The sequence below is a fragment of the Mycoplasmoides gallisepticum genome (assembly GCF_900476085.1).
GTDB lineage: Bacteria > Bacillota_I > Bacilli_A > Mycoplasmatales > Mycoplasmoidaceae > Mycoplasmoides > Mycoplasmoides gallisepticum.
The window spans coordinates 865,071-922,741 of the sequence record NZ_LS991952.1; the positions used below are offsets into that span (position 1 = coordinate 865,071).

General features: G+C 30.5%; 38 protein-coding genes, 2 pseudogenes and 1 CRISPR repeat array (2 of these 41 cut by a window edge). Of the genes and pseudogenes, 29 read left to right on the forward strand and 11 right to left on the reverse strand.

Annotation, left to right across the window (positions count from 1 at the left end):
* From D2833_RS03605 to D2833_RS03690, 18 genes are all read left to right on the forward strand, one after another.
* A protein-coding gene (locus D2833_RS03605; protein WP_027333336.1) for an MSC_0622 family F1-like ATPase gamma subunit crosses the window boundary here: on the forward strand, window positions 1–203 show its 3' portion. The gene continues 742 nt to the left of window position 1, outside the view; the window shows 203 of its 945 coding nt (coding positions 743–945); its start codon lies beyond the left edge, outside the window; its stop codon occupies window positions 201–203.
* Window positions 204–206: 3 nt separating this feature from the next.
* Window positions 207–698, forward strand: coding sequence for an MSC_0621 family F1-like ATPase epsilon subunit (locus tag D2833_RS03610; protein ID WP_011883437.1), 492 nt, complete (start codon window positions 207–209; stop codon window positions 696–698).
* Window positions 688–2,910, forward strand: a complete 2,223-nt coding sequence (locus D2833_RS03615) for an MSC_0620 family F1-like ATPase-associated subunit (protein ID WP_027333335.1) — start codon at window positions 688–690, stop codon at window positions 2,908–2,910. The genes D2833_RS03610 and D2833_RS03615 overlap by 11 nt, the downstream gene beginning before the upstream one ends.
* An 8-nt stretch (window positions 2,911–2,918) precedes the next feature.
* Window positions 2,919–4,451, forward strand: a complete 1,533-nt coding sequence (locus D2833_RS03620) for an MSC_0619 family F1-like ATPase alpha subunit (protein WP_027333334.1) — start codon at window positions 2,919–2,921, stop codon at window positions 4,449–4,451.
* Window positions 4,451–5,851, forward strand: coding sequence for an MSC_0618 family F1-like ATPase beta subunit (locus tag D2833_RS03625; RefSeq protein WP_014574778.1), 1,401 nt, complete (start codon window positions 4,451–4,453; stop codon window positions 5,849–5,851). Before D2833_RS03620 ends, D2833_RS03625 begins: the two co-directional genes overlap by 1 nt.
* Before the next feature lie 37 nt (window positions 5,852–5,888).
* Window positions 5,889–7,724 carry an Ig-specific serine endopeptidase MIP gene (mip, locus tag D2833_RS03630; protein ID WP_027333333.1) on the forward strand — a complete coding sequence of 612 codons (1,836 nt, stop codon included), beginning with the start codon at window positions 5,889–5,891 and terminating at the stop codon, window positions 7,722–7,724.
* Between the two features lie 90 nt (window positions 7,725–7,814).
* Entirely contained in the window at window positions 7,815–9,854 is a 2,040-nt protein-coding gene (gene mip / locus D2833_RS03635; RefSeq protein ID WP_027333332.1) for an Ig-specific serine endopeptidase MIP, read from the forward strand.
* Window positions 9,855–9,984: 130 nt separating this feature from the next.
* Entirely contained in the window at window positions 9,985–10,389 is a 405-nt protein-coding gene (gene rpoE / locus D2833_RS03640; protein WP_027333331.1) for a DNA-directed RNA polymerase subunit delta, read from the forward strand.
* 6 nt (window positions 10,390–10,395) lie between these two features.
* A complete protein-coding gene (fba, locus tag D2833_RS03645; RefSeq protein WP_027333330.1) occupies window positions 10,396–11,268 on the forward strand; it encodes a class II fructose-1,6-bisphosphate aldolase in 873 nt (290 codons plus the stop codon).
* Window positions 11,269–11,278: 10 nt separating this feature from the next.
* Window positions 11,279–12,382, forward strand: a complete 1,104-nt coding sequence (gene ychF, locus D2833_RS03650) for a redox-regulated ATPase YchF (protein WP_027333329.1) — start codon at window positions 11,279–11,281, stop codon at window positions 12,380–12,382.
* A 61-nt stretch (window positions 12,383–12,443) separates the two neighbouring features.
* A complete protein-coding gene (locus D2833_RS03655) occupies window positions 12,444–13,118 on the forward strand; it encodes a thymidine kinase (RefSeq protein WP_011113924.1) in 675 nt (224 codons plus the stop codon).
* A gap of 92 nt (window positions 13,119–13,210) precedes the next feature.
* Window positions 13,211–13,660: a 50S ribosomal protein L11 gene (gene rplK, locus D2833_RS03660; protein ID WP_036447504.1), complete on the forward strand. Its 450-nt coding sequence runs from the start codon at window positions 13,211–13,213 to the stop codon at window positions 13,658–13,660.
* Window positions 13,661–13,666: 6 nt separating this feature from the next.
* On the forward strand, window positions 13,667–14,347 hold the full coding sequence (gene rplA, locus D2833_RS03665; RefSeq protein WP_027333328.1) for a 50S ribosomal protein L1: 681 nt from the start codon (window positions 13,667–13,669) through the stop codon (window positions 14,345–14,347).
* A 26-nt stretch (window positions 14,348–14,373) separates the two neighbouring features.
* Window positions 14,374–14,925 carry an aminoacyl-tRNA hydrolase gene (pth, locus tag D2833_RS03670; RefSeq protein WP_011113927.1) on the forward strand — a complete coding sequence of 184 codons (552 nt, stop codon included), beginning with the start codon at window positions 14,374–14,376 and terminating at the stop codon, window positions 14,923–14,925.
* A complete protein-coding gene (gene tilS / locus D2833_RS03675; RefSeq protein ID WP_011883464.1) occupies window positions 14,909–15,772 on the forward strand; it encodes a tRNA lysidine(34) synthetase TilS in 864 nt (287 codons plus the stop codon). Before pth ends, tilS begins: the two co-directional genes overlap by 17 nt.
* Before the next feature lie 239 nt (window positions 15,773–16,011).
* Entirely contained in the window at window positions 16,012–18,045 is a 2,034-nt protein-coding gene (locus tag D2833_RS03680; protein ID WP_011113929.1) for a PTS fructose transporter subunit IIABC, read from the forward strand.
* Between the two features lie 2 nt (window positions 18,046–18,047).
* Window positions 18,048–18,494: a hypothetical protein gene (locus tag D2833_RS03685; protein ID WP_011113930.1), complete on the forward strand. Its 447-nt coding sequence runs from the start codon at window positions 18,048–18,050 to the stop codon at window positions 18,492–18,494.
* Window positions 18,442–19,392, forward strand: coding sequence for a type I phosphomannose isomerase catalytic subunit (locus tag D2833_RS03690; RefSeq protein WP_027333326.1), 951 nt, complete (start codon window positions 18,442–18,444; stop codon window positions 19,390–19,392). The genes D2833_RS03685 and D2833_RS03690 overlap by 53 nt, the downstream gene beginning before the upstream one ends.
* A gap of 1,084 nt (window positions 19,393–20,476) precedes the next feature.
* On the opposite strand, the gene D2833_RS03695 is transcribed toward D2833_RS03690, so the two are convergent.
* Window positions 20,477–21,853: a hypothetical protein gene (locus D2833_RS03695; protein ID WP_231992420.1), complete on the reverse strand. Its 1,377-nt coding sequence runs from the start codon at window positions 21,851–21,853 to the stop codon at window positions 20,477–20,479.
* Window positions 21,828–24,017, reverse strand: a complete 2,190-nt coding sequence (locus D2833_RS03700) for a S8 family serine peptidase (RefSeq protein WP_117274114.1) — start codon at window positions 24,015–24,017, stop codon at window positions 21,828–21,830. The genes D2833_RS03695 and D2833_RS03700 overlap by 26 nt, the downstream gene beginning before the upstream one ends.
* 480 nt (window positions 24,018–24,497) lie before the next feature.
* On the opposite strand from D2833_RS03700, the gene cas9 reads away from it, so the two are divergent.
* The 4 genes from cas9 to D2833_RS03720 all read left to right on the forward strand — a co-directional run bounded on the left by cas9 (window position 24,498) and on the right by D2833_RS03720 (window position 30,374).
* Complete coding sequence (gene cas9 / locus D2833_RS03705) at window positions 24,498–28,298, forward strand: type II CRISPR RNA-guided endonuclease Cas9 (RefSeq protein WP_027333323.1); 3,801 nt, start codon at window positions 24,498–24,500, stop codon at window positions 28,296–28,298.
* Window positions 28,299–28,418: 120 nt separating this feature from the next.
* Window positions 28,419–29,294: a type II CRISPR-associated endonuclease Cas1 gene (cas1, locus tag D2833_RS03710; protein ID WP_027333322.1), complete on the forward strand. Its 876-nt coding sequence runs from the start codon at window positions 28,419–28,421 to the stop codon at window positions 29,292–29,294.
* Window positions 29,281–29,610 (forward strand): CRISPR-associated endonuclease Cas2, encoded by a 330-nt coding sequence (gene cas2 / locus D2833_RS03715; protein ID WP_014574791.1) that lies wholly within the window; start codon window positions 29,281–29,283, stop codon window positions 29,608–29,610. The genes cas1 and cas2 overlap by 14 nt, the downstream gene beginning before the upstream one ends.
* On the forward strand, window positions 29,610–30,374 hold the full coding sequence (locus D2833_RS03720; RefSeq protein ID WP_027333321.1) for a hypothetical protein: 765 nt from the start codon (window positions 29,610–29,612) through the stop codon (window positions 30,372–30,374). The genes cas2 and D2833_RS03720 overlap by 1 nt, the downstream gene beginning before the upstream one ends.
* A gap of 21 nt (window positions 30,375–30,395) precedes the next feature.
* Window positions 30,396–32,409: direct repeats of the CRISPR family, unit length 36 nt; unit sequence GTTTTAGCACTGTACAATACTTGTGTAAGCAATAAC.
* 83 nt (window positions 32,410–32,492) lie between these two features.
* Here D2833_RS03720 and rlmB read toward each other — a convergent pair.
* The 5 genes from rlmB to D2833_RS03745 all read right to left on the reverse strand — a co-directional run bounded on the left by rlmB (window position 32,493) and on the right by D2833_RS03745 (window position 38,714).
* Entirely contained in the window at window positions 32,493–33,275 is a 783-nt protein-coding gene (rlmB, locus tag D2833_RS03725) for a 23S rRNA (guanosine(2251)-2'-O)-methyltransferase RlmB (RefSeq protein ID WP_027333320.1), read from the reverse strand.
* A 3-nt stretch (window positions 33,276–33,278) separates the two neighbouring features.
* Window positions 33,279–34,586, reverse strand: coding sequence for a cysteine--tRNA ligase (gene cysS, locus D2833_RS03730; RefSeq protein ID WP_027333319.1), 1,308 nt, complete (start codon window positions 34,584–34,586; stop codon window positions 33,279–33,281).
* Window positions 34,587–34,767: 181 nt separating this feature from the next.
* The gene (locus tag D2833_RS03735) at window positions 34,768–35,106 is read right to left on the reverse strand and encodes a hypothetical protein (RefSeq protein WP_027333318.1); all 339 of its coding nucleotides are present in this window, start codon (window positions 35,104–35,106) and stop codon (window positions 34,768–34,770) included.
* 278 nt (window positions 35,107–35,384) lie between these two features.
* Window positions 35,385–37,673, reverse strand: coding sequence for a S8 family peptidase (locus D2833_RS03740; protein ID WP_027333317.1), 2,289 nt, complete (start codon window positions 37,671–37,673; stop codon window positions 35,385–35,387).
* Window positions 37,674–37,676: 3 nt separating this feature from the next.
* On the reverse strand, window positions 37,677–38,714 hold the full coding sequence (locus tag D2833_RS03745) for an ATP-binding protein (protein WP_014574796.1): 1,038 nt from the start codon (window positions 38,712–38,714) through the stop codon (window positions 37,677–37,679).
* A gap of 306 nt (window positions 38,715–39,020) precedes the next feature.
* Here D2833_RS03745 and D2833_RS03750 point away from each other — a divergent pair, with 306 nt between their 5' ends.
* The 7 genes and pseudogenes from D2833_RS03750 to D2833_RS04120 all read left to right on the forward strand — a co-directional run bounded on the left by D2833_RS03750 (window position 39,021) and on the right by D2833_RS04120 (window position 48,147).
* Window positions 39,021–41,654 carry a type I restriction-modification system subunit M gene (locus tag D2833_RS03750; RefSeq protein WP_027333316.1) on the forward strand — a complete coding sequence of 878 codons (2,634 nt, stop codon included), beginning with the start codon at window positions 39,021–39,023 and terminating at the stop codon, window positions 41,652–41,654.
* A 217-nt stretch (window positions 41,655–41,871) separates the two neighbouring features.
* Window positions 41,872–42,384, forward strand: coding sequence for a restriction endonuclease subunit S (locus D2833_RS03755; protein ID WP_231992422.1), 513 nt, complete (start codon window positions 41,872–41,874; stop codon window positions 42,382–42,384).
* Window positions 42,385–42,425: 41 nt separating this feature from the next.
* Window positions 42,426–42,887, forward strand: coding sequence for a restriction endonuclease subunit S domain-containing protein (locus D2833_RS03760; protein WP_231992424.1), 462 nt, complete (start codon window positions 42,426–42,428; stop codon window positions 42,885–42,887).
* The gene (locus tag D2833_RS04290; RefSeq protein WP_231992530.1) at window positions 42,868–43,065 is read left to right on the forward strand and encodes a restriction endonuclease subunit S domain-containing protein; all 198 of its coding nucleotides are present in this window, start codon (window positions 42,868–42,870) and stop codon (window positions 43,063–43,065) included. Before D2833_RS03760 ends, D2833_RS04290 begins: the two co-directional genes overlap by 20 nt.
* A gap of 10 nt (window positions 43,066–43,075) precedes the next feature.
* Window positions 43,076–46,231 carry a type I restriction endonuclease subunit R gene (locus D2833_RS03765; RefSeq protein ID WP_027333315.1) on the forward strand — a complete coding sequence of 1,052 codons (3,156 nt, stop codon included), beginning with the start codon at window positions 43,076–43,078 and terminating at the stop codon, window positions 46,229–46,231.
* A gap of 162 nt (window positions 46,232–46,393) precedes the next feature.
* Window positions 46,394–47,609, forward strand: a pseudogene (locus D2833_RS03770) (IS256 family transposase).
* A gap of 286 nt (window positions 47,610–47,895) precedes the next feature.
* Window positions 47,896–48,147 carry a hypothetical protein gene (locus D2833_RS04120; RefSeq protein ID WP_036447436.1) on the forward strand — a complete coding sequence of 84 codons (252 nt, stop codon included), beginning with the start codon at window positions 47,896–47,898 and terminating at the stop codon, window positions 48,145–48,147.
* A gap of 611 nt (window positions 48,148–48,758) precedes the next feature.
* On the opposite strand, the gene D2833_RS03785 is transcribed toward D2833_RS04120, so the two are convergent.
* From D2833_RS03785 to D2833_RS03800, 4 genes and pseudogenes are all read right to left on the reverse strand, one after another.
* Complete coding sequence (locus tag D2833_RS03785) at window positions 48,759–49,604, reverse strand: hypothetical protein (RefSeq protein WP_027333285.1); 846 nt, start codon at window positions 49,602–49,604, stop codon at window positions 48,759–48,761.
* Window positions 49,605–49,749: 145 nt separating this feature from the next.
* On the reverse strand, window positions 49,750–53,037 hold the full coding sequence (locus D2833_RS03790; protein WP_027333284.1) for a hypothetical protein: 3,288 nt from the start codon (window positions 53,035–53,037) through the stop codon (window positions 49,750–49,752).
* Window positions 53,038–53,106: 69 nt separating this feature from the next.
* Window positions 53,107–56,703: a hypothetical protein gene (locus tag D2833_RS03795; protein WP_027333283.1), complete on the reverse strand. Its 3,597-nt coding sequence runs from the start codon at window positions 56,701–56,703 to the stop codon at window positions 53,107–53,109.
* 19 nt (window positions 56,704–56,722) lie between these two features.
* A pseudogene (locus D2833_RS03800) lies at window positions 56,723–57,671 on the reverse strand (hypothetical protein) (it continues 1,316 nt past the right edge of the window).

Genomic DNA, 57,671 nt, shown 5'->3' on the forward strand with positions numbered 1-57,671 from the left:
TTGAATCATCACTAATTGTTGCTAAAAACAACCTAGTTAAATACAACAAAACAATTAGTGATTTAGATGAAACCTTACTTAACTTAAGGCGGGAGATCTTAAAACAAAAACGTGAGTTGGAAATTCAAGAGTTGCAAATGTTAACAAGAAGCAACGAATCCATGATTAATATGGAATCAAAAAAGGATGGAGACATGGATTAGATTATGGCAAAACACAACTTTAAAACTGTTCCATCAGAGATCGAATTCATTCGGTTTAACAATAAACTGTTTAGCTACAAACAAGGTTATTTCATGCTTAATGTTAACCAGATTGATGAATGAGACTTAATTCAAGATAATTCATTAATTAGTGTTGAGAACGTTTTCTTTAAGATCTATGATCCAGTTGCTGATGAAGAAGATTATTACATTATCCGTAACTCGTTTATTAAGATTGAAAACAACAAGGTCACGATTTACAGCGACGACCACTTCGAACCACTAAGAATAGATTACAAATTCAAGATCAAAAAATATGATGATATGCTTGCTGAATTTAATAAGAAATTATCATATTACGAATCTAAGATTAACTTAGGTTTAGACTTCCAAGAGTTGATTGATTACAATGCTGTGAGAAAAGAAAAAAGGTATTATTCTTTAATTCGCAACTTCAATCTAGCAGAGAAAAAGGTCGATAAAAATGAAAAATAAAAGTAAACTAAAACGATTGATTTATTGACAATTTGGATTCATGATTCCTGCTGTATTTGCTTCTGCTCTTAGTGGGGTAATTACTCGTCATAAAAATTCAAATAATGAATATCAATTGGTTAATCAAGCTGGTGAAGGATTAGATCCTTCAACACCAACTCAACCAAATGATCCCAACGCACCAGTAGCTAATAATAATAACGGCCGTGCTGATCAAGCTCAAGAAAAACCAAGACAACCAGCAAACTTAGCTACTTTAAAAACTTATATTGATGACAAGATGTCAGATACAATTGGGGAGTTTATTCAAGCGATCTTTTTAGGTAAAGATAATCTAATCGATCAAAGAATTGCAGCGATTCAAAATCAAAGTGATCTAAGTTTTGAAGAGAAGTTTAATAAAACCCTTTATTATTCTCAGATCAAAGCATTCTTTGCTAAGAATCAAAATGAGATTAAAACTAACCCTTCAAAATTTGGTTTAGATATCGTTTATCCTTATGTGCTTTCAGCTAATGCTGAATTTAATAAAGGTAAGATCGTATTTAATAACAAAACTTATGAAAATAAGATTTGGGGTAATACGGATACTACCAACTATAAAAAAGAAGTTACTGGTGAAGGAAACTCAATTACACCAAATGCAGATCCACAAAAAGCTAAAGTACAAAATACTACTTCAGATGAAGAAGGTAAGAACGTTTTAAAAACTTACTTTAATGCTTTAAAACAAAGTGCAACATCAATCTTCTTAAACGACTCTGATCTACCAGGTGTTGGTAAGGATTATGATATTAATGGTCGTGTTACTGACACTAATGATGCTGGGGTGTTCTCAAACCCACCTAAGAACTTTAATAGCTGGGATGACTATATTATCAGCAAGATCAGACCAAGATTTATCGACTTTGACTTAGAACAAAACAAAGATCCGGCTGAACAAGATCAACAGAACCAACAAAATAACCAGGCTGTTGAAAACTTGTTACCACCAACTGTTCCAGTTGAAGGTAAACAAGTACCAACTGATCCAAAAGAACTAATTGAAAATATCCCTAGATTTGTTCCTAAAGTAAGATCTTTATACTCAACATTATCAAGTAGTGCATTATTAAACCGCTTTGGCACTTATAATGAAGCCAATAAATCTGATGTTTTCTTTTACTTTGAAAACCCAATTAACACGAGATTTACTTATAAAGTAACTGCGTTAAATAACAACAACGGTAAAGTTAATGCTACTGTACAGATCCAAGACTCAGTTGATAAAAATGCAACAACCACTTATACAAGAGAACTTGATACCGTTGGACTAAGTGGAACAGAACAACAGATTAACCAAAACCGTGAATTAGCTTATCCAGCAATGCAAAAACTGTTCTTAAACTTCTATGAAGCAGTTGGACTTAACGCTGATTTAAACTATGGTGATGCAACTAAGGTTTATGTCGAACCACAAACGATCTTCCAAATGGTTTATTTAGCAATGCGAGCAATCAATAAACCAGAGTTTAAAGATGATCTAAATATCATCTTAAGCCGAAGTTTTGGTTACAGCACAGAACAAAGTAATAGTTACTTCTTAAACTTTTTAAGAAACCAATTAGTTAATACCCAATTCTTATACTGACAATTAGTTAGTGAGATGTACAAACGGATCTTTATTGCTTTTATTCGTGACTTTAATAAAGAAGATCTAAAACCAAAACTAATAGCGCTTTTAGAACAAAACAACGTTTCGATCAACCAATTTAACGATTCGTTTGCTGAAGCTAGAAGAAAACTATTAAGATTAGATTCTCTAACCAAACAAACGATCGGTTCACCGCAAATCCAATTTGATTCACTTGTGACCCAAATTAAAGAGACGAATAAAACACTTCGACCATTCAACTTGGTTTATGATTCAATCTCAAACCAAGCTAATGGCGATGCTGAAAAAGAAGCTGGACTAGCATCATTCTCAACTGATATTAACAATATCTTAGCCAACTCAAGATCAATAGCTAATCCATTCTTAATTATGTTAGCTGTCTTCTTGGGAATTATCTCAATCTCGTTATACGGTTTTTATTTCATGCAATTAGCATTCAATAAAACCAAACAAATTAGTAAATTAAACAAACCTTTAATCATTACTGTTTTAATTATTGCTTCTATCGCACTAGTTTCAACTGCACTGATTGCTTTAAAAATCATCGGAGTATTTTAATAAATCATATGAATCCTAAAATTGTTGCTGCTTTAGATTATGTTATTCAAGTCGAAGGTCGATTTGAATACCAACAAAATCAAGTCTTCACGATTAGAAACAAACCTAATTTTCGAGCTATGGTAATTAGTGCGACAACTGACACTGGTTTTTTAATCGTTGATGCTGCTAATGCTGACTTTGAGATTGGGGATGAGATCATTCCAACCAATAGTGATAATAATGTTAAAACAACCAAACAATACTTTGGTAATATCATTGATATTGATGGTAATATCCTATATCCCAAGAAGTACAAACCGGAGTTTCAAGCTAACTCATTATCATCTAATGCGTTTGCCACTTCAAGAAACTTATTAGAAGTTAACCGTTTAAACGAACAACTATATACAGGGATCATGGCCATTGATCTCTTGATGCCAATCGGTAAGGGACAAAGAGAGTTAATTATCGGTGATAGAGGTACGGGTAAAACCCATATCGTACTAAATGCGATTATTAACCAAACGATCCGTAAGACTAATGTTAAATGTATCTATGTTTCAATTGGTCAAAAACGTCAGAACGTAGCTGATGTTTATGAAACTCTTAAAAAACATGGGGCACTAGAAAACACAATTATTATTGATGCTCCTGCTACTAATTCTTACCACCAATATTTAGCTCCTTATGTAGCAATGGCACACGCTGAAAACATCTCTCACTTCCAAGATGTTTTAGTAATCTTTGATGACTTAACCAAACACGCTAATATCTACCGTGAAATGTCTTTATTAGTTAACCGTCCCGTTGGTAAAGAAGCATTCCCTGGTGATATCTTCTTTAGTCATGCTTCTGTGCTTGAACGTGCAGGAAAGTTTGCTGACCGTAAATCAATTACTTGTTTACCAATCGTTAAAACCGTAAATAACGATATCACCTCATTAATCTCATCTAACTTGATTTCGATTACTGATGGTCAGATCGTAACTAATACTGATCTATTTGCTAATGGGATTTTACCCGCAATTAATATTGACCTATCAGTTTCGCGTATAGGTAGTTCAGTACAATCAAGTGTGATTGCTAAAGTAGCTTCGCAAATTAATAAGAAGTATCGTGCTTATAAGCGTCAAAGTAAGTTATGAACTTTAAAATATGATCTTAATGAAGAAACAGCTGATCTAATCAGTAAAGGTAAAGCAATCGAACAGCTGTTTATTCAAAAAGGATTTGCTCCCTACACTGAACGGTTCATGTTGTTAATTACCAAACTAATCCTTTGGGGCACCCTTCGTAAGGTTGATAACAAAGCCCAAGAAGCACTATCATTTATTAACGCCTTAATTGATACCGATCCGATTGCTAAGTGGATCTATGATCACTTAGAATCAGGTCAAGACTTTAATGATGACTTAATGCGTAACTTCTTTGAATACTCATTAAGTCAGTACTTCAAGTACAAAAACTATGATTTACAGATAGATGTTGATAAGAAATTTATTGATTTCAAACCAGAAGAGTTACAAGCAATTGTTAATAATATGAAAGGAGCTTTATAATGATCGGACACATTACTAAGATCTGAAATAATGTTGTGGAAGCAACATTTAAAAAAGAAGAACTACCAAAAGTAGATTTCATCTTAACTTTACACAATAACACCTGTGTGTTGTTGGTAAAAAGAATTATTGATGATACCAGTGTTAGAGCGATCGTTATTTACCAAAAGCAAAGCATTAAGATTGGTGATCAAGTTGTTAATACTAATGACACCCTAAAAGTACCAGTTGGTCAAGCAGCTAAAAATAATATCTATGATATCTCTGGAGTACCGATGTTACAACAACGTGCTAAAGGGATTAAGTACATTGAGATGAACTCAACGATTAGAAAAGAAAAGAAGATCTATTCTAAACATGAGATTCTAGAAACTGGGATTAAAGCAATCGATTTCTTTATGCCAATCCTTAAAGGTCATAACCTTGGAATCCTAGGTGGTGCTGGGGTTGGTAAAACCGTTTTAATGAAAGAGATTATCTTTAACTCTTCAAGATCAAATAGTGCTAAGAAAAACTCATCAATCTTCATTGGTTCAGGTGAACGTAGTCGTGAAGGGGTTGAACTGTACCAAGAGTTAGAACAATCTGACTTGATGAAAGACTCAATGATGTTCATCTCAAAGATGGACGAACCACCAGGAGCAAGAATGTCGATCGTTCCTTATGGGATTACTGCAGCTGAATATCTAAGAGATGTTGAAAAAGAAGATGTTCTATTATTCATCGATAATATCTTCAGATTTATCCAAGCTGGTAATGAAGTAGCTCCCGGGTTAAATAAAAAACCGATCACTGGAGGTTACCAAGCAACTCTTGATACTGAAGTATCAAACGTTGAAGACCGCTTGTATGCTACAGAAGATGGTTCAATCACCTCGTTCCAAACATTGTTCTTACCAATGGACGATTTAGCTGACCCTTCAGCAGTATCGATCTTTAGTAACCTTGATGGTTCATTAGTATTATCACGTGAACAAACTTCTAAAAATATCTTCCCCGCTTTTGACCCACTAGCTTCTTCATCTTCATCAGTGTCGCCTGATATTATCGGTCAAAGACACTATAATGCGATCATTGAAGTTAAAAGTATCTTACAAAAATACCGTGATCTAGAAGATGTAATCTTAATCCTGGGGATCGATGAACTTGATAAGGATAATAAGATCATCGTTAAGAAAGCATTACAGTTGCAAAACTTCTTTACCCAAAACTTCTTTGTGGCTGAAGCTTATACCAAAGCTAAGGGAGTATATGTTCCACTTGAAGAAACTCTTGAATCAGTAATTCGGATCGTTGAAGGTAAATATATCAACCAATCACCTGAGATCTTCTCATTTATTGGTTCTAACTTAAATTTACCAACAGACGAAGAGTTAAATTTAAACAAAGTTGATCTTTAATCTTAAAAGATCAATCCTCTTTTTTCCATAAATTAATATGACTAAACGATGAACCAAATATTTGGCAGTATCATTAAGTAGCGCTCTGATTTTTAGCTCTTGTACTAATGCTAAAAATGAACCTGACCCAAATACAATGAGTGGCAGTTCAACCACTCCTGGGAACAATAATGGTAATCAACTTTATTCATTTAACCCTGATATTGATAATATTAATCAACCGATTCCAGCAAAAAATCAGTGAAGAAACCAGGTTGTCGATAATCAACGTGTGGTGGCTGATCAGTACCCTAATTTTGCTGCAACTACCAACTTTGTAAACTACTATCTTTACAACAACAAAAATACTCAAAAGCCATCATTCTGATTAAAAGATCGCGCAGATAAATCTCATGTTAGTCCATTCATCTTAACTAATGCTCAATTAAAAGCAATTAATGATAAAGCTAAAACAATTGATCAACCTAACTATCAAGATGCTTATGCTTATGGATTTGGTTTACCTGGTATTGATAAAGATAAGAAAACCTTAAATGATACCATTGATGTAATCAATGATACGAATTCAACTGTAAGTATTCCTTATTACAATGTTAGAGGTAATAATTTAGCATCTATTGATCCAGGTAGGTCTTGGATGATTGCTAATAAAAAATATCAGCAATTGTCTAAAATTACTTATTCAATTCGAATAACTAATGAATTAAGTGATTCACCAATTAAACAAGATAATTCTAATCATGTTTCAGAGAATGCTGGAGATAATGTTGGTAATTGAAGCGGAACAGCTTGGTTGTTAGATTATGATTTAACTAGTGATAATTCATATCCAACAACTTGATATTTTGCTAGTAATTTTCACGTGTTGCAACACTTACAGTTAGCTGGAGATAGTCAAGCATTAATCCGTAATAATAATGCTCACACAACTAAGATCGAATTGTTCCAATTAGATCAATCAAAAGTTAAACTGGGTGAAAGAATTAGCCCACAACAAGCTCAAGGAGTTAATTTTCAAGATCCTTATTTAAAAGTTAATTCAATTAACCCTAGTAGTGTTAAAACTGTTTTTCTAGGGAATGATGCGCTCAAACAAACTACTAGTTCATTTACTCAAGATGCTAAATACCAAGCAGCTCAAACATTATTAGATTTTGGTGTGATTAGAGTTACTTTTGATAGTGCAGAAACCGCTAAAAGCGTAACCAACGATTACGCGGAATGAAAAGAAGAAGATAAATTTAAACCTGCTAAATATTCATATTTAGATGATGCTAAATATGAATCATTACCTGCTAACAGTTTATATGCTCTAGGTTTTCCTACTTCTAGAGGTGATGGCATCCTTGATACAAGAATTTATGGTAATATTGATAATTTAAGAACACCATGAATTAACAAACCACAAAACACTAACGGTGTTAGCGAAGGTGGTGGAGATTTCTCTTGAAATGTTACTTCTAGGTCATTTGTTAATAAACCAGGAATTACTGATATTTTCTTAACCAATCCAAGAATAGGTCGAGAAGCTAATAGTTTCTATAACGCTAACAAAACCGATTTTGCACATACTGGATTAGGTTATCTAATTGATCATTATGATATAACACCAGGTGGTAGTGGTTCACCAATCGTTAACTCTAATAACGAAATAGTTGGTTTAGTCTTTGCTTCAGATAATGATGTTAACACCGGTATCTCATTAGCTCTTCACTCAGAAGGTTTTAATTATCAGAACTATTATGGTAATTACAACTTACCTAAATATGATCTAATTTATGGGACTAATGATGAGAATCAAACTAAGTCTTACCACCAAGGGTTAAGACTAATTAATCCAGGTAAAAATATTAATACTTGGTTATTTCATTAATAGATAGATCTAATAATCAGAATTTATAAAGCTATGTTATATAATTAAATATAAGATAGCTGGCTTTATTAATCAAAATATAAGATTCAAATGATTAAAGCTAAGTTTAGAACATTCAAATACTTATTCACTTTATTATCAGTTAGCTCGATAATCGTAGCAAGCTGTAATAGTGGTAAGAATTCACCTGAGGATCCACCAAAGGAAGAAGGAAAACCCAATCCAAGCGATCCCTCTAATCCTAATAATGGTGGAAACCCTTTTGGTCCTGGTGGTGGGAGTAGCGCAGCAAACTCAATTTCGTTACCAGACCCTCAAGTAAATAACGCAATCATTAATGGTAAAAGAGTAGTTGCAAATCAATACCCTAATTATGATGCTTACATCAACCTTAATAATGTAAGCAAGGCTAGAGGTGAAGGACCTGTTAGTGAGACTTCAACACCAAATGCAGGGGTAACTAACCCTAATGATATTCCTCCAGAAAAATTAAAAGAATATGATGATAAAGCTAAGAAATTAGGTTTACCAACCTATCGTGATGCTTTTGGTTATGGTTTTTTATTACCTAATATCGGTGAAGATGGAACTATTGGAAGTGGTCTTGTTCAAAGAAAGGACTTAAAAGGTCCTAATTTAATTCCAGCTTATCAACCTGGAGTTTTAGGTACTGGATTAAATTTTATTAACTTAGCTGACTCTACTGGATTTTTAGGTCTACCTAGAACGATCCTTAATGATCACTATCGTGATTTTTCTAAAACAGTTTATTCATTATATTACTCTAACATTTTATCAGATCCAGTGAAGAGTCGAGAATCTGAAAAGCTTACTGATGAGCAAAAGATTGATCAAAAATTACAATCTTACTTAGGTACAACTTGAATTTTAGATTATAAGTTGGCAGAAAATGGTAAATATCCAACAACTTGGTATTTTGCTAGCAACATGCACGTGTTAGAAAATCTATTGTTGCCAGATATCGCTGGAACCAGCAATGATTTTAGAGATTTTGAGAACAGAAAATACGAAACTAGAACAAATTTTGCTAGCTTAACTTTTGCCAACTATTGAAATAAGGATGTTACACCAACTGGTTCAAGATTTGCTACAACTCAGCCTAATGCTGTAACTACATTAAACTATATAAAAGAGCAAAATGTTGATGAAATTACAATAACTACACAAGAACAGTTCGATAAAATATCTACACCTTATGTTAGGGTAAATATTCATCCTAAAAATATTAAACCAATCTTTTTAGGAGCTGATTTCTTAAAAGATAGCTCTGTTCCAAGCGAAAGAGGTCGATATAGTGATGCTAAAACGATGATTGACTTTGGTGTGATTGAAATCACATTTAACAATGAACAGATTGCGAAGTGATTAACTTCAGATTACGCTAATTGACCTGCTGATAAAAAATATAAATTCGCTAGCTCTTCATTGCTAGATGACAAAACATATACAGATTTAAAACAAAACGACTTATACGCAATCGGATTCCCCAATTCTTATGATGACTATAAGATTAGATACCTCGGATCAGATGGGGAAAACATCATAGCGGATAGAAACTACGTTTCATTCTGATCAAACAAATCAGGTAACTATTACGCTAACTCTAATCCAACTAAATTCTTAAGAGATCACAAAGAACAAGGTGGTGATCTAAGTTGGTCTAATACAAGAACGTTTGTTAATAAACCGGGTGTAACTGATTTATTCTTATCTTATCCATCATTTGATGGTTCACCTAAGATTTATTCAAGAATGAAATATGTTAACACTGGTTTAGGTTACTTAATTAATAATTACGTACCTTCAGGTGGTGCTTCAGGTACAAGAATTATTGATAGTAACGGTCAAATTTGAGGAATCTTATATGGGGTTGCAAAAACTGGAACTTCAGGTTATGTAACTGCACTTAGAAGTGAAGGTATGAACTATGATGGTTTATATGGATCATACAACTTACCTCAATATGATTTAGTTTATGGTGGTGGTAAAGACCAAAAAGATTCTTACCTTGATCAAATGATCAAAAGAAGAGCTAATGAAAAAACTTGATTGTTCCCTAATGGGGTCAACAGAAATAATGTCCCTGATCAATTTAAATTTAAAAATTAACCAATTTTAAAGAGATCAGATCAACTTAAAGAAAATAATTTATAATAACTAACTAGTAAAAATATGGGTAAACTTATACTCATATTTTTTATTGGTATATATATAATTAAAAAGATATATTTTATATAAAATGACTTCATTAATTGATAAGGCTTACGAAGTTGCCCAAAAAAACTTTGTCAAGAAGGAATTTACTTTTAACGACTTATGAAAACTAGTTGTTAAAGACGAAAACTTCAATAAAAAAGATGCTCAAGAACTAATTGGAGCATTCTATACTGATTTAATTCAAGACACTAGATTTGTTTATGTTGGTGACCAAAAATGGTTAATTAAATCAATGATGCTTCATGATGAATGAGCAAAATTATCTGAAACATTACATAACCAACAAGAATACCTTGAAGAAGGTTATGAACACGTGAAGGTTCAAGTTGAAGTTGATGAATCTTCTCCTGAAATTAGCAATGAAGGTGAAGAATCTTCATTAATCGACGACAATATTATTGTTGATTCAACAGAGGAGGAAAATTAATAAATTATGTCTAAACTAGTTAATGCTAAAGCAATGATTCAAAAAGCCACTAAAGAAGGTTATGCCATTGCTCATATTAATACGAACAACTTAGAATGAACTAGAGCAATCTTATTAGCAGCTCAAGAAACTAATGCCCCTGTGATCGTGGCTGCTAGTGAAGGTGCTGTTAAATATATGGGCGGATATCAAGTCGTTTATCATATCGTAAATGATGCAATCAACAATTTAAATATTACCGTACCAGTAGCTTTACACCTTGACCATGGTACTTATGAAGGTGTTTTTAAGGCATTAGAAGCTGGTTTTAGTTCGGTAATGTTTGATGGTTCTCACTTACCTTTTGCTGAAAACTATGAGAAATCAATTAAAGTAATCGAAGCAGCAAAAAAATACAACGCTTCAGTAGAACTTGAAGTTGGTACGATCGGTGGTGAAGAAGACGGTGTTGTTGGTAATGGTGAGTTAGCAAACCCGCAAGAATGCAAGAAGATGAAAGACTTAGGCTGTGACATGTTAGCAGCTGGTATTGGCAATATCCACGGAATTTATCCCCCTACTTGAAAGTCTTTAAACTTTGAAGTTTTAAGTGAACTTAAAAAAGCTAGTGATGCTTCTTTAGTACTACACGGTGGTAGTGGTATTCCTAATGAACAAGTGAAAAAAGCAATTAGTTTAGGTGTAACTAAAGTTAATGTTAATACCGAATGTCAATTAGCTTTTGCTAGCGCAACAAGAAAATACATCTTAGAAGAAAAAGATCTTGATCAACACAAAAAAGGTTATGACCCTAGAAAACTATTAAAACCAGGGTTTGAAGCGATCAAAGCTACTTGTATTGAAAAGATCAAGTTATTCGGTTCAGAGAACAAAGCTTAGTTAATCTAATATGTTAAAAGCAGGTATTATTGGATTGCCCAATGTTGGTAAATCCACATTATTTAACGCGATTACAAACGCTAATAGCTTGGTTGCTAACTATCCTTTTGCCACAATCGAACCTAGCTTTGGGATCGTTGAATTACTTGATGATCGCTTAAACCAATTGGCTAAGCAAATCAAACCAGATAAGGTTGTTTATGCAACAATCATGTTTGTTGATATAGCTGGTCTAGTTAAAAACGCTTCTAAAGGTGAAGGTTTAGGGAATAAATTCTTAAACAATATCCGTGAAGTGGATTGTTTAATTCACGTGGTCAGATGTTTTGATAATAAAAACATCACCCACGTGCACAACCATGTTGATCCAATTAATGATATCGAAACGATCAATCTAGAGTTGATTATCTCTGATCTAGAGATCGTTGATAATCGAATTAATAAAATTAAAAGAAAATACGAATCAGGTGATCGAACAGTAGTAGTTGAATACGAACTACTGAATAAGATTAAAAAAACTCTTGAGCTTAATCAGATGTTAGATCTATCTGAATATACTCAAGAAGAATTAACGATCATTAAGAACTTTAATTTATTAACAGCTAAACCTAGAATCTACGTAGGTAATATTAATGACAAATACCTAACAGATCCACTAAAAAGCCCGCACGTTCAAGCGTTAGCTGATTTTTGTCAAAAACACTCAGAACAATACTTAACGATCAGTGCTGAGATCGAACAAGAGATCTCTAATTTTTTTGGTCAAGGAAAAGAATTAGAAGAGATAACTGAACTATTTGGGATTAAAGAAACTGGTTTAAACAAGATTGCTTTTAAAGCTTATGAGATGCTTGGATTATGTACTTTCTTTACTTGTGGTAAAAAAGAAGTTAGAGCTTGAACGTTTAAAAAGAACTCTTTAGCACCAACTTGTGCTGGAATTATCCACTCTGATCTTGAACGAGGTTTTATTAAAGCCGAAGTAATCTATTGATCTGATCTAATCCAATATGGTTCTGAATTAAAAGCTAAAGAAGCAGGTAAACTCCGTCTTGAAGGTAAGCAATATGTTGTTCGAGACGGTGATGTCATTACTTTCAAATTTAATGTTTAAAGAAAAATTTAGTTCAATAGAATAAAAATTCTATAAATATAAATATAGGGGATTATTTAGAATGGCTAAGAAGAACGCAATGACCACCACTAATGGTTGAATCGAAGCAATTTGTGGTCCGATGTTTGCTGGTAAAACAGATGAACTAATTCGCAAGATTAAACGTTATGAGTATGCTGATGTAAAGTCGTTGGTCTTTTCACCAGCAACTGATACTCGTTCAGCTCAAGAGATTATCAACTCTCGAGATGGGCGTAGAATTGGTTCAATAAAGATCAAAAAAGCATTTGAAATCTATGATTATGTTTTATTACATAAACCACAATTAGTTGGAATTGACGAAGTGCAATTCTTTGATGATTCAATTGTTGAAGTCATCCAAACATTAGCTGATAACCAAATTAACGTAATTGTGGCTGGTTTAGACCGTGATTTTAGAGGTGAACCTTTTGGTCCAATTCCTAAGATTTTAGGAATTGCAGAATCAGTAATCCGCTTAACCGCAATCTGTTCTGAGTGTGGTGCTGAAGCTAGTCGAAGTCAACGTTTAATTGATAACCAACCAGCTGACTACAATTGCGAAACGATTCTTATTGGTGACACTGAATCATACGCGCCAAGATGTCGTCATCACCATAAAGTGCCTAACCGGCCAATTAACGATCAAACCAAGAATTTCAAACGTGCACTAAAAAATAATTTTGATAAAATAGTAGAGCAATCTTCAAAAGATTAAGATTGTGAAATTCTAATTTGGTGCAGAAGAACTTTGTTCGCTATACTGCATAAAGAACATTCAAAAATTTTTAATATAGAAAGGTGTTGCTTGTGGCTAAAAAAGAAATCACAAGAATTGCCAAACTAGAACTAATCGGTGGTCAGGCTAAGCCTGGACCAGCTTTAGCTTCAGTTGGGATTAATATGGGTGAATTCACCAAACAATTTAACGAAAAAACTAAAGACCGAATGGGAGACGTAGTTCCTGTTATTATTACTGCATTTAATGACAAGAGCTTCTTATTCGAATTAAAAACAACTCCAGTAACGGTTCTTTTAAAAAAAGCTGCTAAGATCGAAAGTGGTGCTAAAAACCCTAAGACTGAAAAAGTTGGAAAGATCTCTAAAGCAGAAGCTTTAAAGATTGCTGAATATAAGATGGCTGATCTTAATGCTTATGATACTGAAGCTGCTTTAAGAATGATCGCTGGTACAGCTAAACAAATGGGATTAGAGATCGAAGGTGTTGATCCTGTTACTAAGAGCAAGAAAGGATCTTAATCAACGATGGCGAAGAAATTAACTAAGAAAACTAAAGCTGCGCTAGGTAGTTTTGATCCTAAACAGATCTATGATCTAGATAAAGCAATTGAAATCGCTAAAAAAACAGCAACAACTAAATTTGAAAGTTCAATTGATATTGCTATCAAATTGAACTTAGATACAACTAAAGCTGATCAACAACTAAGAGGGGCAATCTCATTACCTCACAACGTTTCAAAACCAATCAGAATCTTAGCTATTACCGACCAACAAACTGAAGCTAAACAAGCTGGTGCTGACTTTGTTGGTGAGATCGATAAGATTAATGAGATTAAAGCTGGTTGAATGGACTTTGATGTGATCATTACCAACCCTAAATTCATGATCGAACTAGGTAAACTAGGTAAGATCTTGGGTCCTAAGGGATTAATGCCTAACCCTAAAACAGGTACTGTTACTCAAGATATTGCTACAGCAATTACTGAGTACAGAAAAGGTAAGAAAGAATACCGTACTGACACATTTGGTAATATCCACATGACTGTTGGTAAACAATCAACTGATACTAATAAGATCGTTGAAAACGCTAACGCATTAATCGACTTAATCAAGTCAAGAAGACCAAGTGCTGTTAAAGGTGTTTATATCCAAAACATCTCGGTATCATCAACAATGGGTCCAGGAGTTAAGGTTAAAATTAATTAGGTCACCTAATTAATTTTTTTTATCATATGAAACTTATTGTCGGTTTAGGCAATCCTGGGTTTGAATACGAACACACTCGTCATAATATCGGATTTAAGATTATTGACAAGTTATTAGATGTTTTAAATTTGGAATTAAATAAATCCCAATTTAATGGCCTTTATGTCAAGCATGATGATTTTATTATTGCCAAACCCTTAACTTATATGAACTTGTCGGGTAATTTTATCCGTCAACTAGTTAACTTTTATAAGATTCAGATCGATGATATCTTAGTAATCCATGATGAGTTAGCTTTTAATCTAGGAGTGGTGAGATTAAAGCAAAACGGTTCAGCTAACGGTCAGAAGGGTGTGGCTAATATTATTAGCCAGCTAGGCACACAAAATTTCAAGCGCCTAAGGGTTGGAATTAAAAACGAAGATCTAAAAAATATTGCCTCATTTGTTTTAAGTAAGTTTGCTCCTAACGAATTAATCTTATTAGAAAGCGCAATCGCTTCAGCTAGTGTGATTGCTTATGATTTTCTTAAATCAAATAAGAGCTTTAGCAAATTAATGAATGAGTACAACCAATAAGAAACAATACTTAATTGGTGTCTCAGGCGGACCTGATTCGATCTATCTATTAGATCGATATCAAGATCAAATTAAGGTTGCTTGTCATATTAATTACAACAAACGACCAACCGCACTACGTGACCAATTAATTGTTTCAGACTATTGTTTAAAAAATAAGATCCCTTTAGAGATCTTATCTGTTTCGCCTTCATATCAATATCATAAGAATTTTCAAGACCAAGCTAGGAAAATTCGTTATGATTTTTTTTTATCTACTGGTTTAAAGTACCAAGTAGATCAATGTTTAATCGCTCATCATAAGGATGATTTTTTAGAAACTGCAATTATGCAATATGATAAAAACCAAGAACAGTTGTTTTATGGTTTGCATCAAGATTCATCTTATCAATCATTAAAGATATTTAGACCACTACTAAACCTGTGAAAAGATGAGATTCTATCTTATCTAGAACAAGATAATATAGTTTACGGGGTTGATGAAAGTAATTTCTTATCAACGTATCAAAGAAATAAGATTAGAACAAACCTAAGTAAGTTAACTCAAGAACAAAAACAAGCACAACTTGATTTTTTTCTAGAACTAAACAAGAAAAACCAAGTTAGGTATCAATCTGTCAAAGACTTTTTTTCTTCTTGGGATTGTAACTACCTGGATTTAATTAATTCGTTAGAGTATTACAATTTACTTTACTTGTGGTTCTCTAAAAATAATATTAAGTACTCTAAGCAAAAAGCAGAGAACATCTTAAGTTTTTTACAAAAGAAAAACAATAAACGGTTTAGATTAAAAGCAGGTGTTTATCTTATTAAAGAAGGGATAAAACTTAAGATTGTTAAACTCTAAACTTCTTATCTAGTTTAGAGAAAGCTCAAGGTTATATTTTTTAATTAACGGGACCAATAACTGGGTTTTAGATCCCAACATTAATTTAATTAATAAATTAATCAAAATTTCTGGTTAAAACAAGATTAGCTTTGAAGCCAAAAAAAAGTAAAGTTAGCTAGAAATATGTATTAAACTCTTATTAAACCATTAGTGTTGTTTTATGCTTCTAAATTACGTTTTAAATCTGTAATTTTTTAATGAGCATAAAAGAAAGAGGTGATCCAAAAACCATGGAAATTAATAAGCCCGAGTTTGTCTTTATTAATCTTAAACAAAAGAATAGAGACGATATCTTAAAAGAACTAGCTACACGTGCTGTTAAGCTTAATTTAGCTACTAATCAAGATGAGCTATACCAAGCTTTTTTAGCAAGAGAAAAAGAATCATCCACAGCTTTACCAGATCTGTTTGGCATCCCCCATGCTAGAACTGCTACAGTCAAACAACCCGCATTGTTGTTTGCAAAACTACATCAAGCAGTTGAATGGGATGAAGAGAAAAAACAAGTTCAATATCTTTTTGTAATCTTAGTTCCCCAAGATGCATCTAACACTCATTTAGAGATTATCTCTAATGTTGCTAAGCTCATTATGGATAAGAACGCTAATCAAAAGTTGATTAGCTCTAATAATCCAGATGAGATTTCCAAATTAATTGTTTCTTATTTAAATTCGTCAGCTACACAAACAACTAATAATAACTCTGAGAAGTTAATCTTAGCTTTAACAGCTTGTCCAGTAGGTGTAGCTCACACTTATCTAGCCGCTGAAAAACTAAGTGAAGCAGCAACTAAAATGGGTTATCGAATCAAAGTGGAAACTCACGGATCAGTTGGTGCTAAAAACCCGTTTAGTGAAGAAGAGATAAAGAATGCTGATCTAGTGATCGTGGCTGCTGATATTGGTTTAGACACATCACGCTTTAATCATAAGCGTGTGTTCCAAACCACAATCAAACCAGCTATCCACGAACCCGAAAAATTAATTAATGAAGCTTTTAATAAAGCTACAACACTTAACCAAAAAGGATCTAACCAAACAACACTAGGTCAAGATGCTAAACGCCCAGGGATCATGCGTCACATCTTAGCTGGTGTGTCTTATATGGTACCTTTTGTTATCCTTGGTGGGATCTGTATTGCAATCGCCATTGGTGTTGGTAAACTAATCTATGGCCAACAATACAATGCAGTTGAAGGCGACTTCTTCTTTTATTTATTAAAAATCGGTGTAGTCGCATTCACATTAATGATCGGTGCTCTAGGAGCATTTATAGCTAATTCAATTGGTGGAAGAGCCGCTATTGCTCCTGCATTTATTGTCTGTGTCTTGGCAAATACTCCTGAAGCAATCTTTCCCATTGCTGGTATCAAAGTAGTTACAGCAATGGGATTCATTGGCTCAATCTTCTTTGGTTTAGCAATCGGATTCACTGTTAAATGAATTAATACTTGAAGAATTAATAAAGCACTAGCACCAATCATGCCTGTCTTTGTTATTCCTTTAGGTGTGGGATTGTTTTATGCTTTAATCGCTGTATTTGTTTTAGGTGCTCCAATTGGATTTATCATGGATAAATTCATTAAGGCTCTTGAAGAAGCCTTTAGAAACGGTAATATTGGTATTGGTTTGGGAATAGGTTTAGGGATCTTAATTGGAGCAATGACAGGATTTGATATGGGTGGTCCTGTTAACAAAGTTGCTTTCTTAACTTGTGCAACCTTAATTACTTCAAATATCTATGAGCCAATGGGAATGATGGCTGCTGCCATTCCCATTGCCCCACTTGGAATGGGATTATGTACCTTAATCTTCCGTAAGAAATTTAATGAAGGTGAAAAATCACTTGGAATTAGTGCAATCCTAATGGGAACTATTGGGATCTCAGAAGGAGCGATTCCATTTGCAGTTACTGACCCTAAAAAAGCAATCATCTCAAACGTAGTTGGATCAGCTGTTGCGGGTGCTATTGCTGGTGCATTTGGTGTAACCTGTGCTGCAGCACACGGTGGACCAATCGTTGGTTTCTTATTAGCAGTATCATCTAACCGACCACAAGGTTTAGCTTGAGGTTTATCATTCTTCTTCTTAGCTATTATTATTGGTAGTTTAGTAACTTGTTTCATGTATGGTTTTTGAAGAACTAAACCAGCTGAAGCAGGTGTAGTACTACCTGTTAATAAATGAACTTTCTGAAGAAAGAAAAAAGCTAATCTTAATATCCAAGGGTAATTATGAAAAAGAAGATATTTAAAGATCAAAAACAAAAAAACAAGTTTCTCTTTTATTTACTATTAGTAATTACTTTAGTTGCTTTATTAATAGGGATTATTTTATTAGCTTTAAATACAGCTAATTATAACGACCAAGTAGCTAGAACTAGGGACTACTTAGTTTTACAAACCGATAAAAGCTCAATTGAGAATGCCAACTTCAATATGCAAGGTTTAATGCTAGGTAAATTTAAAGATACATTAATGAACGTTAAGAACCAAGCTGAACTAAACACAACTGTAGCTAAAATTATTCAAGACAATCAGTTAATTAGCACGATTGATGCACCAGCATTTGCTTATGGGATCTTTATGGTTTTAGTTGGCATCTTAACTGGTTTAGCAACAATCCTATTTGGTAACAGTACCTTTAATAAAAAATACCAAAAAGAAGATGCACAAGCCTAAGATTTTAAAGCTTCTACCCCATTTTGAATACCGTGTCTGATCTGGGGATAAGATTAAAACATTATTTAATCTTGACCAAGAGAAGATTGGTGAAGCTTGAATAATCTCAGCACTTGAGAACAAGTCGGCTAAAATCAGTGAGAACCAAACATTATTACAGTTCTACCAAGATAAGGATAATGCTTACTTTTTTAACTCATATAATTTAAAAAATGAGTATCCTTTATTAGTTAAAATCATCGATGCTAAAGCTGATCTATCAGTCCAAATCCATCCTGATGATGCTTATGCCAAACAGTTTAACTCACTAGGTAAAACTGAATGTTGGTATATCCTTGATACCAAAAAAAATAACCAGATCGTTTTTGGTCATCAAGCTAAAACGCTTGATCAATTTAAATCAATGGTTGATCATAAACAATGAAATGATCTATTACTAACTAAACCAATAAAAAAAGATCATTTTATCTATGTCCCTTCAAAAAAGCTTCATGCAATTAAAGCTGATACTTTAATCTATGAATTACAACAATCATCTGATATTACCTATCGAGTATATGATTATGATCGTTTAGATCAAGGTAAGAAACGTGAACTACACCTAGAGCACGTTTTTAATTTAGTTGATTGTCCAGATCTTGATTTATCTAAAGAAGAGATCAGTAATACCTCTGATTATTTAGTTGCAAACAAGCTTTTCAATCTAATTAAGATTGAAAACAAAGATCAAAATACATATAAGTTTGATGATGCTCAATGAGTTCAATTAACCGTGATTAAAAATCACGGAACGATCAATAACTTGCAAGCTAATCTATATGATTCGTTTATTATTGCTCACAATGAACCGATTGTGATCAAAGGAAATCTCACTTGTTTGATCTCGTATGTTAAATAGATAAATATAAAAAGCATGAACCTTGGGAATTTCTCCTAAGTTCATACTTTTATTAATATGTTGGTAGGTTAATAACGAGCGCTAGAAAAAGTTAGATCAAATTAATTAGTCTAAGCGTTTGTTGTAGTCTCTTTTAATAAGATCTATTCCTTTATTTAGTTCTATTAAATTGTTTTGAATATAACAAACTTATTATCAACTACAAAATCTAAATTTTCTTTTTTGATTAAGATCATTAATAAATTGCACTAGATATTGCTTTTATGATCAGAGAAATCTAAGATCTTACCATATTCGGCATTGATAATATTAACGATTAGTTCGTTAGGTTTATATAAAGGTGATGTATTAAAGCGATAAGGTAAATTTGGCTTTCAATTAAATAAATTAGATCAAGTATTTATTTAATTAGCTTATTTGTTGTTGGTTGGCATTTTTACTAATGTAACTATATGGATAAAGCGACCTGTAAGTTTTATTTTTCTGGTCAGTTAGTAGGTTTTAATTCAACAAAAGCATCATTAGTTGAATTCTAATAGGGGATAATGATGGTACTGGTTGATTAAAATCATTTTTTGTTTTTAAAAAAGTTTATAAGAATCTGCACGATGCCTTTTAGGCTTGTCTAAGTCCCGAGTCCCACAAAAGCTTAAGACAGTTGGTAACACTATGAAACCAAGCGCTTTAAATATCAATCATAGCTTTTTATAAAATTTGAATTTTATGAATTTGTTATTGTTTTTTTGTAATCGCTGATTTTATACGCTTATCTTTAGCTTGTTTATCCATCTAAAGTTCAAAATTTTGCGAATAAGAAATTGCTAAGTATGTAAGATGACAGCTTAGCTAAAACCCTAGAAAGAGGATTATTACTTATATTAAGGATTGAATAATCAAGATTAACCCAAACGTAGTTCTTGCTATTTCTTAGGTTTATCTTTGATCATGAATTATTCACTAAAAGACTTTTGTCTTTTGTTCATTTAATGTATTTTAGATGGTCAAAATTTCTAATGCATCCTTAACACTTACCGCGTTGATACCTATATTTTTATTTATGTAATAAATAAAACTTTGATTGAACTTATCTTGAAATACCACCCTTTATTGCATATAAAAGCATATCCTCTAGGTGTTTGTTATAATCTGCTCTAATCTTACTTATCACACTTTTAAGCGGTACTAAATTGTGATTAATATAACTAAGCCCTACAAAATTATTATCAACAACAAAGTCAAAATTTAGGTTATTAGACTCTCTTGAACTAGCAAGTTTATCTTGATCAGATGTACTTAAATACTGACCGCCAACAACCCCATTTAAAACCTTAACAATACTTCCTTGCTCATTTCTCATTAAGAAATAAGTTCCTGAACCAACTGTACTTGGAACTGAGTCTAACAAACTAGCTGTAAGTGTGTTAGGCACTGGACTAATCTTGGTGTTATTTCTAATCCTAAAAGGATTAACAAATAATGTCCTAGAAAGATCTGAACCAGAATCTTTTTTAAGTGCAGTATAGTTCAAAGCATTCTCTCGGTCAAACATAAGATCAACACCAAAGATCGGAACTATCGTATTTAAATAGTTTTTTAATGGACTGTATTCCATCATATTGTTCAGTTCTACATCGTACATTGGACGATCTTCACTAAACATGACATATCTGATAATAGCAATATCACTATCAGGGCTTTCGTAATATATTTTACTCTTTACATTGTTAAATGTAGTAGTTTTATAATCGGTTTGTTTTTCCCCGTTTACAAGATAGTGATTATATGTAAAACCAATCCGATGAGGATAATAATCTAACACTTTATTGATATTTTTACTTAGTGCTTGAGAAACACTTTTAGTAGTTAAAACGTACAACAAATAGCAATTTTGTTCAAGATTATCTAAGGTTGTATAACGTAACATCCCTAGTATACTACCAAAACCAAACTTATCAATATTAACAGTTATTTCATCAGTTTTTAATACCGGATTGGTATTAAATAAGTAAGGTAACTCATGATTAGTATTAAAGATATTTGATCACGAGTTAATCATATTAACTTCAGTGTTTATTCGTTCTTGGTTTTGATTAGTCTTATTAGCATTAGTTTTGATGTAATCGCTTAATTCAGAAGAAGGAATATTTTGCTTGTAGTCATATTGGTGCAAAGAGTTGAAAATTTTGCTTTCAAAATTATTAGTTGGTTTTAATTCACTAAATGGTTTATCATTATCATTTGGGGTAATTTTGATTGGTGAAATTGATAAAGAAGGATTATTAAATTCTTCTTTAAGTTTTAATCCCACCTTGTATAATCCTTCATTTCAAAAATCTGGTTGATTTTGTTCTTTTTTCTCACCAGTATTTGAACATGAAGTTTGAATAATTGGAAGCGTTATAAAGCTTAGTAATCCCAAAGTTACAAGGATTTTTTTAGAAAATTTGCGAGTTGTTGCCATAAAGATCATAAGGGTAAGAATAATATAGTTCAGAAGGATAGTCACTAAAAGAATAATATTTGTCACTAACCGTTCAAGATAGAGCTAGCTCTGTTTGATTAAATGGGTTTTCATTTCTTCATTTTTTAACCACAATCTTGTAATTAGCATCTTCATTAGCTCTAATCTTAATAAATTCGTAATTATTTCTTGAGGTTGATTGTACTGGTAATTTATTACCTTCTTTATATAAATAAAGCTCAAAATCTTGTAAACTATAATCAATAGAATCGGTTAAAATCGCTTCATTCTTTTTTGTGTTATATAAAGTAGTATTCTTTGGTTTAAATAATCAAGATAAACTGATTCTTAATTCATCACCTTTTTTCAATTTTAATCTTGCGACCGGAAGGGTTCTGTCATCTTCTTTGTTGGTTCATATATTATTCACCAAAACCTGTTTGTTATTTGTTCATCTTATGTATTTAAGATTATCAAATGCAGATTTAATTTTTCGGTAATTTAATAACCCTACACCATAATCCTTATTTAACCCTACCTGTGTACTGATTTCAGGCCCGTTTTCAGATAAATCACTTAACTCTGATTTTGCTTTTTTAACATTTGATGAAGAAACTACTAGTATTGCTTTTGCAATTATAGAGTTTATTCCTAATTTGTACTTTTCTTTATATTGAACTAGTGTGTTAGCTATTACTCCAGATACAAATGGAGCTGAAAAACTAGTTCCTTGTGAATTGTATTCTTGATATTTGCCTCAGAAATTGTATTTTTCTCCAGTAGCTAAGATCAAAGGAGCATTATATGTTAAAGAACCTCTTGATGAAAAGCTGCTTAATTTTTCAGCATGATCGTTGGAACCAACAACGATAGAATTATATGAAAGAGTGAAGTTCGATAAATTTTTTAAATAATCTTTTACAGCATCACCATTATTTCCAGCACTTTTAACGAATATAAGTTCTCTTTCGTTTGCTGTTAATAGATCTAAATATCTTGAGTAATAGTTGTAGTTAAATCAATTTCTATTTGAGTTATTTAAATCTGACTCTTTTTTGTGTAAAATCCCCCAAGAGTTATTAACAATCTTAATGTTTTTCATTCTTTTTATATAAGCTATTTCGTCTTCTAACCCAGAATATAGATCTGAACTATTAGTTGAAGTATCTAATCTTAGACCATACAGATCATGATAAGTATTTACACCGTGTCTTCCTGAAACTATTGCAGCTACTTTCGTTGCGTGATCATTTGGTTTGGGTAAATAATATTTATTTCCTTCTTTATAAGGGGATAAATTATTTGTAACATTTGTTTCTTTATCAAAATAATAATAATCTTCAGTATCAATGAGTGCTTTAGTTCTATCCTCTCTATTCGACGCTTCTAATATGGCAACCCCAATTCTTTCTTGATTTTCATATAAAACTTTCTGTCTAACATCGGTTATCGCATTAGATCTTTCATAATCAGTATATCCATTTATTGAAAAATTCTTTTTAAAGCTATTAGGATATCTTTCTCAAATTCTTTTGTTGATATAGTCATAATTAAAACCTGGATATATCTGTCTATTGGGTACAACATCCGAATCATCATAAGGTTGGATAAATAATTCTTCCTGATTTGGATCAATAGGATAAAAATCTCCTACTAGATCATATTTATCTAAGAATTTATCAAATTGATTTTGATCTTCTGAATTCTTCTTGAAAGCAAAAGTAACCAAATAATAGTTTTCTAAAGCGATGCTTTTGGTTGCACTTAAAACCTGTCGTTGATTCCGGATTAGTTTGAGAATGTTATCATGATCATAAACTGCAACATTTCCTTTGAAAGTAATAAATCCTGAATAGTATTCATTATTTTCAAAATCATAAGTAAAATCACCTACAACTTCATGGTCATTATTTTTTGAATCTAAAACAATTGAAGCTTCTTGATCTACAAGAGAACTATTATTAATCAGATCAATATTCTTGTAAATATTTCTCTTATTTTTAAGAGTAGTTTCAATCTTATTATTTAAATTCATAGAAATAGGCACAGTGGTTGCAGCAACACCTATTGAAATAACACTTATAATCTTAGTTATTCGCATCTGATACTCCTTATTTAAAAATGAATTTTGGGTATGTAATAACCAATCAGGAATGCTAGGCATTTAAATAATTAAGTGATGATTAAAAACTACATAAAATAATCTTAATGTTTACCTTTTTAATTGTTTATTACAAGAACCTATAAACTAAAAGTATTTTGAATAATGACTAATGTTTATATTTTTAAATATAAATGTATAAACTCTTTGCGTCAATAGATTTATTGAAAATTATTTTTATTTTTGTCACATTGATTTATAATTCAAGAAAAATAAAGATAATTATTAAATAAAGATTGGCCAAGATTTGAACCCAAGGTTGGGTTTTTGGACTCACTCTTTGTTTATTTTAGTCGGTTGCTAACCCACATGAAATAATCTTGATGCCTAGCTTTTTTAATTGTTTCTTTTCAAGAACGATAAACAATTAAATTTTGTGTTGGTTAATCATAACAAAGTAGTGATTAGATCGATAAAATTTTGCGTATTTATCGACGTATTTAAATAAAATATATTTTAAGGATATAGAAAATTGATATAAATATGAATAACTCTATAAAATCAAAACCAGAAGTTACAATTGGACTAGACCTAGGTGTGGGTTCAGTTGGTTGAGCAATTGTTGATAACGAAACTAATATTATTCACCATTTGGGGAGCAGACTTTTTAGTCAAGCTAAAACAGCAGAAGATCGTCGAAGTTTTCGTGGTGTTAGACGTTTAATTAGAAGAAGAAAATACAAACTAAAAAGATTTGTAAATTTAATCTGAAAATATAATTCTTATTTCGGATTTAAGAATAAAGAAGATATTCTTAACAACTATCAAGAACAACAAAAGCTTCACAACACTGTTTTGAACTTAAAATTAGAAGCTCTTAATGCAAAAATTGATCCAAAAGCATTGTCTTGAATCTTGCACGACTACTTAAAAAACAGAGGTCATTTTTATGAAGATAATCGTGATTTTAACGTTTATCCAACAGAAGAATTGGCTAATTACTTTGATGAGTTTGGTTATTATAAGGGAATCATTGATAGTAAAAATGACGATGATGATAAATCAGAAGAAGGATTGACAAAATACAAATTCTCTAATCAGCATTGATTAGAAGAAGTTAAAAAAGTATTATCAAATCAAACAGGACTCCCAGAAAAATTTAAAGAAGAATATGAATCTTTATTTAGCTATGTAAGAAATTATTCTGAAGGTCCTGGTAGTATCAACAGCGTTTCTCCTTACGGAATCTATCATTTAGATGAAAAAGAAGGTAAAGTTGTTCAAAAGTATAACAACATTTGGGATAAGACAATCGGTAAATGTAGTATTTTCCCTGACGAGTATCGTGCTCCAAAAAATTCGCCGATCGCGATGATCTTTAATGAAATTAATGAGTTAAGCACGATTAGAAGTTATTCTATTTATTTAACTGGTTGGTTCATTAATCAAGAATTTAAAAAAGCATATTTAAACAAACTTTTAGATTTGCTTATTAAAACAAACAGCGAAAAACCAATTGATGCAAGACAATTCAAAAAACTAAGAGAGGAAACGATTGCTGAATCAATTGGTAAAGAAACGCTTAAAGATGTCGAAAGTGAAGAAAAACTAGAAAAAGAAGACCATAAGTGAAAATTAAAAGGATTAAAGTTAAACACAAATGGTAAAATCCAATATAACGATCTTTCTTCGTTAGCAAAATTTGTTCACAAACTAAAACAACACCTTAAGCTTGATTTCTTATTAGAAGAGCAATACACAACTCTTGATAAAATAAACTTCTTACAGTCATTATATGTTTATTTAGGTAAACATTTACGTTATAGTAACAGAGTTGATTCAGCTAATTTAAAAGAGTTTAGTGATAGTAGTAGACTCTTTAAAAGAGTTCTACAAGAACAAAAAGATGGCTTGTTCAAACTATTTGAACAAACTGATAAGGACGATGAAAAGATCTTAGCTCAAACCCACTCTTTATCTACTAAAGCAATGCTATTAGCCATCACTAGAATGACTAATTTAGATAATGATGAAGATAATCAGAAAAATAACGATAAAGGGTGGAACTTTGAAGCAATTAAAAACTTCGATCAAAAGTTTATTGATATTACGAAGAAAAACAATTATCTAAGTTTAAAACAAGATAAACGATATTTAGATGATCGATTTATTAATGATGCGATCTTATCACCTGGGGTTAAAAGAATTTTACGTGAGGCAACAAAAGTATTTAATGCTATCCTCAAGCAATTTTCTCAGGAATATGATGTTACTAAAGTTGTTATCGAATTAGCTAGAGAGTTATCTGAAGAAAAAGAACTTGAAAATACTAAAAACTACAAGAAATTAATTAAGAAAAATGGTGATAAGATCTCAGAGCGTTTAAAAGCTCTAGGTACTGCAGAAGATAAGATCGAAGAAATCTTAAAGAGTCCAACTAAAAGCTATAAAGTTTTGCTTTGATTACAACAAGATCATATTGACCCTTATTCACAAAAAGAAATTGCTTTTGAGGATATTCTTACAAAAACTGAAATTGATCATATCATTCCTTATAGTATTTCTTTTGATGATTCTAGTAGTAATAAACTACTAGTGTTAGCAGAATCTAACCAAGCTAAATCAAATCAAACACCTTATGAATTCATTAGTTCAGGAAAAGCTGAAATTACGTGAGATGATTATGAGGCTTACTGTCGTAAATTTAAGGATGGTGATTCTTCGTTATTAGATAGCACTCAACGAAGTAAAAAGTTTGCAAAGATGATGAAAACTGACACTTCTTCTAAATACGACATTGGGTTCTTGGCAAGAAATCTTAATGATACAAGATATGCAACGATCGTTTTTAGAGATGCTTTAAAAGATTACGCAAATAACCATTTAGTTGAAGACAAACCGATGTTTAAAGTGGTGTGTATTAATGGTGGTGTAACTTCATTCTTACGTAAGAATTTCGACGATAGTTCATACGCAAAAAAAGATCGTGATAAAAACATTCACCATGCAGTAGATGCTAGTATGATTTCCATCTTCTCAAATGAGACAAAAACTTTATTTAATCAACTCACACAATTTGCCGATTATAAACTTTTTAAAAACACTGACGGTAGTTGAAAGAAGATTGATCCCAAAACTGGTGTAGTTAGTGAAGTTACGGATGAAAACTGAAAACAAATTAGGGTTCGTAACCAAGTCTCTGAAATCGCCAAGGTGATCGAGAAATATATCCAGGATAGTAATATCGAACGTAAAGCTCGATATTCTAGAAAAATTGAAAATAAAACAAACATTAGTTTATTTAACGATACGGTGTACTCTGCTAAAAAGGTAGGTTACGAAGACCAGATAAAAAGAAAAAATCTTAAAACACTTGATATTCATGAGAGTGTAGAAGAGAACAAAAATTCTAAGGTTAAAAAACAATTCGTTTATCGAAAATTGGTTAATGTTTCATTATTGAATAATGATAAGTTAGCTGATTTGTTTGCTGAAAAAGAAGATATCTTAATGTATCGTGCTAATCCATGGGTTATAAATTTAGCTGAACAAATCTTTAACGAATACACTGAAAACAGGAAAATTAAAAGCCAAAATGTATTTGAAAAATACATGTTAGATCTAACTAAAGAGTTCCCTGAAAAATTTTCGCAAGCTTTCATCAAATCGATGTTAAGAAATAAAACTGCAATTATCTACAATGTCGAAAAGGACGTAGTTCACCGCATTAAAAGATTAAAGATACTAAGTTCAGAACTAAAAGAAAATAAATTAAGCAATGTGATCATTAGATCTAAGAATCAAAGTGGAACCAAACTCTCTTATCAAGATACGATCAACTCGGTCGCTTTAATGATTATGAGAAGTATTGATCCCACTGCAAAAAAACAATATATCCGTGTTCCATTGAATACATTAAACCTTCATCTAGGAGATCATGATTTTGATCTCCATAATATAGATGCTTATTTAAAAAAACCTAAGTTTGTTAAATACTTAAAAGCAAATGAAATTGGAGATGAATACAAACCTTGAAGGGTTTTAACATCAGGAACGCTTTTAATTCATAAAAAAGATAAGAAACTTATGTATATCTCGTCTTTCCAAAATTTGAATGATGCAATTGAAATTAAAAATTTAATTGAAACTGAGTATAAGGAAAACAACGATAACGATCCTAAAAAAAAGAAGAAAGCAAATCAAATCCTAAGGACTTTAAGTGCTATTTTAAATGACTACATCTTACTTGATGCTAAATACAATTTTGATATATTAGGGTTAAGCAAAAACAGAATTGATGAGATTTTAAACAGTAAGCTTGACCTTGACAAAATAGCAAAATAGGTTACAATAATTGTGATAATAATTATTGCTTACACAATTATTGTCGTGCTAAAATAAGGCGCTGCTAATACAGCTGCCGCATCCGCCAGAGTATTTATATGCTCTGGCTTTTTATTTGTTATGTCTAAAAAAGTCCTTGAAGTTTCTGAAACTGAATTTATTAGCTTACATCTAGACACGTTAATTGTTAGAAAACACGGAGCTAGAGTCACCCTACCACTAAAAACTTTAGATACTATTCTTATTACCAATCCGTATTGCAACATATCAGTTCCTCTATTAAATAAAATTGTTGAAAACAATATTAATCTAATTGTGTGCAATACTAAGTTTCAACCAACGATGCAAATCTTACCAATTAGCTCGTATTATTCAAATAAGAATTATTTGTGGCAAATCAGATGAACTGATGAACAGAAGAATCAGATTTGAAAACAGCTTGTAAAATTAAAGATTATTAATTATGCAAGGTTGATTAATCATCTGAATATTACAACCGATGATAATATCGAAAAACTAACCAATTATTACACCAACGTGGTTGATGGCGATTTAAACAACTGTGAGGGTCACGCAGCTAAACTTTCGTTCAAACTGCTATACGGCGAAGATTTTAGTCGTTCGCAAAAAGACGATATCATTAATAAATATCTAAATTATGGTTACATTGTTTTAATGACTTATGTTTCACGAACATTGGTTAAGAATGGCTTAGATAATAGAATTGGGATTTTTCATAAGAGCTTTAACAATCATTTTGCATTGTCATGTGACATTATGGAACCTTTTAGACCAATTATTGATTATCTAACCTTTTCTTATTTGATTAAAAATCAAAACGATGATTTCAAATCATATAAGAAAGATCTATTTATATCTTTTGAGAACTTTATCTTCCCAAATGGTAAAAACCTGAACCAAGTTATCGATATGTTAATTAAGGCAATTATTAATAATAAAATCAACGAAAGGGATTTTAATATTGATTGAAGTTAATAGTAGGTATATGAGAATCGTAATTTTTTATGACATTTATGAAACTGAAGAAGTTGATAAGCTTGCTAAAAAGTTTCGTGACAACTTAATCTCTTTAGGTTATTTTATGATCCAATATTCAGTATACTGTAAGTGTATTGGTTCACACACCATGTATGATTACGAAATTAAAAAGATTCGTAAGATCTTACCAGTAAAAGCGAATGTAAGAATCTTATTGTTATCTGAAAAACAATACCAAAATATGCTAATCATAAGTGGTGAGAAAAATCTTAACGAAATTTACAACGATCGAGAGGATTACATAGAAATCTAATGAAAATCAAAATACATAATCAAGAAATTGAGAATTTCAACGGATTATTGTTAATCGATGTTAAAAACACTAGTGAATATCTCAAACGTTTATACATGTATGAGAAACAACATGAAACCAGCGTGTTTGAGATAAACAATGTCAATGTTGATATTAGTGATTGTCTAATCATCACGCCATTTAGCAAATATAGTGATTTGATTAGCTACACTGCTAAAAATGTATTTACCAAACTATTAGGTAACATTAACTTCGAACATGACAAAATTTTGAACGAAAAATATCTTGATAAAGAAGTCGTTGCTAAACTTAATGAAACCTTAGGTCGTGATATTATCTCGTTAGATACTTCTTACTCTAAGATTCTGAAATCAATAATCAAGATTTCAGAAGATTATATCGATCATGAATTTATCTATTCATATTTAGAGTTATTACATTGATCAAAAGAAGTTAAAACAGTTATTCTTAAAGACTTTGATAATATCGATCTAAAAAGGTTAAGTAACTTAACTCAAACTACTAATTTAATTATTATGAAGAATGATATTATCTATGATCTTGAAAAACATTTTGAGTTTTTTGAGACATACTGTTTAATTGATCATAATTATGAAAATATGATTAAGATTGATAATATGTCTTCTTTTGAATATTTATTAGAAGATATTTTTAAAGTTATGGTTGATGAAGAGTTTAAGGCCAATATGTCTTTTCATCAGCTAGAACTAGTTAAAAAGGAGTTAAAAAAGCAGATTAATTAGCTTATTTTATTTGACAATGAGGTTTTAGCACTGTACAATACTTGTGTAAGCAATAACTAAACCGTTATGTTTTCTCAAAATTGTACAGTTTTAGCACTGTACAATACTTGTGTAAGCAATAACAAAATAATGGAAAATTTAGGGATTAAACATGTTTTAGCACTGTACAATACTTGTGTAAGCAATAACGTCAGTTAAATTTCTTAAATCTTCTAGTTCGTTTTAGCACTGTACAATACTTGTGTAAGCAATAACATAATGTAGGTTGTTATAGTATTCGTGGTTGTTTTAGCACTGTACAATACTTGTGTAAGCAATAACTTTCTTTTAAATATTCTTTAATATTTCCGTGGTTTTAGCACTGTACAATACTTGTGTAAGCAATAACTAAAATAATGGAAAATTTAGGAATCAAACAGTTTTAGCACTGTACAATACTTGTGTAAGCAATAACTTAGACTTTCGCGACGATCTGATTAACGGTGTTTTAGCACTGTACAATACTTGTGTAAGCAATAACATTTTTGATTTCAAGAAACTAATATCACGCGTTTTAGCACTGTACAATACTTGTGTAAGCAATAATGTCTTAATTCAAGACGAATTAGCTTATTTGTTTTAGCACTGTACAATACTTGTGTAAGCAATAACTTGAACACAATTGGCAACTTTAAGTTTATTGTTTTAGCACTGTACAATACTTGTGTAAGCAATAACTGCTTATCTTGAGCGATATTTTGATAAGGAGTTTTAGCACTGTACAATACTTGTGTAAGCAATAACCGTTTTGATAGAAATCTTGATCAAATATTGGTTTTAGCACTGTACAATACTTGTGTAAGCAATAACTTAAAAAGTGAATTTTGATCTCCGTTTTTTGTTTTAGCACTGTACAATACTTGTGTAAGCAATAACTCATTAAAACGAGAATATTTAGTTCATAAAGTTTTAGCACTGTACAATACTTGTGTAAGCAATAACAACTCTATTTAGTAGTAATTATAACAGAATGTTTTAGCACTGTACAATACTTGTGTAAGCAATAACGTTATTTTTCAATAAACTAATCTATTGTATGTTTTAGCACTGTACAATACTTGTGTAAGCAATAACAACTCTATTTAGTAGTAATTATAACAGAATGTTTTAGCACTGTACAATACTTGTGTAAGCAATAACGTTATTTTTCAATAAACTAATCTATTGTATGTTTTAGCACTGTACAATACTTGTGTAAGCAATAACAGTTAATAAGTAACTCATCTATACCACAAAGTTTTAGCACTGTACAATACTTGTGTAAGCAATAACTTTCATTCGATTTTTTTGATGTTTTCGGGGTTTTAGCACTGTACAATACTTGTGTAAGCAATAACTTTAGAGTCTACTAACTCTGCTTTTGATCTGTTTTAGCACTGTACAATACTTGTGTAAGCAATAACTTTGAAACTAACTTATTTGTGTCGATGTTAGTTTTAGCACTGTACAATACTTGTGTAAGCAATAACTTTGCGTGATAATTATGTTGGTATTGAAAAGTTTTAGCACTGTACAATACTTGTGTAAGCAATAACGGTGATCTACCAAACGAACTCAAACCCATTGTTTTAGCACTGTACAATACTTGTGTAAGCAATAACGTCTTGGTTATACTAATAACCCGGATTTTGTTTTAGCACTGTACAATACTTGTGTAAGCAATAACCAACACAAACAACTTTCAGCTTATAACATTGTTTTAGCACTGTACAATACTTGTGTAAGCAATAACCGATTTACCAAACGAACTCAAACCTATCGAGTTTTAGCACTGTACAATACTTGTGTAAGCAATAACAAGAAAAACTTGATACCCGTATAGTTATTTGTTTTAGCACTGTACAATACTTGTGTAAGCAATAACCTATTATTATCTAAGTATTTTTTATATTGTGTTTTAGCACTGTACAATACTTGTGTAAGCAATAACAAATTAAACGATGAATTATCTCAATCAATTGTTTTAGCACTGTACAATACTTGTGTAAGCAATAACAAAAACAAGTATTTTTTATAAACGAAAAAGTTTTATCATTAAACATATTTAATCTGAAACAAAATTTTGAAATAAATAAACTATTACTTAATCTTTTGTTTCATATTAAACAACATAATTCCAGTTGCTACTGAGACGTTTAAGGACTGTATCTTATCAGTATACATCGGGATCTTGATCTGATAATCAGCATTCTTAATTAGTTGACTAGAAACTCCTTTTTGTTCGTTTCCAACAATTAAGATTGATTTATTAGCATAATCAACATTATAATCTTGAGCTTGATCACTTAAATTAGAGACATAAGATCAAAAGTCATACTTATCTTGTAGATCTTTGATCGCATAAGATAAGTTGGCAACCTCAATTAGATTAAGATAAAAACATGCACCTAGTGATGTTTTTATCACCGTGTTATTAATACTTGCTTGGTTGTCTTTTTTAAAGATGACCCCAAGCACATTTGCTGCCAAACAACTCCGTAAGATCCCACCAAAATTTCCAGGATCATGGATCTGATCTAAAACAACAACAATACCTTGTTGTTCGTTTTTTATTTTTTCACAAAACTGGTTAAACGAGATCGTTAATGAACTACCATCAATCTCGGCTACAAACCCTTGGTGGTTTGATAAATCTCGGTACTGATTATCAAACCACTTAATTGTATGGAGTTCGTATTCAATCCCTTTTTGCTTAATTAATTTAAGCAAAAGATGATCTTCTTTATGTAAGTAAACTTTCTTAATCTTAAGATTGTTGATTAAGCCTTCATAAACACCATTATAACCAAATAAACATAAACGTTCTTTCTTATGTTTATTTTGGTGTTTGTTATTAAATTGTGGCTTAAATTGATTTTTCATTTCTTATAAAACTTTTTTATTAATCAATTTATTTCTTATTGAATCAGCTTTTTCATAATCCTTGTTGTTTAATAATTCAGATCATTGATTAATCTGATCAATGATCTGTTCATTATGGATCATATCTGGAACGATTCCATAGATTTCTAAACACCAGATTAATTGTTGATAAGCCCAAATATTTTCATCAATCTTTTTGTAAGCAATTGATTCGTTTAAAACTTTGATTAAGTCTCAGATAACTTTAGTTGCGTTGGCAAAATTTAAGTTATCAAACAGAGCTTTTTTAAACTCTTCACAAACTAATGAACTGCTTGGAATATTGTTCTTATTAGCAATTAAAAAGGTTCTAAACCGGTTTACGGTGCTAATGATTTTTTCAACATCTTTTTGGGCAGCTTTAATTATCATTCCATCAAAATTTAATGGTTGGGTGTGAGCTGTGTTATAAAACACCCATCGAATAGCTCGATAATTGTGCGACTCAATTAAATGCTTAACATAGATAAAGTTGTTAAGCGATTTTGACATCTTTTCATTATCAATTAAAAGATATCCGACATGTACTCAACAATTTACTAAATTCTTATTGTATAAAGCTAGATTTTGTGCGTTCTCATTTTCATGGTGAGGGAATACTAAATCAATCCCACCCCCATGAATAACAAACCCTTTTTGCTTAAACTCTTGGTCGATAATGTAGGCACATTCTGTGTGTCAGCCTGGACGCCCTAGACCAAATCTAGAATTTCACTTAATGCCCTCAATTGTTTTTTTTCATAAAACAAAGTCATTAGGACTTGTTTTATTTTCATTACTTTTAACTCTAATCCCGCTGATCTGCTCATCTAACTTACGTTTAGATAAAACCCCGTAATCAGCAATCTTTGTGGTATCAAAATAAATATCTCCGTCCAGTTCATAAGCATATTGCTTATCATAAATTTTTTCAATATACTTAATGATCCCACTCATTACGTCGGTTACCTTAACGATCTTGGGTAACTTAATATTAAGCTCATCTAAAATCTCAAAGTAAGCAGATGTATATCTTTTGGTTACTTCTTCTTCAGATAAATTCAAGCGCTGAGCTTGATTAATAATTTTGTCATCTATATCTGTAAGATTATGAACAAAATTAACTTTCTTGTTTGAATGTTCTAATAATCTTCTTAATACATCAAAGGTAACTATTGGTCTTAAATTACCAATATGAATATGATCATAAACAGTTGGTCCACAAACGTAAATATTGATCTCATTAGCATTAATATCTACGTTTGTTTTTGTTAGGGTATCATACAGTTTCACAGTTATTAAATAGTTTTTTCTTTCTATTATTTTTTTTTTTAGGTTCTAAAATATTTATTTTAGAACACTTAATTAGCGTTAATTCTATATTTTTAGAATTATTTTACGATGATTTCGTATGGGAAATTCATAACCTTCATCGTTGTCTGGATGATCTAGAATACCCGTTTTGTTAAGTAAACTAGACGTTAACTTTATCGAACAACTGAACATCAGATTGACCTTCGTATCAAGTGTCGTCGTTAACCTTGTTATTTAATCTCACCTTATATTTTAAGGTGTAGATATAACCATTATTATCTTTATTTTGTTTTTTATTAACAACACTAATAGGACCCATTACTTCTGCATAAGAATTTATTCGGTCTTTAAATGTAAAATCGTCACCAGTTGACTCATCTAAGTTCTTAGATGCAGACTCTGGTTTAACTTCAAAGATTCCTTCTTGTGGTGTTATTCTTACGTTTCACAAGTTTGTTAATTGTTCTATGTAATCTTGGTCGTTCCTATCAATTGACATTACTGCTTTGGTAATTGGTGAAACATATCTGATTTCAATTAAATCAGATAAAGCATTATAACCATTGTTTAAACCAATTAACGCGCTTGAAGTGATATCAACTGAAGCTCATTTATCAAATCTTAAACCGTTTTCTTTTAAAGTGTGGTAAGTGGTAAACTCTTCAGATTGAATTTGGGTTTCTAACGGACGAACAATATTATTATCTGGTAAGGTGTACGTCTTGGTCGTATTATCTGAATAATCACGATAACTTAAAGTATTATATTTTGATATAGTTATTCAAAATTAATATCTTCTTTAGCTTTTTCTTTAATATCAACATGTTTCTTAATATTGACTTTATGAACAATCAGATTATTCATTTGACACAAATTAAGGAAATCATTAATTTTGTTTAAGCCGTTTATCTCTTTTAGCGTTATTACAAGACCAAACTTAATACTTTCAGATTGACTATTAGTTGAACGGTTCTTCTTCTTGATACTTATACCTCAACTATTAGTTCCGTTTCTTGGTTTTTTCTTATAACCTTTAGGTGTGTATAATGTTTCAGATATATGTTTAACGTTATCTCACTTACGATATTCAGATCTAACTTTCTTTTCACGCAAATTAAGATTTTTATCTTCGGATTGTTTATTCTTTTTTAGATCATCAATTCTTTCATTTTCGTTTTTATCAACACGCACTTGACCAAACTTAAAATCAAGTTCAGTATCAGTATAATCAACCCCTTGATTTCTTGAACATTTAGTTAGATAGCAAAGCGTGGCTCTAGCGATGAATGGTTGTTGGTTATTTTGGTGAGGGATCGGAATATTGTGAAAGTAAGTATTGAATTCTTCAGCTACACCACTAATAACGATTTTGATATCTTCTGTTGCTGTTTTGACAATATCATCGATCTTAATTGGGACAACACCATAGCCAATTAGTTCTTCTTTATTTATGGTTTCTCTTTCATCCTTATTTACTTGTTTATAAGAAGGTCACTTTATTGCTGAATCAATAATCAATGCTTTAGCTTCTTCAATTGAAAAATCTAATACATAGATTAGATAAGCCAGTTTTCTAGCAATTCATGGAGCAGCAAATGAGGTTCCCTGACAGATGTCTTCACCAATCGGCGTACATGTTCGGATCCCTTCACCATAATAACTGATATCTGGTTTGTTAAAAAACGATAATACCTTACCCCTTCTAGAAAAAATTGATGGGTTTTTTCTATGATCAACCGAATTAACAATTAACGAGTTAATTGAATCTGCTGGAGCACCAATTTTTTCAACAGGAAATTTTTCATGTTTATTTGTTCCAGCGACAACAAAGATCACATCATGCTCATATTGGATCTTATCTAAAATTGATCCTTCTCAAGAAATAAAATTATTATTAATTTCATGCGCAGAACCTAATGAAAGATTTCAAACCTTGATCTTGTGTTTATTTTGTTTGACGATCTCTTCGATCTTTCTCATTAACGTTGATGTATTAAATTTATCAGCTAAAGCTACCCCAAAATGCTTAACCCTAAATCTACCACAACCATCATTCAATTCTTTTTTGTTAAACGATGGACCATCAACAATAATTGATGAGACAGCTGTTCCATGAAAGTAATCTCTTGTTGATTTAGTTACACCTACAGGGATATGTTCTTCATACTCAACTCATTTAGAGAAATATACATTCTTATCAAATAAGGTATCAATAACTCCAATGATTGGTTCATCTTTTGGATCATCGATCTTTATTTGTCATTCATTATTAAGACCTATTGATGGCAAGTTATCAATAAGTGAAATATCACTAACAGCCATTGAGATTAATTGTGGAGCTTTTAGTCTTAATATTTCATAGTTCCTGGGTTCAAGCATTAAAGTGGTTTCATCAATAATCTGACTATCTAAAATATCTAAACCTAAGTGGTTTAAAAGTTTTTTTAGATCATAACCAGTTTTATAAATAGTAATTAAACCGTTATTTCTAGCAATTTCACTAACTTCTTCTTGGACACTAATTTTTTCAACATAATAAGCATCAACAATGATATTTATAAATGAAGATTTACTAACTGATTGGTTTTGATCATTATTAAATAATTCATTGTATTGACCAGAATTTATCTTGATAATATCGTCATGAGTTATTTTATTTTTAAATTGTTTTTTAAAAATATAGATAACGTTCTGTATTCTTTTTAGTGCATTTACTAAAACCTTTTTTTCGACACAATGGGTGATTATGTGTTTATGTTTATCATCATCACTAAATTTAGCACCAACTACACTTTCATTATTTTTTTGACTACTGTTGTCTAATAATCCTTTAATTCTATTGCTTTTAGCAATGAGTTCTTTATAGTGGATGTTGATTAGTGGTTTAATTGGTAAGGATTGATTAACATTATTTCAGTATTCAATAACATAGTTTAAATCATTTTTGAGATCTTCAATTTTCTTAAGATCAACAGATTGATATTTAGGAATATTAGCAGCACTAGCTCTAACAGGATTAGGTTTTGCATCTGAGAAATTAACTCTTAATTTTAATATTTCATTCATAGTTTATCTACTTTTTAACTCTCTTGCTACCTTGCTTTTTGAAATGCCTGTTAAAATCTCGATCTCTCTTACTGTAAATCCTTTATCTTGAATATTATTAAGACTTATCTCACTTTCATCCTCATTATTAACCGCTATATATAAACGTTTTAAGTAATCATATTCATCATTAGGGTTACTAAATGCTAAGGATGATCGAATCAGATTTTTCAGATCACCAGGATAAGGAATATCGCTCATTGATGAGATGATTTTTTTAAACAATCTGACATTGCTTGATGCATGTTTAAATTTAGGCAAATAACTATTTAATAATATTTCAGAAATTCTTATTAGATCTTCTTTTTCATAGCGGTTAAAATTAATTATGTAATCAAATCTTCGGGTTAAAGCTTTATCGAAATGGTTATATAAATTGGTTGTGGCAATTAATAAAACATTAGGATCTAAGTTATCTAATCCTTTTAGTACTGATGTAGTAGCTCTTCCCATTTCTCTGACGTCTCTTGAATTAGTTCGATCTAATGCTAAAGCATCAATTTCATCAAATAAAATAACAGATTTTTGGGCAATTAAATATTTATTTATTTCTTGAAATAAATTGCTAATATTTCTTGTTGTTTGACCTAGTTTACTATCAATTAATGTGTCGAAATCAACAACATAGCAATCCCTACCTAAAATTCTTGCAAGGTGTTTAACACTTTCAGTTTTACCCGTACCAGGTGATCCTTGGAATAAAAATTTATTAACACCACTCTTAAGCGCATTAACAATCCCTAAAAGATCAGATTCAATTTGCTTAGGCAATGGTAATGGATCACCATTGACTTTGATCTTTTTAAGAAAAACCAAGTTATCTTCATTAATCTGAGGAGCAAAACTAAGACCGTCAGATAATAAAGCCATGATGTATTCAGCTAACTCCCGATCACCAGCTTTATCAAAAGCTCTAGCTACTTCGTATGCTTCATTTCTAAAACGATAGTCATCGTTTTCTGTATAATACCTAATTAAATTTATAACCGTTTCTTTTTTCATATTAAACTATAATCTTATTGCTTTGATTGTAACATAGTGGGACACAGTTTAAAATATTTGGGACGCATTTTATAAAAAGAAATAATGAAATATTAATAGTTAATTATTAATATTTAATACTTTTTTAAAGCAATAACTTGGTCCGGTTCACATAGTTTTGAATTAAAGAATTGCAAATTTGCAAGTTTTTAAGTAAAATGTCTCTCTTTTTAACGATGTTAAAAAAAAATTTTATAGTTTAAAATTGAGTTAGTTGTTCAAGTAATTTAAAGGACTTGAATATTTTTATTCGTATATGGGATTAGAATGACAAAACAAGAGTTAGCGCGCGAAATATGAGCAATGGCAAATGAGATGAGGGGGAATATTGAAGCCAACGATTATAAGGACTATATCTTAGGCTTTCTATTTTATAAGTACTTGTCTGATAAACAAGATGAATATTTTGCTAGTAAAAACGTAGTAAAGGACGAAGATAAAAAACAATATTTAGTTGCACTTGCTGAGGCTGAGAAAAAAGGGATCGCTTCAATCATTCATAAATGCAAAAAGGATCTTGGCTATTACATAGCTTATGAAAACTTGTTTTCAACTTGGATCAAGAATTACAACCCTGGTGATGATCTATCTGATAAAGTATCAACTGCTTTAAATAGTTTTGAAAGATCGATCTTAGAAAAATACGAAGAAAGCTTTAAAGATATTTTTAAAGATCTCCAAGTTGGAATTCAAAAACTAGGTAATACTGCTTATGAACGATCTGAAGCGATTTGAAATATCTGCAATCTAATCAATAAGATTCCGATCACTTCAAAGCAGGACTATGATATTCTTGGTTTTGTTTATGAATATTTAATCTCTATGTTTGCTGCTAATGCCGGTAAAAAGGCTGGTGAATTCTATACCCCTCATGAAGTTTCTCAACTGATGTCAGTAATTGCAGCTAACCACTTAAAAGGTCTAAAAAATGTAAGTATTTATGACCCTACTTCAGGTTCAGGTTCATTATTGATCACTTTAGGAAGAGAGCTTAAAAAGATTGATAAGAATGTAAAGATCCAATATTATGCTCAAGAAGTAATCTATACAACTTATAACATTACTAGAATGAACTTATTAATGAATGACGTTCATTCAGTTAATATGTTTGCAAAATGTGGCGACACATTAAAAGAGGACTGACCATTTGTATATGAAGAGCAAAAATACAAGAGTAAAAGAACTGATGCGGTTGTATCTAACCCACCTTACTCATTAGCTTGAAATACCGAAAATAAGGAAAATGATCCAAGATTTAGATATGGTTTAGCTCCTAAGAGTAAATCTGAACTAGCTTTCTTATTACACTCACTATATCACTTAGAAGATCATGGGATCTTAACGATCGTATTACCACATGGTGTGTTGTTTAGAGGTGGTAGTGAATTACAGATTAGACAAAACCTCATCAGTCATGATCATATTGATGCGATTATTGGTCTACCAAGTAATATCTTCTTTGGTACTGGAATTCCAACAATCATTATGGTACTAAAGAGAAGCAAAACCAAAAAAGAAAAAAATAATGTGTTATTTATTGATGCTTCAAAATACTTTACTAAAGAAGGTAATAAAAATAAATTACAAAGTTCAGACATCGTGCGCATTTATGATGCGTTTAGTGCTAGAGAAGATATCCCTGGCTTTGCTAGAGTTGTAAGCCATGAAGAGATCAAAGCTAATGAATATAACTTAAATATTCCTAAATACATTGATCTCGTTGATAATGGCGATAACCACAATCTATACTCATCAATCTTTAGTGGAATCCCGCATAATGATATTGATAAATTAAGTGATTTCTGATCAACTTTCCCAACGCTTAAAAAAGCGTTACTAAATGATAATGGTAAGAATTACCAACTTAAAGATCATGATGTTGAAAAAGTAATTTCAAATAATGAAGAAGTTAAGAAATACTTATCAGATTTTAATAAGAGTCTTGAATCATTAAGAACTTACTTTAAGAAATCGTTGATTGATACCGATCTTAATGTTATTGATTTATACAATGTTTACCAACAATTCTTAGATAAGATTCAATCTGTGCTTAAATCTTATAAATTACTTGATTATTACCAAGCATTCCAGTTGTTTGATAATGAATGGACAATTATTGAAAATGATCTTAAAGTGATAAAATCAGCTGATAATAAAAATAGTTTTGACACAATCAGAGAACTTAAAGAACATGATAGTTCAACAATTAGTGCTAAAGCTGATAAGAAGCTAGTTAGCAAAAATACTACTTATGGGATTTATCAAACCCCCGTTATTCCGTTTGAATTTGTAACTAAACTTAAGTTTAATAATCAACTTGAAGCGCTTGAAATTAATAGTAACAAAGTTGAAGAGATTAATGCTCGTCTTGAAGAGTTATTAAATGAAGTGGCTGGTTATGAAAGTGATGTGGTTAATAACTTCTACAAAAAAGAAGAGAACAAACTAAACTTCGATGAGATCAAAAAACAGTTAAAGAATTTAAGTGTTGTTGCTAAATCTCAACCAGAAAGTGTTGAAGCTTTATTAGTTGAAGCACTATCAATCGATAAAGAAAAGAGAGCATTAAATAGTGCAATAAGAAAAGCTAAACTGCAACTAGAAAAAAATACGATCCAAGCTTATAGTAAGTTAACTGATGAAGAAGCTAAAACTTTACTATGCTTAAAATGAATTGACCCATTAATTAGTGCGATCTCAAAATCAACTAAATATAAGATTGAAAACTTAGCTAGTGAACTAAACCGACTAGATAAGAAATACATTGACAAGTTATCAGATTTAGAAGTTCAAATTATCCAAACTCAAAACTCATTAATTGAATTAATTAACGAACTAGAAGGGCCTGATCTAGATATGGAAGGTTTAAATGAACTTAAGAAAATCCTAGGTAATAAATAATGGTACAAAATAAAATACTACTTCTTAGGTTTAAGGCATTTAGTGAGAATTGAGAAAAGCGTAAATTAAATTTTTTAGTTTTTAGGGCTTAATAGATAAAATTTAGGTGATTTTTTAAAAACATTAGTTATAAATCCATTTACTTGATTAAGAATGGCAAGGGTTAATCCAGATATATAAAATGAATAGCAATGTTAATTATTTTGGGGTAAATAAGATGAAAAAAAGTGCAAAGAAACCAGTAATTCGTTTTTCTGGATTTACTAACGAATGGGAAGAACAAAAGATTGCAAATCTTTTTGAAATTACTAGAGGCTATGTGCTGGCAGTAAATAAAACTACTAAAGAAAAAACCAACAAAAATCGTTATCCTGTTTATTCATCACAAACATTGAACAACGGTTTATTAGGTTACTATCATGAATATCTTTATGAAGACACGATTACCTGAACAACTGATGGTAATGCTGGTACAGTGAATTTTAGAAGCGGAAAGTTTTATTGCACAAACGTTTGTGGGGTTCTGCTTTCTAAAAAAGTTAAAGCTGATAAGATGATCGCTGAAGCTTTAAATAATGTTTCAAAAAGCTATGTTTCCTATGTAGGTATTCCAAAGCTTATGAACAATGTGATGGCTGGAGTTGAAATCATGATACCTAACAAATGAGGAAGAACGAGAAAAAATATCAAATATTTTTGCAACTTTAGATCATCTAGTAACACTTCATAAGCGCAAGTTAGAAAAACTTAAAAATATTAAGGAATCATTGCTTGAAAAAATGTTCCCAAAAAAATAATGCTGACAAACCTCAAATTCGATTCAAAGGTTATACTTACGCTTGGGAACAAGTCAAACTTAAAACACTAGCTGATTTTTTAAGAGGGAATGGGTTAAATTGAGATGCAATCAGTCAGAACGGAAAACAGGATTGCATACTATATGGACATCTTTATACCGATTACGGAATGATTATTGATAAAGTCCTTTATAGAACTAATGAGAAATTAAAAAATCCATTCTTTAGTAAATTTGGTGATGTTTTAATTCCTGGTTCCGACACTACTCCCAACGGTTTAGCTAGAGCTACAAGCATTGAAAAAGACGATGTATTAATTGGCGGAGATGTAAATATTATTAGGCCTAGAAAAAGTATAATATGGAAGTTATCTTTCACTTTGCTTAAATTCTTGCAGAAACAAACTTATTCAAATAATAAAAGGAAGTACTGTTAGACACATACACAATTCTGACATTAAAGAGATAAAAGTTCATGTATCGATTCATGAAAAAGAGCAAGCGTTATTAGTTTCCTTTTTCAAAAATATTGACAATCTCCTTGCTCTTCATCAGCGCAAGTGTCAAAAGCTACAAAATGTTAAAGAAGCTATACTAGAAAAAATGTTCTGTTAGGAAATAAAAAATGTCTAAATATATTAATGAAGGAGAACACGAATTCGAGAACCTGTTAGTTAAGGAACTAACAGAAGAATATGGCTGAAAACTTGGTAATTTTAAGCTAGATGAGAAAGATGCCATCATCAAGCACCCTGACGAGAAAAAATTAATTAATAATTGAAGAGATATCTTAAACAAATTAAACAAAGGCCAGGATCGTTTAAATGGTAGAGATCTTGATGATGACGAAATGAATAAGATCTATAACGAGTTCAAATCTAGAACACCTTATGAGATTAATCTTTTATTCAACGGTGGATCAATCAACATCACCCGTACAGATGGTAGTAATGTTTCTTTAATTCTTTTTCATAAGAATGATATTGGTGGTGGTTCAACAGTTTATCAGATCGTTAGACAACCACAATTCAAAGGCCATAATGGTGATCGTGGTGATCTTCAACTATTAATCAATGGTATCCCATTAATACATATCGAACTTAAAGATGTTAGACGTGGTGAAAACGAAAATGATAAACTAAGCAAAGCTTTTTACCAAATTAAGAATTATTATGAGAATGATAACTTTAATGGGTTGTTTAAATGTATTCAGATCTTTGTTACGATGACTCCTAACAAAACAAGGTATTTTGCCAACCCAGGATCTGCTAGAAATTTCGAGAAGAAATTTTGGTTTAAATGAACTGATGCTCAAAATAAAGAGATCACTGATTGAAAAGAAATCGCTAAAGAATTCTTATCAATTCCAATTGCTCATAATCTAATCGCTCATTACACGATTCCAGATAAGGGTTCTGAAAGCCTTAAGATCGTTAGACCCTATCAATACCACGCAATTAAAAAAGTTTTAGATAAAGTTATCCGTGTTAAGAAGAACGGTTTATGAGATAAAAAACTTGAAGATGACTTTAAAAGTGAAAAGAGTTGTCATGTTTGACACACAACTGGGTCTGGTAAAACCTTAACCTCATATAAATTAGCCGAACTTATATATCAATGAAACAAGGATGGATCATTAGCTGATAAGGTGGTTTTTGTAGCTGATCGGATTGAATTAGTCAAACAAACTTTGATTGAATATAAAAGTTTTAGTCCAACTACAAAAACTGTTCAAGGAACATATAATACAGATGACTTATTTAAGAAATTAATTAGTTCATCAAGAGAATTAATCGTTACATCAATTTATAAGTTAAGTAAGTTAAGTGATCTAAATGAGTTCCAACTACCCAAAAAGATCCTAGATAAAAGAATCGTTTTTGTTGTTGACGAATGTCACCGCTCAACATTTGATAAAATGTTTAAACAAATTCGTCAAGTGTTTAATAAAGCGATCTTTATTGGTTTTACTGGAACACCAATTCTTAATGAAAACAAAAAGAATGATCTTACAACTTATCAAATCTTTGGTGAAGAGATTCATAACTACAAGATTAGTAATGCGATCGCTGATGAAAGCGTTCTTAAGATTGATACATATTCAGTTTATACGATAAATTATGAAGATATCATTAGTAAGATCAAAAGATTTGATCCTAATTACCAATTTCCTGATGAGAAGAAAGAAAGATATGAAAAAGTTGAAAAGTTTCTAGTCTCAAACAAGGATGAAAGCCCGTTTGATCATCAACACCGCAAGGTAGTTGTTAGTGATATTAGAGAAAATTGGAAAAGCCGTAGTGATGAAAGAAAGTTTCACGCTATCTTAACTGTCCCTGATATTGATCAAGCAATTGAATACTATAAGTTATTCATTCAAGAAAATAATGATGATTTAAACTTAAATGTAACAGCAATCTTTGATCCTAACTTTGATACTACTGAAGAAGATGATAAGTATGATTATCATGGAAATAAGATCGCTTATGAATCAAAAGTAAAGAACAAAGAAGATGCGATAAAACTAATCTTAGCCAACTATCACAAGATGTTTTCATCTTGTGATGAGATCTTTAGATATCTCCAACATGAAGGTGAATGTAGTCTTGATGAATGAGATAAATTTAAAGAAGATGTACAATTAAGATTAGCGCATAAAGATCGCTATAAATATTTAACTAACGATGATAGTAAGATCGATCTTGTGATTGTGGTTAATCAGTTGTTAACTGGTTATGACTCAAAATACATTAACACCTTATATTTAGATCGCAGGTTTAGTTCACCTGAACAATATGTTCAAGCAATCTCACGCACCAACCGTGTGTTAAACGATCAGAAACAAATGGGTCAAGTGGTTTATTATCGTTTATGTCAAAGCGTTAAAGAAGATATTGAAAAAGCCTTTGATATCTATTCAAATGAAAATATTGCCCAAAAGATCTTTATTAGTGATATTGAGAATAATATTGCCCAGATGAATGAGATCTTTAGTGAAATTAAAAAAGTCTTTGAATCAACAAATATAAAAAACTTTAGTAGTGCTCCCCAAAATAAATCAGGAAAGAGAAAATTTGTTAATGAATTTAACAAACTAGCTAAACTGTATCGAATTATTAGCTTACAACTATTCAATTGGGACACTTGAAAAAACAAAGATAAAAAACAATTAGACTTTGATCAAGAACAATACCTAACTCTAGAACAAAGATATAAAGAGATTGCTGATGAAGTAATTAATGATCCTGATGAGTTTTATGTGCCAATTGAATTATCATTGGTTTATAAAGGATCTTCAAGTCGTGAAACAACGATTAATCTGAAATTCTTATTTGATAATAAAAATACCTTAACCAAACAAGATGCTTATAATATGCTAAGTGAGAATATCACTAGATTAAGCATTGAAGATCAAGAGATTGCTAAAGTAGTTTTTAATAAAAACTGGGATGATGCTAATAATAACTTATTAATTGAAAATACCGTTGATTTTTGATCTAAGTTTGAAGCTGAGAAAAATGCCAGAAACGATGCATATTTAGTACAACAAGCAAAATCTCTGGGTTGTAGTTATGAGGCATTAAAAGCACTAGTTGATAAGTATAAATTTATTGCTACTGAAGATATCAATGTCAATAATAATATGGAGATCGAAGCATTCATAAAAACTTATGTTAATACATACATGCAAATTCACAATATCTTACAAGTATTTGCTGAAGCTGAAATGAATGCTAAGATCTTAGATATTATTGCTAGGGTTAATAAAAAAGAGTTCTAATAAATAGCCTTTCTTTATCTTTTTGAGGCTTTAACCACCTAATTGCTTAAATAATTAGTAACCAATAATATTAATCTCACAGAATCGAATTCAATTTTGTGTAAAATAATTAATTAACTCAAAAAAGAAAGGTTAATATAATTTTATAAACGGTAATCAAAAATGAATTCAAAAGACAAACAAATGAAACAGATTCAAAAATTAATTGTTGAATTTGTAAAACAATTTGGCCCTAGTAGTGGAAAAGAACTGTTAAACGTCACTGATTATATTGGCAAGCCTGTTTTACAGGCTTTGGTTAATGGTGAAAACGCTGGTAATGATGAAAGCGGTTCATAGACTAAAAATGTTAAGAAAAGTCAAGAAAAATTCCCGCAAGAATAAAAAGAATTCGTGATGAAAATCAAGACTCTCAAATTATCCCGAAATATCAAAGAATTATCCATGATAAGTTATCTTAGATGTTCTTTCTTTAGCTTCTACTCGTTTGTCAAACAATGAAATCGCTGATCAAATAACGTCAATATATGGATTCAAAGTAAGTCCTAGCGTAATTTCAAATTGTATCCAAACTGTTCAAGATGAGATGCGCGATTGGCACGAAAGACCGCTAGAAAACAACTACCCAATCATAATGATTGACGGTAAGGTTTTTAAGATCAAAACTGAAGAAGGCGGACGCTCAAAGTACGTAAATAAAACGCTTTATGTCGTGGTAGGAATCAATGCGGATGGTCAAAAAGAGCTTATAGCACTATACGTAAGTAACACCGAATCTGCTACAGAATGAATGAACATTCTTGATAATTTGAAAGAACGCGGCTTGTCTGAAACATGTATTATTGTTTCAGATGGTTTAAAGGGTTTGAAAGAAGCGATTGAAAACGTTTATCCAAAAGCAATGCATATTACTTGCACGGTTCATATGATTAGAAATGCTGCAAAATATGTATCTCATTCTATGAAGTCCGATTTTTTAAGAGACTTAAAAAACATATATGGAGCAGACAATTGAGAAAGTGCAAAACACAGCTTTGAATATTTAAAAAATAAGTGAGGCGGTTCGAACAAGCGCGCAGTTGAAGTTGTTCGAAGAGCGATAGAGAACATAGAAAAACTCTTTAGCTTTTCTAAAGCTTTACGGACATTAGTTTATACCAGCAACATAGTTGAAAACTATAATTCAGTAATTGGGAGTTTCCTAGCTGCTAAAAAGTCTTTTAATAACATAAACCAGCTGTTATTAGACCTATATGTACATTTTGGTTACAATCCAAGATATAAAAAACTAAATCAGAAAAGTAATAGAGTGAGAAATTGATATAGAATATATGAAGAGTTAATGGATTTATTTCCGAACTTACTTAATAAAAACTAAAAGTTCGAAAAAATCCAATTACACAAAATTAGCTTCGATACCACATTATTCAGAAGAAACTTTAATAAAAAGCATTAAAATAAAAAATGCAAGTATAGATGAACATTAATCTAATTATGAAATCATTAAAAAAATATTAAATATTTAATAATTATTAAAAACAAATACCGTTTACATAAAACGATATTTGTTTTTTTAGTCTACTAAGTGGGAAAGACAGGAAAAACTAATTTCTTTCTTTAATAATTGCTATAAAGTTTCTTTAATAATTGCTATAAAGTTAAACATGTTAAGAAATAAGTGTATAAGCATTAAAACAAAAAATGGTATAGTTACTGCCATGTGTATATATACAGTAGAAGGAAGTATTAAACTTGCAAATGCCATTATTACTAAACTCATTAAAAATAACATTATTGAAGCAATTATTAAATCATTTCTTTTACTTAATTTAGGGTTAATAAAGCCAACATTTCTTACTACCAATAAAGAATTAAGAGAATTATTTTTATGTACTGTTTTTAAGCTTATAAAATAAAGTAAAAAGGAAAATAAAATTACAGTTCATATAAGGTACAAAAAATTTTAAAATATTTCAATTCGAAAAATGAGTTAAACTATAACTTATTTGTTCTTGAATTGATGGATAAGTAGCTCATCTTAATTGATCATTTAAAATATAAATAAATATTGGCAAAAAAATTAATGAAATAATTAAAGTAATTCAAGTAAATATTGAAATGGACTTCATTATTATTTTTCTATTTAAAATATTTATTTTCATAAAAATTAGCTTCGTTACCTGATCAATCTTCACATTTTAGTGAAATGTTGAGTCTCACACAACATTTCACTATGGGCTTGCTAGTCGTTTATATCTTATAAATTCTAACCGAATATAATAATTATTACAACTAAAAGTGCTATTCTAAAAGATTTTGGTTTTAATAATTATTATCTTAAAATAACTATCCATATATAAATATTAATATACTAACAAACAAAATTAAGCATTTATTTGTAAATATAGAAATATTCATAATTGCTAGTCTAATAAAGATAACAAAATGTTTAAAGTAGAGTTATTGCTTATAAATAAAAATAAAATCTGATTTATTTAAAAATCAGATTTTATTTAACTTTTTTGTTTTATCTCTTTGTTGGTGATCATGGTTGATTTATTAAACTGCGTTTAGTGGCTGGAAGAGTAGGTCCTGCTGTAATTTGAACGCGTTTAGGTTCAATATTTTTTATTAAAGTTTGGGTAGTTCTTACAACTGTTTTTTTAAGAACTTGCTGATTTTGTTGCGTTTTATTAATTTGAGGGTTGTAATTGATTAATAGTTTAGGTTGTTGAAGTTGAGGTACTTGTTGAGGTTTAGGAGCAACTTTTTCTATTGTTTTTTGTTGTTGAATAATAGCTAGTGAGTTATTGTTATTTTTTCTTAAGTATGTTATTTCTTGATTTAATAAATTAATTTTATTGAGATTTTCCTGATTAATTCTATTTAAGTTATCTAGTTTTAAGTTGAATTGTTCTGATTCTTCTAACATTTCTTGATATTTGATAAAGAATAACTCAAGTTTTTTGTTTCTATTTTTGAAGTCTTTAATAACTAGGATAATAGATACAACTAATAAGGCAATTCCAGCAATTATCAGGATGCCGCCAAAAGCCAGCATTACATACGAAATTTTGGTAAGCTCATTTTTGAAAATCTCACCGAAATTAGACATCTCAGCACCATTAACTTCTGTTAGGTCAAGAACTCTTTGAGTAATTGAACCTATCACGTAAGAAATTAATCATGCGCCAATCCATACAGCTATTATCCCTGCAATTGATAAGATGATCGGTAGAATGCCAATTATTCTTCTTATTTTATCTTTTTCAAAATCAGAACTTACTTCTTCTTGTTCTACTTCGCTACTTTGAACTTCCTGTTCTTCAATAGCTATTTCTTCATTTTCTTTATTAACCTTTTTTGATTTCACTTTTTGTAAAATACCTAATTACACAATTTTATCATAATAGTCAACTAAACCTAAACTAATGTGATTTATTATAAATTTATCTAAAATAAAGCACAAAAAAACGTTATCAAACTAATAAAATGATAACGTTCTTTTTATTTTTTTATTAACCTCTATAAGCCTTTAAATGGTCTAGTGAGTCAAAGTATAATGTTCTTCCGTTTTGTAATTTAAGTGGGTATAAAGTAAATACAGTGTTTTTGATTTTAGTTGTTGTATCTTTGTCGATGTAGAATTTATAGTTTTCATCAACTTTAGGTTTAAGTTCGATCAACGCTCTATTTTTAGATTCTTTTTCAAGTCTTGAAAGGTTCTTGTAATTTCCTCTAACTAAACCTAGTTTTTGGTTAGTAGCATTGTTGTAATACAAAACGATTTCGTAGTTATTCACAACATTTGCTTTATTTGAAAACTGACCAATAAAGTATTTTGTTAATTCTCGGCTTTGAATTGAATCAAAGAATAAACTGTGTTTGTCAGAAGAACTATCAATCGATAGATTGATATCAGTTCCAGTTATATTGTAATACTTACCATATCTTAATTCAGTAAATGTATTAATGCCACCTTGTAAAACTAGAAGGTTGTTTGGATCGGTAACAATTTGATCACCACTCTTAGTTATCGAATCGCTAGATAATCTACTAAGCGCTTCTTGGTAAAATTTCCACATATAAGTGATTGGGAATCAAGTATTGTTATCAGTTACTAAAGTTGTGAATTGATCTTGATCAATACCTTTAGGTAAGATAGGTAGATTAATTTTGTTATTAGTTTGATATTCCGCTTTTAATTCAACTTTGTTGTTATTCGAATTAAGTTCCAAGTATTTTTGATATTTTAGATCATAACTATAAGCAGATAAATCAATACCATCAACTTTGTAGTGATTCGATAAATTAGTTAAAGAATTGTGTAACTGATCTAAAGGCAAGCGAGTTAATGTAGATAATAACGCTTGTTTAAAGTTGTTTTGGTTAGATCCTAGACTTTGAATTAATAAATTCTTTTTATCAGAACTTAAATCAATTTCAAATAAAGGTTGCTTGTTAGTTCCATATGTAAGAACTGGTTTGATGTCTTTAACATCAAATACATGTCGAGTTAAGAAGTTAGTGTTGTACGCGCTTGATAAATTGATTGAATTGTAACTTAAATTCGAATTAGCTCGCAATAAATCATAATACGTAAATACATAATCAACAAAGCGGTTATCACGACCGTTACCTAAACTGAATGTAGCTACAGTTTTGTCATAGAATTGAGCAAACTTATTAACTTGAGATTTAGCAACATTTAAGAAGTTTTCATCTAATATTTTGTTTAATGAACTGAAATTACTGAAGCCTGATAGGATAGCATAAGTAGAAGCTCCATTAATATAAGATTGACTTAAATAAGATTTATAGAATTCTGAATTAGGGTTAATAGCAAAATTATTATTACCAGAATAGTTTAAACCAAATTTTTCAGATATTTTTCTAATGAATTCTTCTTTGTTAGTAATAGTTTGATTATCTAATTTTCAATCAACATCAACATTTAAGTAAAGTTTTCTGTTTTCAGCTGAAATTCTATAAGATTCTCAATAACTTGGTATGAATGTTAATGCAGAAACTCAACCATCTCATCTTTTACCTGGATTTTTAATATCAGCAACAAGACCAACAGCATTTCTTCTATTAGTAGTTAGATCAAAAATATCAGCACCTACATGAAGGGTATCGTTACTAATACCAACACTTTCTGGATATAATCCATAAGCTTTGTTAGCATTTTCTAAATTACCAAATCCAAAGTAGTAAGGCGAGTATTGAATAAAGCCGTCTTTATTAAAATTACCAGCTTTTAATCATCAAGAATTATTACTAAATGTGTCGTGGTAAATAAATACTTTATTTCTATGATCTCCGTTATAGTTATTCTTGGCAATATATGGATCACCATAAACGGTATAACCGTATAAGTTACCCTTATAGATTAATCCGATATTTTTACCAAATAGTTTAACACCATCTTTAGTAACAAATGAACGGTTTTTAATATACGCGTGAGTTTTTAAAAATTCTTTATCTAATAGTTTAGCAACTTCAGTATCAGATTTATTACGCCCTATCGAGCTATAAGTAGCAATTAAAGGTTTTAAATTATCTTGCTCTTGGTTAAGTCCTAAACCATAATTACTTACTGAACTATCTAATGAGGTAGTTGAAGGGATGATTGAACCCTTATTATTTCTTTGATATCTAGAATTTAATTGAACTGAATCAAAGTTTTTACTAACAAAATCAGGTGAAGATATTTTTTGTAAGTTAGCAATCAGATCATTAACACTAAAACCTTGATTGACTACTAATTTATCAGAAATACTTACATTGTTTCAATCCTGATTTTGATCTTTAAACCCAATTCCGAAGTATTTATCAAACCCATAATTAGGAGCAGTTGGGTAATCTAAATAAAGACCTGAACGTTGATGAACGTTGATTGCTGTTTTTGGTAAGCTAATTGTTGGTAAAAATGAAGATTGACTAAAGATATCATTTGTTTTTTGATTAAACAATTGATTAATTTTTTGGTCGAAAGCTCTACCTAAATTAGCATCAGAACTTAATGTAAAATTACCTTGATCGCTGAAAACAGCAGATGATTTACTTAACGAAACGTAAGTTGAGTTATTTTTATCATTGCTATATGGAATGTAGTAATCTAATGAGAACTTATCATCACCATTAATTGCTTGGTTAATTACGAACTCTTTAAACTTATTAATATCGTTTTTATTTAATGGATTGAAGTAATGATTTTGACCGTTTTTATCCTTAAAAACATAATAAGCTATTGAATTTTCGCTAATATTGTTCCAGAAATTATTCTTTAATTCATCTAAAGAATCATATAATTTATCACCGCTACCATAAGCGTATTTTTTGATTAGTTTATATTCTGGTAATAAACTAGCAGCAGCTTGCTCCTTAGTTAATAATTCACCGTTAGCGCCAATATAAGCATCACTTAATTTATTTTGATCAAACGGCTTAATTTGGTTAGTTGTCAGATCAACAATTCCTTTTTCACGATCAGCATAACTAGCAGACAAATCCCCAATAAATTTATTTAAATCAGGATTAGGTTTTCTTGGATCGATCTTGTCATTAAAACCTTCATTCGTAGAAGTAACTAGGTTAGAATTAGATTGAATTATCGAAGTTAGTTTGTTATCAGAAACAATTGTTGCGCTTATTGAAGCTCCAATAATACCTGAAATTAAACCAGCAGAAGCAAAAGCAACAGCACCATATAGTAATTGCTTTTTTATTCTGATTGATAGACTTTTTTTTAATTTAACTAGCTTAGCTAATTTAGCTTTGTTATTCATGGGTCGATCCGCCATAGTCTTGATAATCTAAGATTATAAAATATTTAACGAATTATTTAAAGTATATAGCATATACTTTTTATCTTACATTCATTGGTCGATGTAGTTATGAGCATCTCTTAATGATAAGAAGAAGATAGTTTTTTTAAGTTTTTGATCAAATACACTGAACAATTCTGAACGATAAATTAATTTTGTTCTAGAACCTACAAAATCTAAATAAACAGTTTTTCTAGTTTTTAGTAATTCGTTGAATTTAGCTTTTAATGTATTGTGACTTGCTGAAGCATCATTGTTGTTATAGAAAATAAATTCTGTTGAATTTAAACCAAATTTACCCATTCCTTTAGCTACACCAATTTTAGTTTCAGGATCATAGCTAACGATTTCAGTGATTTTAATGTTCTTGCTAGGTTCATATAAATAACCACCAGCTTCATTATTCGGAACTTGAACTAGTGTTCAATTTTGGGCTTTGTTTAATTCATCTCTTACAACAACTGCTGATAAATTGTTTTTATTTGAAATATAGCTACCATTTAAAGAAGTTGATACAGTGTGAGGAATAGTAATTAATGAATTAGATAGTAATGTCGCTAATAAGTTTTGGTAAAGATCAATTAAATTACTTGAAGCATAAACGCCAGCAACACTTGAACCTCTTGTAGGTTTGTGTAATGAATAAATCTTATTAACATTATTTATATAAGCTTTATCCATAGCATATAGGTTTTTATTTTCTAACCATTCAGTAATTTGCAGATCTTTTATCTTATCAATATCAGTTGGTGAATATTGTTTTTGATTGTAGTATAAGAACGATGCATTTTGCGGTCTTGTGATTTGAATCGGCTTAATTAATTTAATATCTTTAATAGTTCTTTCTTTTAAAGTTTTTAAACCTAATAATTGAGTTTTCTTATAACCACCAGTTCATACATATTGAACTTGACCAATTTGGAACACGTAGTAGTATTCTTCTTCTGTTGGAAAGAAAACATTCACCAATAAAACAGCAATGTGCATAGCCACTGTTAATCCATAGAAAACAGGAAATAAAGCACCAACTATTGCAGTACTTTTTTTAATAAATGAAGTAAATTCACCAGCTAAAGATAAAGAAACAGAAATAGTTGAAGCAGCTGTTTGTAATCCAGCAATAACTAAATCCTTAGTACGGTTTAATACACTTGGACTATTTATTAAAGTATTAACTGTTACAGCAGAACTTAAAATTGTTGCAAAACCTTCAAGGACTGAACTAATTACAAAAACAGTTTGTAATTTTTTCTGATCTTTTTGTAATTTTTCAAGAGCACTTAATTCATTAACATTAACTTCTTTTGGATTTTGAAGAATTGCAGGAGATCCTGCTTTCTTAGAAGTTGAGAATGTTTCTGAATTATTAATAACAACTTTATTAGCGTTTTCATTACTATTACTAGTTGAGGGTTGTTCTGAGTTATCCTCTACTAATCTAATTGATGATCTTAGTGATAAACTTGCAGATCTAGCTTCTGGTTTGTTATTAATTACAGAAGGAAATTGTTGCATGTAAGTTAGATACAAATCAACATAGTGATCACTTGATAAAGATTTTACAAAAGTACTTACTTGAGATAAATATTCTGCAGCTTTTTTAAGATCAGTTTTTTGAACTTCTTTTATTTTTCTGTATAAATTACGAATATAAATAACTGTTCCAAAATCAACATTAATACATTGTAAGTATTCTAAAACATTCTTAGGTATATCAGCAAATAATTCTCTTACTTTTGGTCTTTCGGTTGGAACATCTCTTAAAACTAATGGAATTTCGTTTTTAATAGTTTCAATAGCACTAGTTTGTAAAAATTGGTTACGAATTCATTTTAAGCTAAACGCATCTTGGAAACCATTAATAATTCTTAATGTATTTTCATCAAGATTATTTTGCATTAATGAACTTTGACTAAATCCAGCTACGAATAATGCTTGAGTTAGGTTTTGAGCTGATAATAATCATCAAATAGCTGAAAGAGTTGGTCAACTGTTTTTGATTTTAGTTTCAATTTCTTGAATTTGTTTATTACCAAATAGATTTATCCCTTTGATTGTATCTATTAAACCTTGTTCATTTAAAATCGCACCTGGTGTTGCAGCAACTATGTTAGACAACATTAGCATTGTCATAAAGATAGTTAAATTCGAAAATTGATCATATAAGTTTGGTAATAGATTTTCAAGACTAGCTGATACATCAAAGTCGTTGTTGCCAATACCAAAATAAACTTTAAATGAGAATGAGTTTCCGTTTAAATCTTTATTAGCAAGAATATCGAAACCGCTTGGTTTAGCATAACTATTAATTAGTTGTAATGTGCTATCAATTTTATTTGATAACTTAATAAAGAAATCTTTTAATAAGAAAATCAGTTGCTCTTTTGCTTTATTAGCAATTAAACTATCTAATAGGTAAGAATATAAGATTGGGATTTTATAGAATGAACTAAAACGCTTAGCTTTATTAAATTTAGCTACAGTATCTAATAAACCTTTATAAACTTCAGGTTGTTGAATTTTTAGTTGATAAATGAAATCTGCTCAAGCTAAATTAAGTTTCAAATTATTAGAATACTGTGCTGTTCTTAATTGTTGTTCGCTATAAGGGAAATAAAAAATAAAATCTTTAGTTTCAAGGTTTCTATTTAATATTTTAATTTCCTTTTCATCACCAATGCTAATTTCGCCTAATAAGAAGTCAAATCCTGATGTAACTATATCAGACGAAATAGAACGATATAAACCAATTGGTAAAGTACTAGTCTTTGTTCAATTAGCTGGATTTGTTATCGTGTTAATATCTGCATTACCTTGGAATAATAACGGACCATAAAAATTATAGTTATCATCTTCAGAAGTATCTACAAAATATTGTGATGCATTGTTATTAGCGCTTATTCTTTGGTAATGAACTGGAATATCTTTAGCAGGAACATTACTTTTGATTTGTTGAACTGTATCACTTAAATTTAATGAAGGATCTACATTGATAGTAGTTATTGCATCACCTTTATTAATTTCAACCTGCAGTTTAGAATTCTTAGTAATGTAATTAAATAGTTTTAAACGTTCTGTTTGACTATTTTTTCTTAATTCGTCAACATTAATTGGTTCTGAATTAGTATTATCGCTATTTCGTAGAACAACAATTTTATCTGCTTCTTCAGATAATAAATCCTTTTTAGTTTCAATATAAGCAGTTAAATCAGCTTGAGAACTAAACAAAGATCCGTCATAAAACAAAACATTATCTTCTCGATATAAAGAATCTTGTGCTTGTTCTTTTTTAGCATAGACATTTTGATCAAATCCTACAAACCCTTCTTTAAGAGCTGATGGTTCATAAAAGTTTTTTGCAAATACATTATCGTATAAACTCTTAGTTTTTGGATCTGTATATGACTGATAATTTTCAACTAAATCATTTGAAGATAAAAGAGAATAGTAGCTTTCCTTGTTAACTTTTTCACCTTTATATTCTTCAGAAGACCCAGCAAAACTTGGAGCAGTTTTTTCTAGTTCAGATGACTGTCTTACAATAGGAGGTCTTATTACATTATTACAAGACGATAAAATGAACGAAGGTAATATAAATAACCCTATTGCTAATTGTTTTTTGAACAATTTAGATTTTTTCATATCAATTAAAATTTAGTTTTTAAATTTTTGTAAAGAAACCTGAGAATTTACTTCTAATTGATGAACTTCAAGAAGTTAAACGATTTTTAATTTTAGTAGGACGAGGTACATTATTATTTGCAGATACTTTATTCAATTCAGTTTCATCTCACATTCCAAAGTGTGGTCTGTACCAAGGGAATTGAATACTATCATCTTTAGATTTTTTAGTGAATATACTCTTAATTTGTGATCCTCATCTATTTAATCTACTTAAGATAGATGAACCAAAATTTGAAGCTTGAGTATCATTAAGAGTAACACTGTAACCTTTTTCAGTTGATGAAGTTGATTTAATTGTGTCGTAATTTCTTTCTGGTAATGGAGGAGGAACTTCAGCTAATTCTCTTAGAGCTTGTTGTCTCTTCTTAATTTCATTAACTTCATTAATAGTAGCATCTGAAGCAACAGCTGGTTTTCTTGTTTTATCAATTCTTGCGTAAATTGAGTAATCAGTTTCTTGTTTTTCTTTATTATCATCAATAACTAAAATAATTGAGTTTTTAGAACTGTCATAAACTGATTGGTAATCTCTAACACTACCATAAAGATCAACTTTAGGAATTGCGTATGTAGATGAACCTGATTGATAAAGATTTTCGGTTAATAAAGCAGCTGCATAAACTGATGGGTCAGTTGAGTTACTTCTAGATGAGAATAGTGATTTTAATGAAGCAGCAGTTTCATATTTGTTAGCTTCACTTAATGATTCAACTGGCAAGAATACTGGTGATACTTTTCTTTTATTATTTACATCATTATAAGTAACTTGAGCTAAGTAGAATCCTTGTTCAAATAAATTCTTACCTTCTCTTGTTAATTTTTTAGCAACTACATTAACTGGTTGAGAAATTAACGGTCTTCCTAAATTATCTCTAGGAACAATGCGTTTTTCTAAACGTCTACCACGGAAACCATCAGATAATACT